We start from the raw sequence: 57,671 nt of genomic DNA on the forward strand, positions 1-57,671 counted from the left end.
CCCCGCAGCAAAATTCAACGCCCCCGCCGCCGTAGTGTAGTCCGCTGCTGTCCCTGCTGAACTTGCCGAACCGTCAACAGTAGCGTAATTAATCGATGCAGCAGCCGTGCCACCGGTGCGAGTAACGTTAATCGTAGCCACGCCACCTTCAGCCACCGTGTAATTTGGTTGGGCGAACTGGAAGATACTTGGAGCTGTCGGCGTCGGCGTCACATCAAGGCCTTGATATTGAATCCTCCGCACTAGGTAGTCGGAACTATCGGTTTTGGTGGAGGTAGCGAGGTAGGCAGCGGTGGGGCTATCGTAGGCTTTGGCGGAGAACCGCAGTTCGTCAAAAGCAACGCTAGTGGAATTTGCTTGTATCTGGAATGTGAAATTGCCATCGGCACGATCGGCAATGAAAGTCACTCCATCTGAAGACACACCGATCGGTTTTGGAGTGGCAGGAGCGTTGACGCGAGTGATCGTAAAATTGCTGGCCGATACCTCCGCCCCATTATTAAAGAGTTTCAGCAAAGCAACTTCATTGCCTTGATCGTTCACTGTAGAACTTGATTTGGGAAGTAATCCACTCAGGCCGATCGTGGCGCTAGTGATATTTTTATTATCTGCCCATTTCACCTTCAGCACCTGAGATTTAGTGGTGTTGGGGGTGTTGGGGTCATAGTGGATTTCCGCCCGAACTTTAGTGGCGTCGGTGAACCAACCAAGATAATCAGATGCGACACCAATACCAGCGACAGCGCCGTAGCTCAACCAGCTTTTAGGGTTTTCGTTCGTTGCTAACGTGAGGTTGGCGATGGGTTCAGGGTTAGTGTAGTTCGTTTCCACGCCATCAAAAGCTATCCCAGACAGTTGGATGCCTTGAGCCTTGGCGGCAGTAGGCCATTGTGTAATTAGGTCACTGATGCTGCTGTAATTAGTGGTTGTACCCAAAGAACCCGTGATTGAAGTAGCCATAGCTTCTGTGTTAATGATGAGTAATTAAGGATTAGAAGTGACTGAAAAGCAGAGGTTGGGCTTTCTTGTAGCGATCTGTCACTGCAAGAAAAATTTCCTCATACGTGCAGGTAAATCAATTAAAAATGCTTGCCCAATAAGCATTTGAAGGTATTATTGCCCCTGATAAAATGTTGAGTGTAAATAATTACACCTACTTAGACCTATTTACATAGAGATGTTTAACTTTCATCCTCAATGAGTTTTATCCGGAAAAATTGCGATCTTTTTTTCAGCCCTATAAAAAGCGGGTTTTCCACATCTGTAGAGGAGAGCTTAAATCCCAGATTCCGGCCCCCCAAGAGGCAGCTTTCACTGATTCAGCGGGCAAAAGTGAATCAGGAAAGACAATTTTGAGTAAAAATACTTAGAATTTTATATGTCTAAGCATCACCCAGTTGGGAATTTCTGAAAATTGAGGTTCTGGCGTAAGTTAAATCTGATTCCATTAAAAATGCGATGGCAAAAAAAAATTATTGCCGATCCGTAATATGATTGACGATCGCTAAAAGATGTCAAATGGGTTCTATACTACTGCCAGAGTGACAAAATAGGGTTAATCTGACTAAAACAGGAATTATGCACTTACCCTCCTCTGATTTGTCAGCGGCAACTCTACAATAAACTCAGTTCCTTCGCCCACCTGACTGACGCAACTGATCTTGCCACCGTGAGCTTGAACAATTACCTGATAGCACACTGAAAGTCCCAAACCCGTGCCTTTCCCGACAGGTTTAGTAGTAAAAAACGGGTCAAAAATCTTGTCTAGAATTTCTGCAGGAATGCCAGTTCCCGTGTCGCGGACAGAGATTGTTACCCAGTCCGGCTCGCTTTGCCAAGTGCGGATGGTTAATTCCCCCGGTTTGTTCGTTGACTGAAGCGCATCTAAAGCATTGTCAATCAAATTATAAAATACTTGATTGATTTGACTGGCATGACATTGGACGGGCGGCAAACTGCCGTATTGCTTGTCTATTTTGATATGGGTTTTTAGCTTATTTTGCAGCATCAAGAAACTGCTTTCTAAACCTTCATTCAAATCTACTGGTTTTAATTCAGCGTGGTCTAAACGAGAAAAATTTCGCAGCGTCATCACGATCGAGCGAATTCTCCCGCTTCCTTCCCGCATTGAATTGAGCAGTTTACCAAAGTCTTCTCGAATGTAATCGAGTTCTAGTTCTTCATTGATTTTGACAATTGCCTCCGCTGCTTCCGGGCAGGCATTCCCGGCCAGTTCTAGAGCTTCGTTCAAGGCTTTAAAATATTCTTGAGCATGAAACAAGTTAGCGTGGATGAAATTGTTGGCGTTGTTAATTTCGTGAGCAATTCCCGCTACCATTTGCCCCAAACCTGACATTTTTTCGCTTTGAATCAATTGCTGTTGCGCCGATCGCAATTCTTCTAACGCAGCCTGCAATTGCTGGGTTTGAGCTTGAGATTTTACCGCAGCATCTTGGACTTGGCTGTAAAGTTCTGCTTGCTGAATGGCGATCGCCATTTGGTTGGCTATCTGGGATAGCAACTCCATTTCTTGTCGCTCCCAATTGCGGGTATCCCGGCACTCGTGAGCAATAAGCAAACCCCACAGCCTACCGGGAAATTTAGGATTATAGTTTCCGGCTGTTTCGGGGGAACTTTCTTCAGTTCTCGATGTAACAATCGGCACGATCAGATTAGCTTTTACCTGCAAACGGTCTAAGAAATCAACGTGACAAGGCTCTAAACCAGCATTAAAAATATCATTAATGGCTTTGACTCGTCCTTGCTGGTAAAGATCGGCGTAATCTCCCCGGAAACACTTATCCGCCCCCATGTCTCCTAAAATTGAAGGCCAAGGGATGACCATATCTTCAACAACAACTTTTCCTTGCCAGTTGTCTTGAAACTGATAGATGATTACTCGATCGCACTGCAACATTTGGCGGACTTCCCTCACCGCTGTTTGTAGGATAGTTTCCAGATCTAGGGTACTGCGAATTTGGTTGCCGATCAGCCGCAGTAGCGATTCTCGTTCGGCTTGGCGCCTGGTTTTGCTATAGAGTTTGGCTTGATTGATCGCGATCGCCAATTGCGATGCTACGCCTTCTAAAAGCTGCCGTTCCCAATCAGTCCATTCCCGTTCGCGATCGCACTGATGCAAGCCAATTATGCCATTCACTTGGCCTTGGTAGCGAGTAGCTACTGCCACCATTGACTTAATCTCCAAAGCTTCGGCAATTTTTCGGGTTTGTGGGTTTAATCCCGGAAAATCGAGAAACTTCGTCACTGCTAGCGACTCTTGCTGAGACACGACGGCAGCCAAATGCGGGTTGTCAGTCATCGGTACTTTCATACCAAGTTGAATCGGATAGTCCCCCGCGTTGTACTCTCCGCGCGTGACTAAAGTTTTTTCTGTATTTGATTCTTTGACTAAAATGCTCACGCGACTGCACTCTAACGCTTGCCCCAGCAATCGGCAGGCAGATGTCAAAATTTCTTCTATGTCAAGTGTGCTGCGAATTTCGTTATTAATTTGGTTCAGCAAGTTCGATAACTGAACTTGCTGCTGCATCTGCACGATTATGGCTTTTTGTTGGTCTACTTCCGGCAGCGAAAGACTTTCTTCCTGCCTCCAATTTTCAGATTCAGGCAACCGCGAAGTTACTCTCTGCCAGGGGTTTTCGTGTTCTTGTATTTTTAAAGACATATTTACTCAAGAGTTCTACAGTATTTTGATTGAGTCGGGTTTTTTACACCTATGCTTACCCCGCCAACAGCCCCATCGCAGCTACCAGGACTTCTGGAATATCTTAAGACATTATAAAGGATGCAGCCTGAGCAAAGCAATTTTTTGCTTTACAAATATTTATATTTAGCAAGTAAGCGCTCTGAGGCCCACAATACTAACTAGCGCCAGCCATTGAACTTGGTTAGATGTCAAATAGAGTTAGCTTCCCGCTTAACCGAAGAAAATTCATTTAAAATCTATCTTTAGTTCAATGTTTGCGCGCGCTCGATCAACATGGAAAACTCAATTCCCGACAATTTTCGTTCGCCACCAAGAACCGACAACCTTATATCTGGATTAATAGGTAAAGACCAGATTAAAATAGCTTTGGCTATCGGCAATTCCCGGCTGCACTGGGGATTATTTGTGGGCAAAACCCTGGAGAAAACATGGGATACAGAGCATCTCAATGCTGATACTGTTTCCCGGCTCTCCGAGCAGGAAAAGGCCAAATATTTGGTGCAAACAGTAACGAGGTCGATCGAGGAAGTATCTTCTCAAAATCTCCTTTCTCTTCCTGCTACTCCCGCTTTTTCTAGTCCTCACACACTTTCTTTAGTGCCGCTGCCTCTAATTGTGGCCTCAGTAGTTACCCAACAAACAGCAATTTGGCAGAGTTATCCTAATGTCCGAATTATTACTTTAGACCAGTTGCCGATCGGGGGACTCTATCCTACCCTGGGAATTGACAGAGCTTTGGCTGTACTGGGGGCTGGCAACCAATTCGGTTGGCCAGTTTTACTTATAGATGCTGGTACAGCTTTAACATTTACTGGGGCTGATGTCAATAGGTATTTATTTGGCGGCGCCATCTTACCAGGTTTGGGTTTGCAGTTATCGTCGCTAAGTAAAAAAACCGCTGCATTACCTTTAATTAGTTTACCAGAAAATCTGCCGCACCGCTGGGCGAAAGACACTGCTGGGGCAATTCAAAGCGGAGTTGTGTATGCGGCGGTGGCAGGAGTTAGGGATTTTATTGAAGATTGGCGGTGTTTGTTTCCTGATAGCAAAATAGCGGTCACGGGGGGCGATCGCACTATGCTTTTAAAATACCTTACCGCAGCCTTTCCTGATACAGCTTCCGCAGTAATTGACGCACCCGAAGCCATTTTTTGGGGAATAACTCATGAGTTATGAATCATAAGTTATGAGTCATTGTTAAGGGGGATTGGTAATGGCGAATTCTTCTTTTCTCTTCCCTCTTTCTTCCTTACCAATTCCCAATTCACTTAGCAAATTCCCGAATATACTTAGCAACAACATCCGGGACTTCCTGCGGCAAATTGCTTTCCCCCGGACTGACCAATTGCAGTTCGGCATTAGGAGCCAGAGCAGCATAGGATTGACACAGAGACGAAGCGGCGGCGGTATCTTCAGAACCCTGCAACAGCAAAACAGGCGCTTTCAGCAAAGGCAAATTCTCATCAACTAACTCCGCTGTAATTTCAGCCCGCCGCCGCCGGAACAGCAACTGCACGGCAACTCTGGACTGAATCAACTGCTGTCTGAACTTTAGCAATCCGTCAATCTTTTTTTGACTACCCAGCAACTTAGCAATTGGATAGATCGATCGCAGCCACCAAAAACCGAGGGGTGGTTGGCCGATCAGCCAGCTAGCCGTCTGCCACCGCCCCCGGCGGTTGCCAACCTTGAGGCCTTCTGGGGCCAACAAAACCAAACCCTGAACTCGATCGGGATATTTGATAGCATAGCTGGTGGCCACCCAACCACCCAGAGAGTGAGCGATTAAATAAACCTCTCGCAGCTTCAAAGTATCGAGGTATTGAGCCAGACATTCTACTTCCAGGTCGATCGAATAATGAAGATTCGGGCGTTCCGAGTCGCCAAACCCGAGCAAATCCGGTGCGAAGCAGTGGTAGTAGGGGCTCAAATGTTCGATCGTCTTCAGCCATTGACTGCTGTCGTGCCAAGAACCGTGCAAAAATACTAAATTAGGGCCTTGACCGACTTCGTGCCAAAAGATTTGCCCTACAGAGAGTTTGACCCGAGAATTGCGTAGCAGTGAGTACATCCGGTTAAATATTTAGTAATAAAAAGATGATTAATTTAATGTTCAGAGATTGTGAATAAAAGTAGGAAAACATTAAAAATTAATTCCACAGTCATCACAGACCATTTTTGACGGCGAGGTAATTTCCGACTTTTCTCAAATTTCGATGCCCCGCCGATTTACGCCAAAGTTGTCAGGCCTTGAAAATAGTCCTGTAAGTGCTGGTCGTTATCGTGGCTGAGCGCGCCCTCCGGCAGCGATGTGGGCAAAAAAGCCTCTACCTCGCTGACTTCAAGCGTATCCTGAACTTGCATCTTTCCCTCTACCTCTGCTGCCACCACGATACAAATCGAGTGCAGGCGAGGGTCTCTATCGGCAGCAGAATAAACACCCACCAAGCGACGGATTTTGACTAAATCGAGTCCTGTTTCCTCCGCTAATTCCCGGCGCACTGTCGTCGGAATATCCTCTCCCCAATCCACCATACCTCCCGGCAGTGCCCAGCGACCGTTGTCGCGGCGGCGAATTAACACAATTCGCCCGTCAGGCAATACGGGAATCACCGCAGTACCAGTGACGGGATGTCGAAAAATCAGCCCCAGCACAGTTTGTAAAATTTGCCACAATCGACGCATAAACTCAAAAGCTTGTTTAGGAGATAGTAATTTCAGGCCTCCTAGCTTGCAGCTCCGGAGTCTTAATTTTTAATTTTTCATTCACGCTAGAGGTCTGGCAAGTCTGCTAAGATATCCGCCGCGTGAGTTTCTGGTTTGACTTTCCGATAAACCTTTTCAATCCTACCATCTGGGTCGATCGCGAAAGTCGATCGAGTAATTCCCATAAATTCTTTTCCCATAAATTTTTTGAGTCCGTAACAGCCGTAGGCGGTAGCAACTTCGGCGTTTGAGTCGCACAGCAAGGGAAAAGGCAGTTGATATTTAGCTGTAAACTTGGCGTGGGACCCGGCCCCGTCTGTGCTGACACCCAGGACTGAAATATTGCGCGACTCGTACTCTAGGTAAATATCGCGAAAGCCGCAAGCTTCTTTAGTACAGCCTGGGGTATTGTCCCGAGGATAAAAGTAAAGTACAACTCGCCGCCCTCGAAAATCTCCAAGGCTGACGACATTGCCTTGCGCGTCGGGCAGGCTGAAGACAGGAGCTATGTCACCGGGATAAATAGTCATTTGTTCCATTTTGTCAATAGTTTATAGAAATATTCGACAAGAGCGAAAACCTTGCCTCCCATCGGCCCTGCATTCCCAGCGACTTGAATCCGGGTGTTCTTTTTTCTGGGTATTGTACCGTGTGTGCTATGATCGTCATCGGTCTAAAATTGAGTATAACTAGCCAACGTAAAAACTTAACTGGATTAGTTGAGTGCGTAGTCACACCTAACGGTGTTGCGGTTTAGGAAAGCTAAATTTGAAGAAAACCTAACTACATAAAGAGAACTGATCGAGTACGGTAGGGCATACCGGAATTTACGCTTGGGGAGAAGACACCTATATTTTGGCGGGAGCAATCCTCTCGCCAGTAAGTGACTTCGCTGAACCAAGAATCTCAGTCACCAAGAGTGCACGGAGTGTCAACCTTAAGAATCCCCGGGCGTGAAAGCCCGGGGACTGTCAATGTTTATTAGTGAGGTCAGAATGGCTAAGCGCCGCAATCTCAAGAAAGAGAAGGCACAACGAAATCAAGCATACGCTCGCAAGTTTCGCAAGCGGAGAAATCAAGATATGTTCTCCAACAAGAGAAGACGATTTGACGGCGGCAACGGCGGTGGCATGGGCGCCATGAGCGGCGGCGGCAGAGACAAAGACATGGCTGCTGCTGAAGATTAATTGCTGAGGCTATCTGCCGAACTTAGAACCAGAGTGGAAAACACGATCGTTCTTTCGTAGAGATAGCCAGCCGGAATTTGTCCAATAATTCAACGATGTTTAGGCGAGTCGATCGCGCGCAGCGATAAGTGATTTTCTCACTTGTTCAAACCCGGTACCCCCGTAACTATTGCGAGCCGCCACCACTTGCTGAGGTGCGATCGCGCTGTAAATGTCTGTCTCAAAGGCTGGGTGCAAGTCTTTCCACTCCTCAAGTGTCAAATCTTTGAGGAGTTTGCCCCCCGAAAGGCAAGTTTTGACGACTTTGCCGACAAGGTTGTAAGCTTCCCGGAAGGGAACGCCTTTGGCGGCCAAGTAGTCGGCTACGTCTGTAGCGTTAGAAAAGTCTTCCGTAACAGCAGCAGCGAGGCGATCGCCGTTAAACGCGATTCCTTCCCGCAGCAAAATGGTCATTGCTTCCAAGCAACCCTGTACCGTTCTTACGGTATCAAACAAAGCCTCTTTATCTTCTTGTAAATCTTTGTTGTAGGCCAAAGGAAGTCCCTTCACTACTACCAACAAGGCTTGCAAGTTACCGAACACCCGCCCCGCTTTGCCCCGCACCAACTCCGGCACGTCGGGATTTTTTTTCTGGGGCATGATGCTAGAACCCGTAGCGCAGCTATCTTTGAGCGTAATAAATCCAAATTCGTGAGAAGACCACAAAATCATTTCTTCTGACAAGCGGCTCAGGTGTACCATAATCAAGCTGGCTGCGGCGAGAAATTCAATCGCAAAATCTCGATCGCTCACTCCATCTAAGCTATTAGCATAAACCTTGTCAAACTGCAATAGTTCGGCAGTATAATGTCGGTCGATCGGGAAAGTCGTTCCCGCTAGCGCGCCGCAACCCAAAGGCGAAACATTCACCCGCTTGCAGATATCGCCGAGACGTTCCCAATCGCGATCGGTCATTTCAAAATAAGCTAACAGATAATGAGCCAAACTGATCGGCTGAGCGCGCTGCAAATGAGTGTAACCGGGAATTAAAGTTTCCACGTTACGATCGGCAAGATCGAGCAAAACCCCTTGAAATTCCCGCAATTGCTCGCGAATTTCTGCGATGCGATCGCGCAAATACAAGCGAGTATCAGTGCCGGCTTGATCGTTGCGCGATCGGGCCGTGTGCAACTTTTTCCCCGCATCCCCCACGATCTCCGTCAGTCGCTTCTCTACAGCGAAGTGAACGTCTTCTGCATCAACTCCGGGAACAAAAAGTCCTTGGCGGTATTCGTGGCGGATCTGTTCCAAACCATTGACTAACTGTTCGCCTTCTGCTGCGGAAATAATCCCGGTTTTTGCCAGCATTTTAGCGTGAGCGACAGAACCAGTCAAGTCATACTCAATCAATTCAATATCGAAGCCAATACTAGCATTGAATCGGGCGATCGCCGGGTGCAGCGCCGATTCAAATCTTTGACTCCAAGTTTTTTGTTGTGTTGTCATTGCTCAAGCTAAAACTAGATTGTATCTCTCTTGCAGAAGTCTATAAAAACCGATTTGTAGCAAAGACTTTAGTCTTTCATCCGGTTTGTAGCCAGCACTTTAGTCCTCCCTTCCCAATTCGGTAATAAAAAACTCAACTCCTGACTACAAACTTTTTATACATCTTTTGACCACAAAAAACTGAAGTCTTGACTACAAAATTGTGAAACTTTTGCTGCATCATAAAGAAGTGAAGTTTGGGCTACAAACCTTTTAAATCTGTTACCGATACCTTCTTCGACAAGAACTCTAACGAAAAATCCCTTTAAAGAACCAGCCAACAAAAATACCTATAATAAAAGCTCCTATTTGACCAGTCGAAACAAAATTGCTCCAAGCTTTCTGGACATTGGTAAAAAGTTCGTAACTTTGAGCCAAAACCACCGTGGAACTCAAATGAGATTTCAAAACTAACACGTGAGCGACATCGTTCCAATTCATCGAAGTGGTTAATCCCGCAGTAATTTCCGGCATTAAATTAACTATCATGGTGATTTTCTCCTGCTAAAGGTGTTACCCTCAGTACAACCAGTGTCATGTCATCTTCGTTACGATTGCCGATGCCGATAAACTGGTGTACCCGATCGAACAAATAATCCAAAATTTCTTCAGACTGCTGGTAATTTTGACAGGCCCACTGAAAAGCCGAGGTCAAGTTATCCTCATCAAAGCGATCGCCCCTTTGATTAGCAGCATCGGTAAATCCGTCTGTGTAGTAAATAATAGTATCTCCTGGCTGCAATTGCACTTGAGCTTCTTGGTAATGAGAATCAGCATCCAGGCCAATTAACATTCCCTCCAAAGTATCGAGCTGAAGAATCGTATTAGTTGCAGCTTGCCACAGCAAAGGCGGGTGGTGAGCAGCATTGCTGTAAGACAAAACGCGAGTTTTCGGGTCATACTCCGAATAAAACAGAGTCACAAAACGGTGGGAATTTTCCAAATCCGCGTGCATAACCCGGTTTAAATGTTGCAAAATTCTCGACGGCGAGTGGCGGTTCAAAACCTCCGCCCGCAGCATACCCCGTGTCATCGTCATCAACAGGCCGGCCGGTACTCCTTTGCCCATCACGTCGCCGATCACAATGCTCCAGCGGCCTTTGTCGATTTTGGACTTGAGATTTTTAATTAGGGATGGGGGGTGTTCCCCCTCATTTTCTTTGCCGATCGGGTCATAGTCAGCGGGAATAAAATCATAATAATCTCCGCCGACTCTGCTAGCAGTTTGGCAGCGGGCGGCCACGTCAACACCGGGAATTTTCGGACAACTGCGGGGCTGCAGGCGCAATTGAATTTCCGCCCCGATTTCTAACTCTCTGTCTAAGCGGTCTTTTTCCGCCAACTTAACAGTAAGTTCGTCTTTGCAAATAGCCACGGCGGTTTGATCCGCGACCAACCGAACTAATTTCTGTCTGCTGGGAGTCCAGAGATATTGCGGATCGCTGCTAAAAACATAAAGGCGTCCGCGTTCCAAATTGTTGACTAAAATTGGCGCCCCAAACAAATGAACATCCGGGCCCAAATAACGACCGACTTGCAGGTCTAGACTAGAAGTTTGCCCAGAGGTTTCCGAAAACGATCCAGCAGTAGCGCCCGCACCTGCTGTAGCTTGCCTGGTGGCTATTTCCAGCGCTTTTCGCATATCTTGGCACTGCCGTCCTTCCTGACAGTGCAACTGCTGGAACCTGACTTGACCGTTGGGTTTGAACAGCACTAAAGCTCCCCCGTCGGCGTCGGTAACGCGAGTCGCCACCAAAGGCACCAACTCCAAAAATTGGTTGAGATTGTTAAAACTTCGCAGGGCAAATCCCAGCGAACCCAACATATCTTGAACGTTGTGCTGATATCGGTGCAAACGCGCCACCAGTTCTTTGAGGGCAAATACTGGCGTCGCGTCGGTGGAATTGCGACCCGAAGGGCGGTCAGCAGGTTGAGGTGAGGGGCGAGGCAAAGGCACAGCAGTCATTTTAAATTTGTGATTTTCGATCTTAGACGGAGGAGGAATGATTGAGGACTTAGGGGCCACTTGAACAGAAACCCGTTTTTTTTAGAACAAGTAGTTTGGTTTGAGCAAGTAGGTTCGGTACTCGGACATTCATATCAACTTAACTCTGAAATTCTTAAGCAATCTCGTTTATAGCTAAATCTAGAGCCCTCTAAATCCACGCCGCTTGCTTTACTGGGGGGGCCCCAAGACCGCAGCGGCTTCCCTTAAGAAGGGGGACTTTAACGATTTACTGTCGCCCTTCTTAAGGGGAGGGCCAGGGGGCTCGAGAAGACTGTGGAATCAAACAGCAGACTGATACTAAATTTGAGCTTAATTTGACACACTACTGGCGCTTTGAACCCAAACGAGCAAGAACAGGAGAAGGTATTGTTTCTAAGTATTTAGTTTTCACTCGCCACCCGTGGCGATCGGCGCAAGTCCTGCGATGGTAGTTTGAGGTTAAGGATTTGAGATTTTGAACCTCTGTATCCGCCTCCAAAAATCGGGACGACCACAGATATCTGATCAATCTAAAATCTAAAATCTAAAATCTAAAATCGAGTAGGGCTTCCACAAATTCGTAACTAGAAAACGGGCGCAAGTCTTCGATGCTTTCCCCAACTCCAATAAAGCGGATTGGCAGACCAAGCTGCTGCACTACAGCTAGGGCAACACCACCTTTAGCAGAACCGTCTAGTTTTGTCAATACTACTCCGCTTAATTTTGCCGATTCTGCGAACACTTCTGCCTGTCGCAAACCATTTTGACCCAGTGTGGCATCCAAGACCAGTAGAGATTCTACGGTAGCGCCTGGGGCTTTCTTATCTACAATGCGACGGATTTTACTTAATTCGTCCATCAGATTTTTTTTGTTTTGCAGGCGGCCTGCGGTGTCTACGATCAGCAGTTCTGTGCCTCGGGCGCCCGCTGCGGCGATCGCATCAAACACGACAGCAGCCGGATCGGTATTTTTCCCTGGGTTGGCAATAATTTCGACCCCGCTGCGGGAACCCCAAACTTTTACCTGTTCGACGGCGGCGGCGCGGAAAGTGTCGGCGGCGGCAATTAGGGTTTTGTAGCCGGATTTTTGGGCAATATGGGCAAGTTTGCCGATCGTCGTAGTTTTGCCCGCACCGTTGACTCCTACGATTAACCAGATGTTAAAAGTGTCTTTTTCCGGCGCAAATGTCAGGCTGTAGGCGGGATTGCCGGCGGCGGTTTCGGCACAGGGAGCGTCGAGAATGTCGCGCAGGATGGTTTTCAGGTAGGCTAAAGCTTGTTCTGGGGGCAGCACTTCTTGTTTGAGTCTTTCTTGGAGGCGACTGATAATGATGTCGGTGGCTGCGACTCCGACATCAGCTTGCAGTAGCAAAGTCTCAATTTCGGCTACCGCGTCTTGATTGAGCGGGCCTTGACCGACTATCGCCTTTAGTCGATTAATTAAGCTGCGACGAGTTCTTTCTAAGCCTTTCCGCAGTTTTTGCAGCCAAGTGATTTCTTCGACGGATACTTGTTCTGGCCGGCGGCCTTGACTGGCTAAGATTTCTGAGGACCACAGGAAGCCTTCGTCAAAGGCGAAACCGGGAATTTCTTCGATAATTGCCGCTCTCTCGGCTGCGGCTGCAATTACTTCTGGTTCTTCAATTGCGGTTTCTTTGAGGCGTTCGATGCGCTCCATGCGATCGGCCTGAGCTCTGGCCCAAAACGGCAGGGCTTCGGCTGCTTCGCCCTCGGATGCGAGTGATTCGGTTTCTACAACCTCAGTTGCAGGTTCGGCAATTTCTATATTTTCTGCTGTAACTTCTAATTGTTGAGCAATAGGTGCAATGTCGATCGCCGCGGGTGTGGGTTGCAGAGTTTCTGCAATTTCTGCTGGCTTGGCTGCATCGAGTTCCATCGCCTCGGTTGCTTCAAGTGCCGCAGGTTCTGCAACTTCTGTAACTTCTGCAACAGTTGGTGCTGTGGGTGCTGGTTCAAGTTCGATCGCCTCGGTTGCTTCAATAGTCGCCGGTTCTGCAACTTCTGCAACTGTCGCGATTTCTGCTTCGGCTGCTGGAACATCGGGCGCTGCTGTCTCAGAAACTTCTGTTTCTGGTTTTTGCTGTTTTTGAATATTTTTGTAAGCAGCTTTTGCCCAATTGAGATAATCTTCGGCTACAGCAGGAGAACCTTGCTCTGCTGCATCTGTTTGAGGCTCAACTGGTGGGGATTTTGCCGACTCATCTTGCGGCTTTTCGGGGGTTGCCTCTGTTTCTGAAGATTTGCTTTCGCTGTACTGGCGACGAAACCAATTAAATACCATAGGAAATTGGGAATATAGTTATTAGTCCTTAGTTTAGAGCGGATTGCGAATTGCGGATTGCGGATTGCTAATGACTCTGGGTAAGGTTCGCGCCCCGGCGTACACCCTCCGGGTAAGATGCCCACCAAGCACCCGGAGGACTACTGACTAAGGACTAGGGACTAACAACTTCTGCATTGATTTTATCGACTACTCGGCGGAGGACTCCGTTGATGAAGCGATGTCCGTCGTCGCCGCTGTAGCGTTTTGCGAGTTGGACGGCTTCGTTGACGCTGACTTGTTCGGGTAAGCCGAGATATAGGATTTCCGCGATCGCGATTCTCATGATATCTCGATCGATCCGGGCCAACCGTTCTATTTGCCAGTCTACAAGGGCTTCCGAGAGCAATTCATCAATTTGAACACGGTTGGCGCTGACTTTCGTCAGGATTTGCAAAGCGTAGGTGCGGACATCTTGCTGGTTGGCTAGCTGGATCAGTTCAGGAAACTCCATTGCTGAACCGAGACGGTTGATGGCGGTTTGGGTGAGTTCGACTGCTTCCCGCACCATTGCTCTAGCACTTTGTATATCGGCTGCGCGGATTTCGCTACCAAGCAGTTTGTCGCTACTCCGCTGCACTTCGGATGCTGCGGCTTCTAGGGCTTCTTGAACTTCTGTTGTCAGGGTGCGGATGGCGGCGAGGAGAACATCTTGCAGTTTCTTGGCTTCTAAGAGTTCTGGATTCGCCGGCAGTTGGCTGATGCCGAGGAGTGCGAGTTCGCGTGCTGTTTCGCGGGCTTTTTTCATAGTTTTTAGATAGGAATTGGGACTTTAGGAATTTTGGAATTTTTGAGATTGCTAGGCGCTGGTTTAGAGCATAGACTTGGACTTTAGCAGAAAAACTCGCAAAAAACCCGCCCTGAGTCACGATTGTTTCTGGGTAGGTTTTGGACAGATATTATCTGTTATTCGGAAAGTAAAGTTTAGAGTTTCAAACCCCCTAACAATGGGAAGCATCTGAGTTTTGCTTTTACAGGAGAGCAAGCGGGACGCCCACTATATGTATATATGTAGCGGGGGTCGCGATCGCACTCCTAAAAAACGCTTTTTACTCTCATTGAGATGCTCTCTAAAGCTGACCTACAGATTAATGTCCTGGTTCAATCTTCTTCGACTGGGACAGGCTGGTATCTTGATTCGGATACCAAGGGTTCGAGTGTTTTGCCCTTGATGTTTTCGGGGGTTACTGCAATTGAGTTGTTGGGGTTGACGATGCCGCCAGAGATGATGACTTTAAAGGCATCTTCGATCGACATTGACAAATTGACTAAATCTGCCTCGGGAACTATAGCGTACCATCCGGTAGTGGGGTTGGGAGTGGTGGGGATGAAAATACCGATCGGGGATTCACCGGAAAGGTGAGGCGGGATATCGTTACTCTCGATCGTACCGGTCACAAATGCTAAAGTCCAGAGTCCTCGCCGGGGATATTCCACTAACACCACGCGGCGAAATTTGTCGTTTGAGTTGAGGATGGTTCCCAGCAGTTGTTTGAGGGTTTTGTAAACCGAACCGGCTAGGGGAATTGCCTGCAACAGCCGTTCGCCAAAGTCTAGCAGCCACTTGCCGAAAATGTTGCGGGCCATTAAACCGATGACTAAGATGCTCAGCAGGGGTACAGCCAGACCTACTAAAAGATTTAGCAGATTCACCAAAATCGGGTTGAGTCCGTCAAAAGGGTTGATCTGCTTGGGAATTTTGGTGAGAAAATTGATGACCCAACTGGCGACGGTAATTGTCAGCCAGATGGTGGTAGCTAAGGGTATCACTACCAATAGTCCTGCGATCAGGTCGTTTTTTAAGTCTTGTTTGATGCGTTGGAGCACGGCGGGTCAAATCTCCTCGTAACTGGTTGCCAATAACCTGAATAAAGCTGAGACTAAAGCAACTGCACGGGCTTTACTGGAAGTCACCATAGACGATCGTCTTCAATTCTGCTAAACCCTACCCTTTCTGAGGGGGAAGAGTTAGGGATCGCCGGTGCTGTACCTCTATTTTAAAGAATTATTGCAAGTTGGCGCTTGGTTTTAATATATGCAGGCTGTGCAGCAGCTCACCGTATTGTATATTTTAAGACACTTTGGGTCGGTTCAATCAATAAGCCGATCGGTCAGAGGCAGCCTGGGAGTGCAAGTGCAGCGAGTCCAGAGAAAATTTTCTGTTATTTGTATAGAAAATTAAGTGGTCGATCGAGCTTTCTCAGATTTTCGGCTGGGTGGCGCTTCGCTGTACCGAATTCAGGGGAATCTATGCAGGTTGAGTGCAGTGTCTGTCCAAAAACCTATCTTTGGATAGATGCACTATGACATTTTTGGGTATAAGATTTTTTATTCTTGAAGACCGACAGCGATCGACAAGGCAACAGTTGCCTACCCTGCAAGTGTTGCATATTAGGCAAATCCGACAAAAAGTAAAGCAGACAGACCAGCAACTTTGACTGTTTTTGACACGATCGATCTCTATTCAGGAAATAAGGGCAGAATTCAAGCGAATTCGAGTTTGAGAGCAGCGGCAAAGCAATATAGCATTAACTCGGGCATCACTACAAAAAAAAGAATCTGCCAAACGAGGTAGCAGTAGTTAGTAGCAAGCGAGATAAATTACTACATAGCTAGTTGTTTCTAGCCAGAAGCGCGAAACTATTGGTTCAACAGGGTATAGCTGAACTGCTGCATAGAAGCAAAACTCCAGCGGTGCCGATTCCTTGGAAGCAGACGAAAGTTAAGGAAAAACAAGCGTACTAGCTAATTAAGTCAGAGCCGGGATTCACCTCGCGGAAAGCAGCAATAGACTTGATTAGAAGTTAGGATTGAGATATGAATGCTCAACTCATGAAACCAATTGATTTTTACATTTTTTTATGCGATTCAAAACGCAAGATTTTTTTGGGCTTCATTTAAAGCCGCAGCGCGATAAAATTTTGTATGCAATAATTAATATTTAAGTAAAAGGAATTTTTGTGAAAACGCTTAGTATCCTCTTAGTAGAAGACAGTCCCCTAGATGCCGAACTGATTGAGGCATATTTAAAGGATGGCGGGCTCGAATTTTCTCTGGTGTGTGTGGAAACTCGAGAAGACTTTGCCGCGGCGCTGGAAAAACAACGTTTTGACATTATTTTGGCAGATTATATGCTGCCTTGCTTTAACGGGATAGCTGCACTGGAAATCGCCCACACTACTTGTCCGGGAGTGCCGTTTATTTTTGTTTCGGCTACTTTGGGCGAGGAAGTGGCGATCGAAACTTTGAAAAGCGGCGCTACTGATTATGTTCTCAAACGCCGTTTGATACGCCTAGTGCCGTCGATTCAGCGGGCCCTGCAGGAAGTTCAAGAACGGAACGAGCGCAAGCAAGCTGAAGCACAGAAGCAGGAGAGCGAAGCTCGATTTCGGATTATGGCAGATACCGCGCCGGTGATGATTTGGATGTCGGACACTGACCAACTTGGCGATTACTTTAACAAAGTTTGGCTGGAGTTTACCGGTAGAACTTTGGTACAAGAAATGGGTACGGGTTGGATGGAAAACTTGCACCCCGATGACTTGCCAGAATCTCTGGATATTTACCAAAAAGCCTTCAAAGCTGGCAGCGAGTACCGGCTCGAATGCCGCCTGAGACGCTACGACGGCGAATACCGCTGGGTTTTGGGTACAGGCGTACCCCGGTACAGGCCCGATCGCACTTTTGCAGGTTACATCGGTTCTTACATCGATATTAGCGATCGAAAACAGGCAGAACAAGAACGCGCTGCAGCTTTGTTTCGCGAACAAGCAGCGAGGTTGCAAGCAGAAGAAACTGCTAAAGCGCTGCAAGTGGCAAACGATCAAATTACTAACATTCTCGAAAGCATTACCGATGCTTTTATCGCTGTTGATTTAAATTGGAACTATACCTATGTCAACCACCAAGCTATTGAGCTGTTAGGCAGACCAAAAGCCGAACTAATTGGTAAAAATTTTTGGGATATATTTCCCGGGGCGGTAGATTTACCGTTTTACAAAATGGCTGCCAAAGCATTAGCAGAAAAAGTAACGATCGAGTATGAGGGATTCATACCGTTATGGAATAAGTGGTTGAAGATGCGTTTTTATCCTTCCGATTCTGGTTTGTCGGCTTACATCCAAGACGTTACCGATCGCAAGCAAACAGAAGCTGCACTCCAAGCTAGCGAAGAAAAACTGAGAATGTTAGCCGAAGCTAACTTGATAGGAATTATCTTCGGCGATGTAAACGGCCGTATCATCGAGGCCAACGATGAATTTTTGCGGATAGTTGGTTACACGCGGGAACACTTGCAGCGCGGGGAATTAAACTCGATTGACATCACGCCGCCGGAATACCAGTCTCTCGACCAGAAAGGGATGGCAGAGGCACAAGCAACGGGGGCTTGCACTCCCTACGAAAAGGAATTCTGGAGGAGAGACGGCAGCCGGATTCCGGTGTTGATCGGATATGTTTTGCTGGCCCAAAAGCGGCAAGAATCTGTGGCTTTTATTCTCGACTTGACGGTTGGCAAGCAGTTGGAAAGAGAACTGCACGATCGAGCTCAGGAATTGGCGCGGGCGAACCGGATTAAAGACGAGTTTCTAGGAACTTTGTCCCACGAATTGCGAACGCCGCTGAATGCGATGCTGGGATGGGCACAACTGTTGCGAAACCGCAAGTTTGACGAAAAAACGACTGTTCGGGCTCTGGAAACGATCGACCGCAATACACGCTCGCTGGCAACTCTGATCGAGGATTTGCTGGACGTGTCCCAGATTATTACCGGGAAACTGTCGCTGAATTTGCGTTGGGTGGATGTGATTTCGACTGTTGAGGCTGCGATCGATACTCTCGCGCCCGCGATTGCCGCCAAAAATATTGAAATTGTGACGGATTTCGACCCAACTACCGGGCGGATTTTTGCCGATTCGGGCCGGTTGCAGCAGGTAGCCTGGAATTTGCTGTCGAATGCGATTAAGTTTACTCCCGGTGGCGGACAGGTGAAGGTGGCCGTGCGAAAGATGCAGGGGACTTTGGCCCCTGAGGAATCCGCTTGCTGTAAAAAATTGTCGCCCGCTACTGTGGAAATTGAGGTTAGCGACACGGGACAAGGGATTCCAGAAGAGTTTTTGCCGCACGTTTTCGAGCGGTTCAGCCAAGCGGACAGCTCTACAAGGCGATCGTACAACGGATTGGGTTTGGGTTTGGCCCTAGTGCGGCATTTTGTGGAAATGCACGGGGGGACGGTGCAAGCCGAATCGGCCGGGAAGGGAAAAGGGTCGAGGTTTTTAGTGAGATTGCCAATTCAACACCTTCCTGGCGACGGCGGATTTTCTGTTGCCGGACTCGGGGAGTTGGCGATTCCTCTAAGCAAGGCGCGAGCCCCTATAAAGGAGTCTTTTGTCAACAGCAATCTTTCGGGAGTGCGGGTATTGCTGGTCGATATCGACGTGGATTCCCTGGATTTTGCCTCTACCGTGCTCGAAGATTGCGGGGCCCAGGTGGAGACTGCTAGCTCTGGAAAGGGTGCGTTGGAGGCGATTGAAAGGCTGAATCCGGATGTGTTGGCGATCGATATCGGGATACAGGCCCTTGACGGAGAGGCTCTGCTGCAACAAGTGCGATCGCGGATGGTGGACAGGAAAATTCCGGCGTTGGCGTTCACGGCGGTTGGTAGGGTAGAGGAACGCATACGGGCACTGCAGGAAGGTTTTCAAATTTACGTGCCCAAGCCGATCGAGCCTGCTGAGTTGGTAGCGGTGGTGGCAAGTTTGGTGGGGCGATCGAACGATTTTAGATTTTAGATTTTAGATTTTAGATTGACTCCGCGAGCACGGAAATCCTAATTACAAACCAATTTTCTTGCCTTCGAGCGATCGGATAATAGTTCTTAGGACTAAGGCCAACTGGTAGATTAAACAAAAATATGTAGTGGCGCTTGTGCGCTATTAGCTTAGGAAAGAGCGTGCAAGCGCCACTACATACTTAAAATTTAAGCTTTATTTGTGACAGTTGCTCTTAGTCCTAATCCTGCCGAAAAACTTTTTTTATTATGAATTAGACTTATAGATAATTTGTCAAGTCCCAAAAGTTATAAACTTAATTGGGATCACAGTGTGTAGTTTTTGATACTGAGAACAGTTTCTAAAAAGAATGCAAATGTAGAAAAGTTCCAAACCCTGATACTCATCAGTAGTCCGACTTCTAAAATGTAAAATCTAAAATCTAAAATCTAAAATCTAAAATCTTATGAGATTGAGGGACGATCGCTCTTAACAGTCTCTCCTCAAATATCAAGTTCAGCAATTAGCTGCTTAATTAAGCATGACTTTTAGTTACAGTTAACCTAATTTGTCATACCCCAAAAGTTATAAATTTAATTTAAGCCCAAGTTTTTAGCTTTCGATCGGAGGCGCAGGGACGATCGCCCCTAACACTATTTTCTTAAATATCAAGTTCACGAACGAGATGCTTCTTTAGAGAAATATTCGGTCGGCATAAATGCTTCTAACACTCCTCTCTTGCCCGCCGTGCAAGGATTTTTGGGTTCTTGGATGTGGACTGGTCGCCCGCTTCCCACTATCGACGGCTAGATACCAATTGCACCCGGCCGGCATCCATTTCATCCATTAATAACTCTAAAGCCTCATAATCAATATCCGAGATGTACCCCAAACGGGTAAGCTCGTAGTTGATTTCGTTTTCAATGTCAGGCGTCAACTGCTTAATGTAGAGGGCTTTTTCTACAAGTTGACGGATAGCATGAGTTGCTTGCATAGTAAGTCGGAGAACTCCGTACATTTTAATTTTCCTCTGAAGTGTCGAGAAAACAGGTGATCTAGATCAGAACTAACAAGTGATTTTAATTACATTGTTCAGTTTTATTGAACAGCTAGGGCAAAGTCGAGCGCAATTTTTAGAGTTAGCAAGACTAAAGGGGCAGGCATAAATAAAAAATAGTATAGTAGCTTACGTTTCCTCCCCAAATCTTACGCAAAATTTCATAAAAAAGAGGCAATAAATAAAGATTCAGTAAAACTACTGACCAAAACTGGTCATTTGGCCTCAGATTAAGTTAGGCTCAGGGTAATCAAGTAGGTTTAGGCTTACATCTGTTTAGCACAGTAGTTGAAAATACGTAGCAATCATAGGTTTGACATATGCAGACACTTCTTGCCCATAAACCAATTACGGTGATTCGACCCCTAGACTACCTGAATGCAGCCACCTGCGGAGAATTCGGACGGCAACTAACGACAGCAATTTCAGCCCCCGGAGTGGTAGCGGTACTCGTAGATTTGGGCGCAGTAACATTTATTGACAGTGCCGGTTTGATGGCATTGGTTTCAGGCCTCAAGCAGGCGAAAAAAATGGGCCGCAGGTTTAGTCTGTGCTCGGTATCCCCCGGGATGAGGATGATTCTGGAACTCAGCCAACTCGATCGAGTTTTTGAAATATTTGAAAATGTCGATAGCTTTGATGCCGAAAACTCCTGCGTAAAACAACACTGATAGAGCCTCCTAGGCGAGGAGAACAGGCAACAAAACACAGCAAATTCGGTTAAATAGCCGAAAGACAGACGACTGTCGTTGGCGTGTTGGCAGATTTTAAGGTAGGCTGCTTAAGAGTCGCAAATATTTAGCGAGTCGAGCCGTGGCAGTAAAAGTCGAAGAATTACTTACAGCAGACATTAATCAGCCTGCTCGTTATCTGGGAAACGAATTGGGGGCTACGCACAAGCCTTGGGACGAGGCGTTGGTGCGCTGGGTTCTCACTTACCCAGAAGTTTATGAAGTTGGTGCTTCCAATCTGGGGCACATCATCCTTTACAACATTTTGAACGCAGGGCCAAGACAGTTGTGCGATCGGGCTTATTTGCCCGCCCCCGACTTGGCAGCAAAACTGCGATCGACCAAAACTCCGCTGTTTGCCGTAGAATCGAGGCGATCGCTCACAGAATTTGATATTCTGGGCTTCAGCCTCAGCTACGAACTCGGAGCCACAAACATTCTGGAAATGCTGGATTTAGCCGGCATTCCACTAACTTGGCAAGAAAGAGCGACAAATCGCCAAAACGGTCAAATGCCGCTGATTTTTGCTGGCGGGCAAACGGCAACTTCCAATCCTGAACCCTACGCAGACTTTTTTGACTTCATCGCTTTGGGTGATGGAGAAGAGTTGCTGCCAGAAATTGGCTTGATTTTGGCAGAAGGCAAAACAAATAATTTGAGCCGAGAAGCATTGCTGCTGGATTTAGCGCAAATTCCAGGCGTCTACGTCCCGCAATTCTACGATATGGCGGCCGACGGTTCGGTTCATCCCAATCACCCCCAAGTTCCAGAACGAATTCTGCGCCGCGTAGCAACTCCCATACCAGCTTATTCGATCGGCCTGGTTCCCTACGTCCAGACAGTTCACGACAGACTGACAGTAGAAATCCGCCGGGGATGCACCCGCGGGTGTCGCTTCTGTCAGCCGGGAATGCTGACTCGCCCCGCGCGCGATGTCGAACCGCAGCAAGTCGTAGAGGCGATCGAACAGGGGATGCAAGCCACCGGGCACAGTGAGTTTTCCCTGCTTTCCCTGAGTTGTTCCGACTATCTGGCACTCCCAGCAGTCGGGATGGAAATCAAAAATCGCCTGAAAGATAAAAATATTTCTCTGTCTCTACCCAGCCAGCGGGTTGACCGATTTGACGATAATATTGCCGACATTCTCGGCGGTACGCGACAAGGCGGTTTGACTTTTGCGCCGGAAGCTGGTACTCAGCGGATGCGCGACATCGTGAACAAAGGTTTGACCAACGAAGAATTGCTTCGGGGTGTCAAAACTGCGGTCGATCGCGGCTGGGATAAAATCAAGCTGTATTTTATGATCGGTTTGCCCGGAGAAACAGATTTTGATGTTCTCGGCATCGCCGAAACAGTCCGCTGGCTGCACAGGGAATGCCGGATCAATGGCAGGCGGGGACTGAATTTTAACTTGACAATTTCTAATTTTACGCCTAAGCCTCACACTCCTTTTCAGTGGCACTCGGTTTCTACTGCTGAGTTTTCCCGCAAGCAAAAACTCCTGAAGGAAGAGTTTCGGGGAATGCGGGGCGTCAAGGTGAATTACACTGATGTGCGGATTTCGGCAATGGAGGATTTTGTCGGACGGGGCGATCGGCGTTTGGCTGCTGTAGTCCGCCGCGCTTGGGAACTTGGCGCGGGTATGGATGCGTGGTGGGAAAGCTTGGATCAGGCTTACAAAGCTTGGACTCAGGCGATCGATGAATCGGGCCTTACCTGGAAATACCGCCAAGTCGAAAGCGGCGAGTGGAATCTTTTTGACAAGGAAGAAGGAAGAAGGAAGAAGGAAGAAGGAAGAGAAATCAAGGAAGATTTTCCCAATTCTCGGGATCTTCCCCTCTCCCCCTCCTCCTCTCTCCCCCTCTCTCTCGATCAGGCCCTGCCTTGGGATCATTTAGACACGGGAATCGACAAAAACTGGCTGAAAATTGACTTGCAAAAGGCTTTAGAAGCAGCGACTGTTCCCGACTGTTCCTTTGAAGGGTGTTCGCGCTGCGGGGTTTGCGGCACCGATTTCGGACACAATGTGGTTGTGGATGCGCTGCCAATTCCTGAGTTTGCTGGGGAGTTTGTCCCGAATACGGAGCGGAAACAGCGTTTGCGGGTTTGGTTCGGGAAGGTGGGCGATATGGCTTTGGTTGGTCATTTGGATTTGATTCGATTGTTCGATCGAGTAGTCCGCAGAGCCGATTTGCCGATTTCGTTTACCGGCGGGTTTCACCCGAACCCTCGGATTTCTCTGGCAAATGCTCTGCCTCTGGGTGTTACCAGCACTGGGGAAATTGCCGACTTTGAACTCACTGAGCCGATCGATATTGAGAGTTTTCGGGAAAAGTTGGCCGCTAAGCTGCCGGAAAATATTCCGATTTACAAGGTTGAGTCGATCGATCTCAAGGCTCCTTCTGCTAACCAGTTGTTAGAAGCAGCGGAGTACGTAATTACTGTGGCCTCCGCAGGCTCGTTGACAGAAAATGGTGAATTAGGTCGGGAAAATGCTGCTCCTGTCTCCGTGGCTCCTGATGCCAACTGGGAAGCTTGGGTCAAGGCGATCGTCGAAACTGAGGCTTTTTGGCGGGTGCACACTACTAAGTCGGGAAAGACGCAGGATGTCAATTTGCGCGAAAGGCTGCACAAACTAGAACTTGTAGAGCAGAAACCAGACAGCAGCACCTCGGCTAGGAGTGCTACATCGGAAGGTAGAGCTGTCTTGCGCTTTACCGGGAGTTGTCGCAGCGACGGCAACTTGCTTAAGCCAGAACATATTGTTTTCATGGTCGAACAAGTCAGCCAGCAGGAAATTCAGCTTCTGCAGGTTGAGCGTAGTCAGCTAATCCTGGGTTATGGTTAAGATAGGGAAGCCGTGGTGGAATATTTCACCTTCGGCTCTCGATCGGGATGTGTCGTTTCACGCTATAATCGCTTGTTATGGAAGCCGCGGCGGCTCGAGCGCTTTAGTCGCTCGCCACCCTCGTCAACCAGCAACGCGGGCTGGGTGCAAATTGCTTCTGTTCAAGACTTCAAGCCTTTTTGTTGTACATTCACGGGCTAAATCTAGTGCCAAACCCGCAGGAGCGGGGTCTGAACCAAATTTAGCGATTAATTTCGATCGATCGACTGGTTGTCGGTGGTCGGCTTATTCAAAAATCTCACGGTTCAAACCGCAGAGCGGGTATTCAACAATAGATGTTTTTGACGGGTCAAAAAACGGAGATAAGTCCCCGACTTAAGTCGTGGAAAACCAAAAGTTTTAGATTTTAGATTAAAGTTCCAGCTCCCAGATTCATCTGTGGAGTAAATCTAAAATCTAAAACCTAAAATCTAAAATCGACTGACCCGTCAAAAAACGGAGATAAGCCCCCGACTTAAGTCGTGCAGAACCAAAAATTTTAGATTTTACACTTTAGTTCAATCTCCCAGATTCATCTGTGGAGTAAATCTAAAATCTAAAATCTAAAATTTAACATCTAAAATCGACTGACCCGTCAAAAAACGGAAATAAGCCCCCGACTTAATTCGTGGAGAACCAAAAATTTTAGATTTTAGGCTCTAGTTCAATCTCCGAGATTCATCTGTAGAGTAAATCTAAAATCTAAAATTTAAAATCTAAAATCGACTGACCCGTCAAAAAACGGAGATAAGCCCCCGACTTAATTCGTGGAGAACCAAAATTTTAGATTTTAGACTAAATTTCAATCTCCGAGATTCATCTGTGGAGTAAATCTAAAATCTAAAATCTAAAATCTAAAATCGACTGACGAGGTTTTAGGGTTGGCAGGGGCGGAGGTTGCAGTCGAATGCCAAGCTGGGGTATGTTGAGTGCGATCGCACAAGAATTCCACAAAAGTCTAGGCGCTTTCACTCCTACCTACTTTCGCTCAAAACCAGGCCTCAACCACCACGCAAGCGGAGTTATCAGTTCGTAGTGTTAAGTTGTGTGTTAAGAAATTGGTACGGTGTCAATGAATTTATTCGCTGAGTTCAAAGGAAGAGTTGTAAGTGTTGAATTTTGAGTATTGATTTCGCAATTCTCAACTCAAATCTCAATATTGCTAACTCGATAAAAGCCTCCTTATTTCAATCTCTCAGATTTATCTGCTGAGCATAACTCATAACTCTGTAAGGGCGGGTTTAACTACTTTATCTGTAACAGTTAACAGTGAACAGTCAACAGTTAACAGTGAACGGTCAACAGTTAAATTTTCTTCCACCCTGCACCAACTCACAGCTAATAACTCTTCAAGCCACTACTAATTACAGTGAAAGTCAGAGGCACTATGAGTGCGTAAGTGTCTCTAACTTGCTGCCAGTTTTGTGAGGAAATTGAATGACAAAGCAGATAGTTATAGCAGAGCAGCATCGCATTGCTGCCGTCTTTTCAGAAGATCAAATCCAAGAACTTGTGGTAGCCACAGGCAGCCACCAAGTCAGTGACATTTACTTGGGAATTGTTGAAAATGTACTCCCTGGGATAGATGCGGCATTCGTCAATATTGGCGACCCAGAACGTAACGGGTTTATGCACGTCACAGACCTCGGCCCGCTGCGCCTTAAACGCTCGGCAGGAGCAATTACAGAACTCCTGACCCCCCAGCAGAAAGTGGTGGTACAGGTAATGAAAGAACCGACGGGCAGCAAAGGCCCCCGGCTGACAGGCAACATTACCCTGCCGGGCCGCTATTTGGTACTGATGCCCTACGGCAGGGGAGTCAATCTCTCGCGGCGGATCAAGTCGGAAGCCGAGCGCAACCGCCTCAGAGCTCTGGCAATTTTGGTGAAACCGGCCGGAATGGGGCTGCTGGTACGCACCGAAGCTGAAGGGATGACGGAAGAAGCGATCATGGAAGATTTGGAAGTCCTCCAAAAACAGTGGGAAGCCGTTCAACTCGAAGGCGGTACCTCGCGGGCGCCGGCACTGCTCAACCGGGATGACGATTTTATCCAGCGGGTGCTGCGAGATATGTTCAGCGGTGACGTGAATCGGATTGTGGTTGACTCGCAGAATGGAATTAAGCGGGTGAAGCAGCAGTTGATGAGCTGGAACGGCGGTAAACTTCCTGCGGGAGTTTTGATCGACCACCACCGAGAGCGCGCCTCGATTTTAGAATTTTTCCGGGTTAACGCTGCGATTCGAGAAGCCCTCAGACCGAGGGTGGATTTGCCTTCGGGCGGTTATGTGATTATCGAGCCGACTGAGGCGCTGACGGTGATCGATGTCAACTCCGGCTCGTTTACTCGATCGGCGACGGCTCGGGAAACGGTACTCTGGACAAATTGCGAAGCAGCAACAGAAATTGCTAGACAACTGCGGTTACGCAATATTGCCGGGGTGATTATTGTTGACTTTATTGACATGGAATCCCGCCGCGATCAGTTGCAGGTGCTGGAACATTTCAATAAAGCTCTCAAAGCTGACAAAGCTCGACCGCAAATCGCTCAACTGTCGGAATTGGGACTGGTAGAACTGACTCGCAAGCGCCAAGGTCAAAATATTTACGAGTTGTTCGGCCACAGTTGTCCTACTTGCAGCGGGTTGGGTCATCTGGTGCGCTTGCCCGGGGAAGAAGACTTCGCCGCAGCGGTGCGGGAATCGGCCGATCGCACTGTTGCTACGTCGAACCGCGTTTTGTTGAATTTGCCCGAAGGATTGGAACGCCGCAGTTTGACGCCTGTGGCGGCTGCAACTCCTGCACCAGTGCGGGAAGAACGCCCCCCCGAACCTGCTCGGGCTGCTTGGGAACCTCAGAGTCAGAGCGAAAGTTTGGATTTTGAGACCGGCAGTAACGCTTCGCCTTTGGACTTGCTCAACCATCCCAGCTATCAGGATTTGGGGAACGGAACTAGACGCCGCCGTCGCCGCCGGATCGGCGAAGAGCCTTTTGCTCTCCCGGCGGAGGAGGAACCGGTACGCAGCAAGTTGCGGCTGCCGAATACTCCGAGCGCGCCCGTCGCGGATACCCGCTCTGAGTATCTGGCACCCCCCGGCATCCGGGCCGCGTCGGAGGGCTTCGGGCTGGTGAATATGGCGACTGTTGGCAGGCGCGAGGATTTCGATCGCGTGCGTCCGGCTAAGTCTGAGTTGATGAAGCCGATGGTGGAGCCTCCTGAGGTGATTTCGGTGGAAATGACGGCGGAGGAGCAGGATGTTTATGCTCTGATGGGGGTTTCTCCTTTGGTGCTTACCGATCGCAGCGTGAAAAATCCTAAGAATGCGATCGTTTCGGTGACTCTCCCCGGAGCGGCCCCGAACAAGCCGCCTTTCGAGCAGCTCGAATTTGAATTTGAAGCGGCGGCGCCTGCAGAGAATGTTGAGGAACGGGATTATTATCCAGAAAGATCGGTAGTTGAGCCTGCTTTTTCTGAGGATGATGATGAGGCCCAAATTTATGGCGAGAGTTCGATCGACGAAACTGATGATTTTGATCCGATTGAGGAAGCCAGCGATGTGATGGACGAATCCCATGAGCCGATCGAATCCCATGAGCCGATCGAATCCTATGAGCCGATCGAATCCTATGAGCCGATCGAACTCAATGAGCCGATCGAATCCCATGAGCCGATCGAATCCCATGAGCCGATCGAATCCCATGAGCCGATCGAACCCAGCCAACCCAGCGAACCCAGCGAACCCGAGGAGCCTGCTATCAACCGCCGCCGCCGCCGCCGCTCGTCAGCGGTTGTGGATGAGTGATATGAAGTCCGAGGGAAGAGGGAAGAAGTCAGAGGTTCGAGGGAAGAAGGAAGAAGTAGAAATTTTTACTCTCTTTCCATCTTTCCATCTTCCCCTTTCCCCCTCTCCCTCGAACACTCTAGTAATTGCAGGTGTGGATGAAGTCGGACGAGGCGCTTTGTTCGGGCCGGTGGTGGCTGCAGCCTGCATTTTGCCCGACGAAGTTCTCGATGAATTAGCAAGTTGCGGCGTGCGCGACAGCAAGCAGTTGAGTGCCGCAGCCCGGAGTCGGTTAGCCGTAAAAATCCGGGCTGTGGCGGTTGACTGTCAAATTGGTGCGGCTTCGGTGCGAGAGATCGATCGCCTCAATATTTTGCAGGCTTCTTTGTTGGCGATGAAGCGGGCGATTCTTAAGCTGAGTGTAACTCCTGATTTGTGTTTGGTTGATGGGAATCAAAGGATTCCCAATTTGGTGGTCGAGCAAGAGACGATGATCAAGGGTGATGCGCGATCGATTCAGATTGCTGCTGCTAGTATTGTGGCGAAAGTTTGGCGCGATGAATTAATTCTGCGGATGGCTATTAAGTATCCTGAATATGACTTGACAAATAACAAAGGATATGGTACAGCTAAACATAAATTGGGGTTAGAACGTTACGGGCGATCGGCTTTTCACCGACAATCTTTTAGTCCCTGTCGAAGATAGCTAGTTGTAGTCAATAATACAAGTCGGATTAAATAGACATAATTCCGCTCAAAAAAAGCGACTGTTCAAGAGGGTGCAGATTACCATACCTTACATAAAAATTAACATTCTAAAATTCACCCAAAATGTTAAAAATTGAAGGCTACGAGATTCTAGAGCGAATTTACGAAAGCCCAAATTCAACGGTTTATCGAGGCATTCGCGAACAGGACAATCAACTTGTCATCTTCAAAATGCTCGAGCAAGATTACCCAGATCCTGCTGAACTTACCCGCTACAAGCAGGAATACGAAATTACTTGCAATCTCCAAAATCTAGAAGGATTCGTCAAAGTTTATAGCCTACGTGAGTATCAAAGAACTCTAGTCATTATCTTTGAAGATTATGGCGGCACTTCTTTAGAAATGTTGAAGGATAACCCTGTAGAAACGCCAAATATTTCATCTTTACAGCACTTCCTCCACATCGCTATTCAAACAGCAGAGATTTTGGCTCAAATTCATAGTGCCAAAATTATCCACAAAGACATTAACCCTGCCAATATCCTGCTCAATCCAGAAACCGGGCAAGTCAAAATTATCGATTTTGGCATTGCTACCGTCTTCACCCGTGAAAATCCTACCCTAAAAAACCCCAATATTTTAGAAGGTACATTAGCCTATATTTCTCCAGAACAAACTGGAAGGATGAACCGTTCTCTCGATTATCGAACCGACTTTTACTCTTTGGGCGTTACCTTCTACGAACTGCTCACCGGACAACTTCCATTTGTCGCTGACGATGCTTTGGAGTTGGTACATTGCCATCTGGCAAAAGAACCCGTACCGCCGCATGAGGTTAATCGAGAAATTCCCCAAATTATTTCTGATATCGCACTCAAACTGATGGCAAAAACAGCCGAGGATCGATATCAAAGTGCCTCCGGAATCAAAGCAGATTTAGAAAAATGTTTGAACCAGTTACAGACACAGGGCAAAATAGAATCCTTCCCCCTTGGCAGTGAAGATATTTGCGACAAGTTCCAAATTCCCCAGAAACTTTACGGACGTGAGGCAGAAGTGGCAGATTTACTAGCAGCCTTCGATAGAGTTAGCAAAACCGAAAATAATCAGCAATCCCGTAAAGAATTAATGCTGGTTGCTGGTTATTCTGGTATCGGCAAGTCAGCACTGGTATCCGAAGTTTATAAACCGATAACCAAGGCTAGAGGCTATTTTATCGCTGGAAAGTTCGACCAATTTCAGCGCAATATTCCTTACTCTGCTCTTGTCAGTGCTTTCTCGGGATTAGTGCGACAATTATTGACCGAAAGCGAAGAAGAGCTTAATCAATGGCGAGAAAAATTATTAGATGCTTTTGGTGCTAACGGTCAAATCATTATTGATGTAATCCCCGAAGTTGCATTGATTGTGGGCAAACAGCCGGCCTTGCCGGAATTAGGCGCAATTGAATCGCAAAATCGCTTTAATCTTATCTGTGGCAATTTCATTCGGGTATTTTGCTCAAAAAAGCATCCTTTAGTCATTTTTCTGGACGATTTGCAGTGGGCAGATACTGCCACCCTCAAATTTATCCAACTAATGATGGCGGATGCAGATACCCAATATCTATTTTTGATTGGAGCTTATCGAGACAACGAAGTCAATTCTACCCATCCCTTGATGGTCACTCTGGAAGCAATCCGCTCACAGCAAGTATCTGTCGTCAACCAGATTACCCTTGTACCTTTAGCGCAAGAACATATCAATGAATTGATTGCTGATACGTTACAATGCGATGATCATTCGGTTCGATCTTTAGCAGAATTAATCCTGAAAAAAACTGGGGGTAATCCTTTTTTTGTCAGTGAATTGTTGAAAACGTTATATGCTGAAAACCTGCTCAGCTTCGATTTTATCGATCGCACTTGGCACTGGGATATTGTTCAGATTGAGGCGAGGGCAATTACTGACAATGTTGTAGAATTAATGGTTGGCAAACTCAATAAATTGCCGTCCACTACTCAACAGATATTGCGTTTGGCAGCTTGTATAGGTGCAGAGTTTGACTTAAACACTCTATCAATTATTTGCGATCGCTCCCCCCCTGAAATTTTCTATGCTCTAAAAAAAGCCATTCATGCTGAGTTGATTTTTACTATCTCAGAATTAGATAGTCAACTTTTAATTCAACACTATAAGTTTGGACATGATCGCATCCAACAAGCAACTTATTCGTTGATTGACGAATCTGAAAAACAAGCCATCCATTTACAAATTGGTCGCCTGTTGCTCAAGAACAGTTCGCCCGAAACACGATCAAAAAAAATATTTGAAATTGTCGATCATCTCAATATCGGGGTAGGGTTAAGCAGGGCCGTACAGCCCCTACTAACCCATCAACAAGAGCGAAACGAAATTGCCCAACTAAATTTGATAGCCGGCCAGAAAGCCAAAGCAGCGACGGCTTACACTGCTGCGGTTGAATATTTGAAGACAGGATTAAGCCTCTTAACCGAAGAAAGCTGGCAAACGCAGTATGACTTAACCATAAATCTCTATCATGAAACTGTAGAGGCTCAATATTTAAATACCAAATTTAACGAGGCCGAAACATTAGCTGAAGTCCTATTGGAACGAGCAACAAATAAGCTAGACAGGGTAAAAGCTTACGAGCTTAAAGTGCAAATTTATACCGCCCAAAATCAGCCACTTAAAGCAATAGAAACGGGTTTAGAAGCATTAAAATTACTGGAAATTTCTCTCTCGACAGGGGAAGATAGTAACGTAGAGCTGCCAACACTGATGGACTTAGAAAGCTTCCCGCAAATGACTGATGCTTCTCAACTAGCAGCCATGCGGATTTTAATGTCTATTTCTCCGTCAGCTTTATTTGCGAAACCAGGAGTTTTAGTGTTAATTATGTTGACAATGGTTAACCTAACTATTCAAAAAGGTTATTCAGCCTTGGCTGCTTATGCTTATGTTGGGTATGCTGTTATCTGTTCGGCAAAAGGCAACATAGAAACTGGATATCACGCCGGAAAATTGGCACTAAAGCTAGTAAATATATATCATGCTACAGAACTAAAAGCCAAAGTTTATAACTTATTTTGTTCTTTCGTTAAACACTGGAAAGACCCCGAAAAAAGTAGTCTTTCTCTGCTCCTAGAGGGAAGTAAAAGCGGACTGGACACAGGAGACAATGAGTACGCCTGTTATTGTATTAAAGCTTATTGTGTCACCCTATTTTTGACGGGAGAAGGACTAGAATCTGTCGCCTCAAAAATGCAGCAATCCTGCGAACAATTATGGAAGCTTAAACAGGAATATGCTTTGTACCAGACTAATATCTGGCGGCAAGTTACCTTAAATCTTTTGGAAACAACTGCCACCCCATCTCGTTTGCTGGGCGAAAGCTTTAACGAGGAGGAAATAATGCCCCGTTTGCTAGCTACGAATAACCGCACGCTGCTTTGTCTGGTTTACCTCGCCAAACTAAATCTTTCTTACTTATTCAAAGACTATGCCGGGGCCGTAAAAAATGCGATCGCCGCCGCAGAATACATAGATTCTCTCATGGGATTTATGTATGTTGCTCTGCATAACTTCTACTATTCTCTTGCCCTGCTCGCTCAGTATTCTCCCCAACTCATGGAAAACTTGGAGCGAGTCGAATTTAACCAGAAGCAAATGAAGCAATGGGCAGAGCTTGCCCCGTTCAATTTCCAGCATAAATACGACCTAGTAGAAGCAGAAACAGCGCGAGTATTGGGAGATAATTGGCAAGCAGCAAAACTTTACGATCGAGCGATTAAAGGAGCAAGAGACAGCGGATATATTCAATATGAAGCTTTAGCCTATGAGCTAGCAGCAGAATTTTATCTGGCAAGCGGTATGGAGGAGATTGCCCAAACCTATCTCAAAGGAGCACACTACGGCTATACTCGCTGGCAAGCTAGGGCAAAAGTTGAGAATTTAGAAGCAAGATATCCACAATTACAGGCTAAATCTGCGGCGAATATTGGTAAAAATACAGGCACGAGCCTCGCCACTTCTCAGACTACTACAGGAGCGGGTACAGCTTTAGATTTAGCGACAGTTATCAAAGCTTCTCAAGCCATTGCTGGTGAAATTGTGCTAGAGAAATTACTCCGAAACTTGATGAAAATTATGATTGAGAATGCTGGCGCACAGGTGGGCTACTTGTTATTGGAATCTCAGGGTAAACTACTGATTGAAGCATCCGGTGCAGTTGATTGCGACAGCATCAATTTATTGCAGTCAATCTCATTAGAAAGCAGTAGTTTACTGTCACTATCAGTGATTAATTATGTAAGTCGGACTCACAAAAATGTTGTTTTAAATGATGCTACTCGTGAAGGTAAATTTACTAATGACACTTATATCAAGGCACATAAAACTAAATCAATCCTCTGCGTTCCTCTGCTCAAACAGAATCAGCTTATTTCAATAATTTACTTAGAAAATAACCTGGTAACAGGTGCATTTACTCCCGACAGAGTAGCCCTGTTAAAAGTCTTGTCCTCGCAAGCTGCCATCTCGATCGAAAATGCCCAACTCTATACCAACTTAGAAGCAAAAGTAGAAGAACGCACTCAAGAATTATCACAAGTTTTAAACAATCTCGAAGCCACCCAAGAAGGATTGATTCAATCAGAAAAAATGGCAGCTTTAGGACAACTGGTCGCCGGAGTTGCCCACGAAGTAAACACTCCCCTGGGTGCAATTCGCTCCTCGGCAGGAAATGTTTCTAAGTTCTTGAATCAAACTTTAGAACAGTTGCCCGCACTTTTTCAATCTCTCTCTCCAGAAGAAGCACAGGATTTCTTGAGTTTACTTCAGCGTTCTCTCCAACAAGAAGCAAGCTTATCAACAAAAGAAGAACGCAAATTAAAGAGAGCTTTGAGAAGCAAACTGGAAGAATTAGAGATTGATAGTGTCGATACCGTAGCCGATCGCCTAGTGATCATGGGGGTTTATGATGAAATAGATGCCTTTGTCCCTTTGTTGCAAAGATCCGATAGTTTATATCTCTTAGAAATCGCCTACAAACTTTCAGAATTAAAAAGAGGCATCGCTACTATCAACACAGCCACAGACAGAGCATCAAAAGTAGTTTTTGCCTTAAAAACTTATGCCCGCTACGAACAGTCTGGCGAAAAAACAGCAGCCAGTATTACAGAAGGTATTGAAACAATCTTAACCTTGTATCAAAATCTCCTCAAACAGGGAGTGGAGGTGATCAAAAACTATGCCGAAATCCCGCCGATACTGTGCTATCCAGACGAACTTAATCAAGTTTGGACGAATTTAATTCACAATGCTTTGCAAGCAATGGATTATCGAGGCACGCTAACAATTGAGTTAACGACTGAAGATGACCAGGCTAAGATTAGCATTAGCGACAGCGGTCACGGGATATCAGAAGAGATAAAAGCGAAAATATTTGACCCGTTTTTTACTACTAAATTGGCAGGAGAAGGCAGCGGATTGGGACTAGATATTGTCAAGAAGATTGTTGAGAAACATCAGGGAAAAATTGAAGTGGAATCAATTCCGGGCAAAACTACATTTAATGTTTTCCTGCCAATGAGCGCTGTATAAGCAGGTCAAGGAGTTGGCAAACGATATAAGGTAGTAAGCGGGTCGGATTTTGCTTGGTTCCGCCTAAGCTGCAATCTACCCCATTGATAGGATTTCAAAAGTTAAAGCGTTTTGAGGCCCATAACTCCGATCGCATAGAAAACGGATGTAAAACAGCAGTACGATGCGTTATGCTCAGCTAAGCTGCTACGCATATAAGTTTCTGGGTGTCGGTGACTGGGCGGAGGGGGAGAGGATGGGCGCTCAGTTGACTTGTGGCCCCGCCCAAAAACGGATACAAGCCCCGACAGGATTCGTGGACAGGCAAAAATTTTAGACCCTTGCTCAAGCTCCAGATTCATCTGTGGAGTCAATCTAAAATCCTTCGACTGAGCGCTCACGCCAAAGTCTAAAATCTAAAATTTTAAATGGACTGACATCTTAAGATAAGATGGGTTCTACTAATATACTTTACTACTTTGACTACTTTTGCTACTAATAACAATTAAAAAGGAGAAAAAATAGATGTCGAAACCAGTTATTTTGTGCGTTGACGATGAGAGAATGGTATTAGACAGTCTCAGGACGCAGCTAGCAGCAGAATTTGGGAATGCCTACACCTACGAAGGAGCAGAAGATGCTGAGGAGGCTTTAGAGGTAATCAGCGAACTCTATGACGAAAAAATTACCCTTATTCTGATTATCTGTGATTGGTTAATGCCCGGGATTAAGGGAGATGAGTTGCTGATTCGCATTCACCAAAACTACCCCCATGTTATAAAAATTATGCTAACAGGTCAAGCCGATCAAGTGGCAATTGACCGAGCAAAAAAACAGGCTAACCTCCATTCTTGCTTATCTAAACCTTGGTTAGAATCCGAGTTGCTGGAAACTATTAAATCTGGTTTATCTAAACTATGAGTCAACAGGTAATTATCTGTGTGGATGATGAAAAAACTGTACTCAGGAGCCTCAAAGCAGAACTGCAAGAGGCTGTTGGCAATGATTATATAATCGAAATTGCTGAAGCTGGGCAAGAGGCCTTAGAGTTAATTGAAGAATTGCTAGAGGATGGGGATGAAATTCCTTTAATTATTTCCGACCACATTATGCCTGACATGAAGGGAGACGAGCTGTTGAAACAGGCTCATATAATTTCGCCTAAAACTATAAAAATTATGCTGACGGGGCAAGCAGATATTGAGGCGATAACCAATGCTATCAACTCTGCAAATTTATATCGTTATATTACCAAACCTTGGCAAGCTGAAGATTTGAGATTGACGGTTAGAGAAGCGCTAAATAGTTATCTTCAAGATAAACAACTGGCACAACAAAATGCCCAACTACAGCAAATGAATCAGGAGTTGGTAGAGTTCAACTGCGAGCAAGCGGTACTGATTGCTAAACTCCACGAAAACGAAAATCGCTTGACACAGTTTTTGGAAGCAATGCCGATTGGTGTGGGTGTGCTGGATGCGGACGGCAAACCTTACTACATCAATCGGAAAGCAAAAGAGATATTTGGTAAAGGAGTTGTGCCGGATACGAATTCCAAGCAATTGTCAGAGGTTTATCAACTCTATCAAGCAGGCACAAATCAAAATTATCCTACGGAGAATTTACCCAGCGTGCGCGCGTTGAAGGGGGAAAGTGCTACGGCTGACGATGCCGAAGTTCATCAAGGCGACAAGATTATTCCCCTAGAAATCTTCGCTACTCCAATCTACGATCAACAAGGAAATATTGTTTATGCTATCACCACTCTTCAAGATATCACCGAACGCCAAGAAGCTGAGGCAGAACGCCAAAAGTTCATCGAGGATCTCTTTGAGGTCAATTGCAATTTGGAACTTTCACTGGATGCAGAATTAGAAATTGCGGAGGCGACAAGTCGCTTTGTACCCAAAGAGTTGTTAGCTTTTTTGGGATGTGACAGTATTGTTGATATTAAATTGGGAGAAGCGGTGGAGTTGGAAATGTCGGTTTTGTTTTCTGACATCCGCGATTTCACTACTCTTTCGGAACAAATGACACCCACAGAAAATTTCAAATTTATAAATTCTTATCTGAGTCGAATGGAACCGCTGATTGTGGAAAATCAGGGGTTTATTGATAAATATATTGGTGATGCAATTATGGCTTTGTTTAGCGAGGGGGCGGATGATGCTTTGAAAGCGGGAATTGCCATGCTGCATACTCTTGCTGAATACAATCGAGATCGCGCTTCTGTGGGTTATGTGCCGGTTCAGATTGGGGTGGGAATCAATACTGGTTCTTTGATTCTGGGTATAGTGGGCGGAAAAAGCCGGATGGACGTTACTGTGATTAGCGATGCGGTTAATTTGGCTTCTCGGATTGAAAGTTTGACGAAAAATTATGGGGTATCGCTGTTAATTACTCAGCAGACTTTCGATCGCTTGACAAATCCTGCTGATTATGCAATTCGGGTAATTGATAAAGTTCAGGTTAAGGGTAAGTCTGAATGGGTGACTGTTTATGAAGTTTTTGATGCGGATGTGCCGGAAGTTAAAGCGGGGAAGTTAGCGACTCTGCAACTCTTTACTGAGGCTTTGTGTTTGTACAATATGAATAGTTTTAGGGAAGCTGCGGGACTTTTTGCGGATTGTTTGCGGCAAAATCCGGGGGATAAGGTGGCTGAAATTTATTTGGAAATGTGTAATTAAGGAAGAAGGAAGTTCGGCAACGGATTCGCTTGACGGATGTAACGGATGGCAGCAAGAAGTAATAAAAGCTAGGGTTGGAGCAATACATAACTTATGCAAAATTTCTATATCTAGGACTCCATTCACAGCGTACCTTACCGCTTTAGTGCGATCGAGTTTTATGAGAACTTTAGTCCTCACTACAAACCGCGACTCGTTATCGGAGAAGCGATCGCCCCGATCGCACTTTAGGATTGTTCGATCGGTTGTCCGGTCGGTTGTTCGATCGGCAATTCTATGATAAACTCAGCTCCGTGGCCGAGTGCAGACACGCAGCTAAGTTTGCCACCGTGTTCTTGGATAACTTTGTAGGAAATTGACAGGCCTAAACCGGTGCCTTTGTCGGCGGGTTTGGTGGTAAAAAAAGCCTCGAATAACTGCTGGGAAACTTCTTCTGGCATACCGGGGCCGTTGTCAGAAATCCTAATTACAGCATTGGAGTTTTGGACTTCTGTCCTAATTTTAATCTTGCTGCGGTTAGCTTTGACTTCGCCAACTGAACGCCCTTCGTTGTATTCCTCGATCGCGTCGATCGCATTTCCGATCAAATTCATAAATACCTGATTGATTTTGCCGGCATAACACTCAACCAAAGGCAAGTTTCCATAGTCCTTAATTACCGCAATTTCGGGATAGTTGCCTCTGGCTTTCAGGCGGCTTTGCAGGATCAGCAATGTTCCTTCAATGCCTTCGTGCAGGTTAACTTTGCTCATTTGAGAATCGTCTTTGCGAGAGAAATTTCTGAGCGATCGCACAATTTCCCGAATGCGATCGGCCCCAACCTGCATCGAAGACATCGCTTTCGGCAAATCTTCTAGCAGAAACTCTAGCTCGATATCCTTAATTTTATCTTGAATTGCTGCCGGCGGCTGCGGGCAGTGCTGCTGGTACATATCGAGCAAATTCAGCAAATCTTCCGTGTAGTGGCCGACGTGAACGAGATTGCCGCAGACGCTGCTAACGGGATTGTTAATTTCGTGAGCAACACCAGCTACCATTTGACCGAGAGTAGACATTTTTTCAGTATGAATTAATAATGCTTGAGTTTGCTGCAACTCGTGCAAAGTATTTTCGAGCTGAACTTTTTGTTGGGTTAACTCTGTTTGCGATCGCCGCAAAGCTTCTTCACTGCGTTTCTGCTCGGAAATATCAGTAATTAACCCTTCCAAAGCTATCAATTCTCCTGACTCGGAAAACACTCCCAAGCCTTGCTCCCAAACCCATTTTAATTCGCCGTTTTTAGAAGTAATTCGGTAATTTAGCTGATAGGGTCGATTTTCTTGCAAGGCAACTTGCACGGCATTCCACAAATTCTCGCGATCGTCCGGGTGAGTCAATTCCGATATAGAAACTTCCCGGGTGCCGGTAAATTCTTCAGGAGAATAGCCGGCTAACTTATAGCAACCTTCGCTGACAAACTCCATACTGCGATCGGCATCGTTGCGAAAACGGTAGGCCATCCCCGGCAAATTGCTCATCAGCGTCGCCAAAGCCCGCTGGCTTTCCCGTAGGGCTTCTTCGGCGTGTTTGCGATCGGTAATATCCGTCATCACCCCCAGCATACATAGTTCGCCGTCCAAATTAATCAATTCCGCTGAGAGCAAACACACCACCACCGATCCCGACTTCATCCGAAACTCGCACTCCTGATTGCGAACAACACCTTGTTCGTGCAAACTTCGCCTAAAATTAACTCGGTCTTCAGGCCTTACCCAAATATTTAACCCCGGTACTGTATTCCAGGTCGTTTCTTCTAAATCATAACCAGTCATCGACAAAAAACTATCATTAACTTCAATAAAACGACCCTCTGCAAAAGTAGTAATTATCATGGGATCGGGACTCGATCGAAAAGCCTTAGAAAACTTTTCTTCCGATAACCTCAACTTTTTAATAGCCTCTTCCAACTGACTTGTCCGCTCTTTAACCCGGCGTTCCAATACTTCATTAGCCTGCTTCAGGGCCTCCTCAGCCTGCACCCGATAAGTGATATCGCGCACCACGCCTTGCAGCCCCATTTTGCCGCCAATATCCATAGAAGTTAGCAGCACTTCCGCCGGAAACTCAGAACCGTCCAAACGGCAGTGCCGCCAGTCAAAACGGCAATTTCCCGAGCGCACAGCCGTATTAACTCGCTCTTGATAAAGACTCATAGAATCTTGTGCGTCCGGTTGCAATGGCGGGCTAAATTCTGCAGGGTGCTTGCCGCAAAACTCCGATTCAGCGCTGCATCCAAATAACTTTAAAGTAGCCGGATTGCAATCCAAAAAACCCTCTTCGTCTAGCAGCATTACCGCATCAGTCGTCGATTCGTACAAAGTGCGAAACTTTTTTTCCGACGCCTGCAAAGAAGCAATCAATTGCATCTTTTCCTCAGCCGCCCGCTTTTGCTCAGTAATATCCTGCATTACTTGAGAAAAGCCCTTCAACTTTCCCCTTTCATCCCGCAAAGGAGTAACAATAATATTCGCCCAAAATCGCGATCCGTCTTTGCGAAGCCGCCAGCCTTCATTTTCGTATCGACCTTCTGCCACTGCCCTGATTAATTTTTCTTGGGGCTTGCCAATTTCAAGATCTTGTTTCGTGAAAAAACACTCCGAGTTATTACCCACTATTTCATGAGATTTGTATCCAAAAATGCGTTCGGCACCCGAATTCCAGCTAGCTACATACCCCTCAGTATCTAACATGAATATAGCGTAATCCTTAACGCCTTCAATTATTAAGCGCAGCCGTTCTTCGCTTTCTCGAAGTGCAGATTCTGCTTGCTTGCGCTTGGTGATATCTTCTACAAAACCTTCGTAGTAGAGCAATTTACCCGTTTCATCGCAGACAGCCCGCGCATTTTCAGCGATCCAAATTATTGTTCCGTCTCGGCGATAAATCTGCGACTCAAAATCCGATACGATGCCCTGTTCTTGCAAAGCAGAAACAAACTGATCGCGCCGATCTGGATTGACGTAAAGCTGATCGCTGATATCAGTCAGACAGCCCATCAATTCTGCGGCAGAACTATATCCGTAGATGCGAGCCAAAGCTGGGTTAGCGCTGATGTAGCGACCGTCTTGGGTTGTTTGAAAAATGCCCGACACCGCATTTTCAAACATACTATAATATTTTGCTTCCATTTGGTGCAGTGCCTCCGCGACATTCAGGCATTCTATCGATTTATTTCCTAATTTTTGATTTCCCACTTGTGAATACCCTGCTCTTGTGTGTGACTTGAATATTTTTGGTCTACCGCCTGTTAAAATTGAGCCGTTTGTTAGACTGAAATATGGTGTGTCGCAGCCGGAGACGAGTGTGTTTATTCCTCTGTCCTACGGGGCTGTTAGTTGTTAGTGGTTGCTCCAGAAAGTTTAGTTGAGCGGGTATTTATTTGAGGCTTGACTGGCTGTCACGATCGCATTGGCCCAACGATCTGCCTGCGATGCAGGTGTTCTAGCAAAACCCGTTCCTTGAAATCTCCCTGGATATATTAGCAGTTGAATACCCTGAAATAAGTTAGTAGCAAGGATGTTGTTACAATAATAAAAGGCAGCGACTCCTACAACCGCAAGACTCTATTTTTAGGATTTGGGTGAGAGTACGATCGACTCTTACCCGAGGCAACTAACCCGCCTGCAAGAGCTAAACGCTCGCTGTCCTTGCTGTCAGTCGATTGGAGATTTTAGATTTTAGATTAAAGAAGTGACTCCACAGATGAATCTTGGGCTCCCTAAGTTCTAAAATTTTTTGGTCTCCACAACTTTTGTCGGTAACTTTTATCGGTCTTTGGGTGCTCTGAGTTACTGTTAAGTATTATTGCTGATAGATAATACAGCAGACTGCTGGCAGTTGTACGATCAGGGGTTTGTATGTAAAGTTGGCACAACAATAGGGTAATTGTTGTATCAAAAAATTCATATTCTGCTGCTGCGGGCGGAAAAATTCTGTAGCGGTGCTGGCATTTGGGCAAAAATCTGGGCCCGATCGCGCAAAATGTGGTCGGCAAGTCTGGTAAAATCCCGATCGATTCTCGGTTTGGCCGCAAAGCTCGATCGGGCTAAATTTGACTAGAAACTAATAAATGACAGATTCTCCTCTCCTAGCAACGCCAGAGTTATCCCCTGCTTCAACCCTGACGGCGGATTCTCCTGTGTGGCCAGCCCTCCTGCAACAACTATTAGACAGACAATCTCTCTCACGCGCCCAAGCAGCCGACTTGATGCAGGGATGGCTAGCCGAAGCTATTCCCCCCGTCCTCTCAGGAGCCATTTTAGCGGCCATCCAAGCCAAAGGCATCTCTGCTCCAGAATTGGTAGGAATGGCTCAGGTATTGCATTCTCAGTCGCTTGCAGGCGACTCGGAGAGCGTTGTCAATCCCAAATCCTCAATCTCCAATCTCAAATTAATTGATACTTGCGGCACCGGCGGCGACGGCGCTTCTACGTTTAACATTTCCACTGCTGTAGCTTTTGTGGCCGCCGCCGGCAAAGTTCGAGTCGCGAAACACGGAAATCGCTCCGCATCGAGCAAAGTGGGTTCTGCTGACGTGTTGGAAGCACTGGGAGTCAACCTCAACGCCGATCCCGCGAAAGTGAGAGCTGCGGTAGACGAAGTAGGGATTACCTTTTTATTTGCTCCTGGGTGGCATCCCGCACTTAAGGCTGTAGCGTCGCTCCGGCGCACTTTGAAGGTGCGGACTGTTTTTAACCTTTTAGGGCCCCTTGTCAATCCTATGCGCCCTACAGGGCAGGTAATCGGGGTGTTCGATCCTAGTCTGGTATCAACTATTGCTCAAGCTTTGGGCGAGTTGGGGACTGAGTTAGCTGTAGTCGTTCACGGCAGAGAAAAATTGGACGAGGCGGGGTTGGGTGATGTGACTGATTTGGCCATTTTGTCGGATGGCAAAGTGGAACTGACTACTTTAGACCCCCAAAAGGTAGGATTGACACCAAGTGCGATCGGCTCGTTAAAAGGCGGAAATGTTGAGGAAAACGCCGAGATTTTGCGGAACGTTTTGCAAGGCAAAGGTACGCCCGCACAAATGGATGTTGTAGCTTTGAATGCCTCTTTGGCTTTTCAGGTGGGAGGTGCAATTCCTATGGGTTCCCACGCAGCAGGAGTTTCTCTGGCTAAGGACATTTTATTGAGCGGTGAATCTTGGTTGAAGTTGCAGCAGTTGATTGAGTTTTTGAAATGAAGGAAGAGGGAAGTTCGGCAACGGATTTTGCAACGGATGTAACGGATGTAACGGATGGAAGAAGGAAGAAGGAAGAAGGAATTTTTTGTTTTAACTAACCCACAAGAAAAATTATTTAATTTTCAATTTTTCTTTACTTCTTCCCTCTCCCTTCTTCGTTCTGTTTAAGACCGCGATCGAAATTCAATCACATCTTGCTTAATAGTTATGTCTTTATTGCCAAAAAAATCCTGTCCTAGCAGTCCGATATCTAGCGACGGCGAGATGGCAACAACTACATTGTTAATAGCCAGACCCCCAGCTTCAACAGAAGTCAGGCGACCGAGGGGAAAAGTAGCCACTCCGTTGGGAGTTTGTGCTTGCACTGTTCCCTGGAGAACAACGCCCAAGGCTTTAGCCATTGCTGGTGTAATTACTGTGCCACTAGCTCCAGAATCTACCATCATCTCGAACTTTTGTTTGCCGTTAAAAGTGACTTCTATGACGGGGATATTAGCCTCTCGGCGTTTGATTTTTGCCTGAAACACTCCCGACTTTGCCACCGCCGAAGTGGTGGGAGTCAATGCTTCGGGGAGAAAACCGCACACTGATTGGCTGAGGTTGACGGTTCGGCCTGACGAGCTCCGCATGAAGCATCCCTCACTTTCTTGAGCCACTGCTCGCGAGGAGTTAGCAACAGTCCCTACTAAAATTGAACTGCTCAGAGAAATAACTGTTGTTACAACCAGTAACGGTTTGCACCGTTTTTGAGAGTTCAGTAGATGCTTGTATAAGTTTGAGAGTAAAGGCAAGGGAGATTTACTAGCCATAGTTTCGTTAAACGCTGTAGCTCGATCGTAACAGCGACAACTGCCTTTTGGTATAGATTTAGACTTTCGGCCCTCATAAGCTGCTGGCAGATAAATTGCTGCCCCAGAGGGAGATGGAGAGACTAGGAGATGCCGAGGGTGGGGAGTGGGAGAAGTTGCACTTGTTGCTGCTTTTTGATTACCTGTTGCTTTTGCCTCGGGCCTAGGTGCCTTGCTTTGCCGAACCCTTGCACAAACTAAAATAATATCTGTATATTGCCGACTAGCATCAAATCGCTGGCAGTGGTAAGAATGAAACCAAACGAAAGTAATTAAGGATGCCATGTCACTTTCAACTGCACAACCCGCTCTCCTAGTCCTGGCTGACGGTACTGCTTACCGCGGCTGGTCGTTTGGCGCTGACGCCACCGTCGTTGGCGAGGTAGTATTTAATACGGGAATGACGGGCTACCAAGAAGTATTGACCGATCCCAGCTATTGCGGTCAAATTGTAACTTTTACTTATCCAGAATTGGGCAATACCGGGGTAAATCTCGAAGACGAAGAATCCTCGCGCCCGCAAATTCGAGGTGCGATCGCCCGCAACGTATGCAGCCGCCCCAGCAACTGGCGCTGCTCGCAATCTCTGCAAGACTACCTGAAACAGTACGATATCCCCGGCATTTACGGGATAGACACCCGCGCCCTCACTCGCAAAATTCGCACGGTGGGAGCGATCAACGGTGGCATTTCGACCACGATTCTCGACCAGGCGGAACTTTTGGAGCAAGTTCAAGATGCCCCCAGCATGGACGGGCTAAATCTAGTCCAGGAAGTCACGACTCGCGAGGTTTACGAGTGGTCTGAAGCCACGGACTCGATTTGGGAGTTCAGTCCTACAGTCAAACCTGCTAACGGCGAAATGTGGACGGTGGTAGCGCTAGACTTTGGGATCAAGCGCAACATCCTGCGGCGTCTGGCGAGTTACGGGTGTCGGGTCATCGTTGTCCCGGCTGACACGTCGCCGGAGGAAATCCTCAAATACAACCCGGACGGCATTTTTCTGTCCAACGGCCCCGGAGATCCGGCGGCGGTAACGGAAGGGATCGCGACTGCGAAAGCTTTGTTAAAGTCGGACAAACCCGTATTCGGCATCTGCATGGGACACCAGATTTTGGGACTTTCCTTGGGTGCAGAAACTTTTAAACTTAAGTTCGGCCACCGGGGATTGAATCATCCAGCGGGTTTAACTCAGCAAGTAGAAATTACTAGCCAAAATCACGGTTTTGCCATCAACCCCGATTCCCTAGCCCCCGAAGTAGAAATTACTCATCTCAATTTGAACGATCGCACCGTAGCCGGATTGAAGCATAAAACTCTGCCGCTGTTCTCAGTGCAGTACCACCCAGAAGCCAGTCCGGGCCCGCACGACGCCGATTATTTATTCGATCGATTCGTGCAGTCAATGCGAGACAATCAGAAAGTAGCCAGCAGTAAGTAGTCAGCAGTCAGCAGTCAACCGCTAATGACTGCTGCCTCAAAAAAAACTAAAAATTACTGACAAAAAAAACTGTAGACAAAAGACCAAAAAACTCCTATAATGAAGCCTCGACTTTAAGCCATATCTAGCTAGGAGGGTGTCATTCCTGAGTCATTGACCCTGACCGTTAGCCTCAGAGGCACTCGCGAAGTCAGGAATAACTGTCAGTTATTTCGCCTGACGGGCCTGCTGGACGCTTTTTCTGAGGCAACTTTTCGGAAGGTAATAAGCAAATGTATTGACGAGGGCCCAAAACACGTAATTTTGGACTTGTCTCAGATAGACTTTGTGGATAGTTCCGGCTTGGGCGCACTTGTGCAACTTGTCAAAAAAGCCCAAACCTTGGAGGGGACATTGCAAATTGTCTCAAATCCCCGCGTAACTCAGACTGTTAAACTGGTTCGCTTAGAGAAATTTTTGTCTTTGCAGCCTTCGGTTGATGAGGCGGTAAAAAACGTCAAGGATGCTTGACGCCAAAGTGGATTAAATTAGCTATCCGGTTCTCAACGCTGGATAGCAAATTTTTATTCTTGTGCTGGTAAAACAATACCGATTTACCCAGAAGCTGTGACACGCGCCAGCCGCTATTTCCCCGATGCTTAGAGTTTCGCTGGATGGGCAGTAAAATATGTGTGGCAAACACGCGGAAAAATGGTATAAAAATTAGAGCATCCCGATTGGGTAAAAAGCCTTATTTGAAGAGTGCGATGGTCGCGCCAAGCTTTGCCTGTATATCTCGCTTCGCGATCTGAGAGCAAACACTCCTGTGAAAGCTATAATTGCTGAAGTAACGAAAGACGCAATAAGTAAGTGACTAAAAAAACCAAGCTGTGCGGAAGTTTTATTTAAAAAAGTATGTCGCCGATCGCAGATGACGGGCTCAAACTGAGTCTGACGGATATCAGTTTAAATCGAGTGCATCCTGCGAGGGCTACACCAGCAGAAATAGAAAGGATTTCGCCCGCAGCCTGGGCATATTTGGGAGATGCAGTATACGAACTCTACGTTCGCAGTTCGTACTTAGTCCCACCCAAAAAATTGCAAGCTTATCACGAATTGGTGGTGGGGCAAGTACGAGCCGAAACTCAAGCGCGTCACTTGCGATCGCTCTCTCCTTACTTGAACAGTACAGAATTAGCAATTGTCAAGCGCGGCCGCAATGCTGCTGCGGGCCGTTCTAAGCGAGCAGATCCAGAGATATACCAACAAGCCAGCAGCTTAGAAACCTTGGTCGGATATTTGTATCTCACCGATCCCGAAAGATTGACCGAACTTCTGGGACTTTTAGATATTGAGACTTAAAGGATTTAGCAGTTAAGAGTTGGGAATGGGGAGGGATTAATTAACCATCCTTGCACGGCTAACATAAAACCGCAAAAATCTCGATCGGCAAAACAGGATTTATCAGTTATTAACTAGCAATTTGAGCACAGCAAAATCCTTGCTCCCTCCCTAGAATATCTAAAATCTCAACGCCCCAAGATTGCTCCCTCAATCAAGAATCTCAAATCTACGATCTACAATCCATTAACCTTCAGCCAAAACGTTTTGACCACAAGAAACCAATGAGAAAATTTACCAGACCCAACTCCTCGCGATCGAATTCCGACAGCAAGCCCTTCAAAAGCGAAGGCCGCCGTCAGGACTCACAACCATCCTCTCCCCGCTTTGAACGCAAGCCCCGTCCCGACACTCGCGGAGTAGACGCGCCTCAAAAGCGATCGACCTTCGCCCCGCAATCGCGAGAAATGCCCGTGAGAGCAATTTTCAAACGGAGAGTCGATTCCGACGGCCAACCGGACATTCGCAAAAATAATCATTTTAAAGACAGAGACAGCAGCCCGCAAGAATCTCGGGGGAATTATTACCAAGACAGAGACAGAGATAGCAGCCCGCAGCCGGCCCGCAACAATTTCCGAGACAGAGACAGAGACAGCAGCCCGCAGCCGGCCCGCAACAATTTCCGAGACAGAGACAGAGACAGAGACAGAGACAGCAGCCCGCAGCCGGCCCGCAACAATTTCCGAGACAGAGACAGAGACAGAGACAGCAGCCCGCAGCCGGCCCGCAACAATTTCCGAGACAGAAACAGCAGCCCGCAGGAATCCAGGGGCAATTATTACAAAGACAGAGACAAAGACAATAGCCCGCAGGAATTCCGGGGCAACCATTTCAGAGACAGAGACAAAGACAGAGACACTCGCCCTGTTGACACTGCCTCAAATACAGTCGTGCAACCAGACGCCGACACAGACGACATGATTTACGGCCGCCATGCGGTGCAAGCAGCTTTAGAAACAAACCAAGTCCTCAACCGGATCTGGGTTGTTCCCCACCTGCGCTACGATCCCCGCTTTCACAGCTTGCTAACCGAAGCCAAAGCCAACGGCAGCATCATTGACGAAGTTGACGATTTGCGCCTCGACTACATCACGCGCAAAGCAAACCACCAAGGCGTAGCCGCTCAAGTATCAGCCTACGAATACCTGGATTTAGGCGAACTGATCGCGAAGGCTAAGTCGGCTTGTGAAGATCCAGTAATTGTGGTAGCCGAAGGACTCAACGACCCGCACAATCTAGGGGCGATCATTCGCACCGCAGAAGCATTGGGATCTCAGGGCATGGTGATTCCGCAGCGACGGGCTGTTGGGGTTACCTCGGCAGTGAGAAAAGTGGCAGCAGGGGCATTGGAAAGCCTGCCCGTGGCGAGGGTTGTCAATCTTAACCGGGCGCTGGAAGAACTCAAAGAGGCTGGATTCTGGATTTATGGCACTGCAGCAGGCGTCGGTCAATCTATAGAGACAGTCAAGTTCTCCGGACCCACTGTTTTAGTGGTGGGTGGTGAAGCTGACGGTTTGAGCCTTTTGATACAGCGCGGATGTGACGGATTAGTTTCAATTCCTTTAAGGGGCCATACTCCTAGCCTGAATGTCTCGGTAGCAACGGGGATGGCTTTATACGAAATTTACCGCCAGCGCGGGCCCAAAAAGTTTCACGTACACGGATCGTAAAGGTGCTTGAAAAAAATAGCATAACAGAGTAGTTTATTGTGAATGCCGCCCAGAAAGGAGCGGCACCACACCCGGAACAAGTAAGGATAGCCGATCGACTGTCGTTACTTGTTCAGGCGAAAGTAGAAGGGGCCTAGCCCCTAGGTTCAAACAGGAATTCGACACCAATTTATTTAGATATCAGCTTTAAATAGGTTTGGAGCGGTTCTTGGCAGCAGTCAGCCCCATGTAAATAACAAAAGCCTAGGCGTGTTCGCAGCACCCTGAAAACACCGTCAAATACATTAGAAAAGCAGATGAAAGAATTCTTGATTAGCTTGCTCAACTTTTTCGGATTGGCTTGGTGGGTTGAAGTGAAAACTTCAGCGCCGCGGTGCATTTACTATTTTGGCCCGTTCTTAACCAATGGAGAGGCGGAAGCTGCAAAAGCAGGATATGTAGAAGACATAGAAAATGAAGGGGCAGAAGGTGTTAGTGTTTCGATTCAGCGCTGCAAACCTATTACTTTAACGGTTGCAGAAGATTTGGGAAAGCTTGGTGATGGAGGGCTGTGGCCGGTTTTGAGCGGTCAGTAGAAGCAGGGGGAATTTTGAGTTGTGAGAGGGCTACGCTTCCCTCGCAACGCTGTGCGGTTTTGAGTTATGAGTTGTTGTAACTTCAAAACTCTTGAGTGTTCGGTAATAAATTGCTGGTGACAAACTCAAAACTCAACACTCGGAATTACCAACTGCTTCGGGGTGACTCTCAATCCACCGATCGATGTCTGCGACTACCCGATCGGGAATTTCCCAAGGAAACAAGTGGGCTGTATTGGGATAGCACTGCCACTGACAGTCGTGCAGATGGCGGGCGGTTTCTAAACTGGATGCTGAAGTGATGTGCCGATCGGCCTCTCCGGCCAACACCAAGCAGGGACATTCAATGTCGCCCAGGTGGATCAGTCGATCGTATCCAGCCCTCAGAGCGGTATTTAACGCCTTGGTGGCCGTGTTGGAAGTCTTGAGGTAGGCGGGGGTACCTGCCTGTGCTAAGTAGCGGTAAGGGGTGGCGTTATGCTGCTGTATCAAATAGCGAAAGAGCGATCGCCTCGCAAAAGTATCAATATTCCACTGCCAACCGGGGAGGGCCCAATTGATAATTCCGGCTAAACCGGTGTAAAGGTTATCTTGCCAAGAGATGGGAGGGTGACTTCCTCGCGGTTTGGCTGCTGATGCAAGTAGAATCAAACCGGTGACTCGCTGGGGATATTTCATGGCTAATTCCAGGGCTAAAATCCCTCCCAAAGACCATCCGATCACCAAACACCGATGGACTCCTAATCTGTCTAATAGTGCTTCTAAATCGACCAGATGATCGGTCATTTCAAAGAAAGTTGAGGTGCGGCTGTTGCCGTAGCCGCGCAGGTCGGGGGCGATCGTTTGGAAGCGTTTTGATAGGTGTTCTGTGAATACCGACATACAATCGCCGGAACCTGGATGGCCGTGCAAGCAGAGAATAGGAAATCCTTTGCCTTTGACGGAAACGCTGAGTTGTTGATGCGGCATTTTTTAACTGTTTGGGCGGTGCGTTGTCCCCCGCTATAAATTGTATATTCCAGCGATTAAAAGTTGGGGTTTCGGACAATGTAATCGGCAATTTTAGAAATAGACTGGCGCATTTGTAGCTCGCCGCTGCGGCTGTCAATCACAGTAATCACATAGGCTTCGTCGTCAACGCTCATCGCTAAAGTTGTGCCGAGTACCCGAGAATTTTGGCCGGTTTTTTCGCCCAACCATTGAGCTTTAGTTCCTTCCAAGGCGGCAAATCCCAGAGCGTGATCGTACTGGCGGTTGAGAGTTTCTATTAATAGTTTAGCACCGGGTGTTTCGCCGTTGTAAATTTGCACCATCATTTCGGTGAGCTCGTTAGCAGTCAGGCGGTTGCGACCAGAACCGGGGTTGGAGGGCATAATTCTTTCCCCCATCAATTTGAAGTTGACGCGGGTGACTTCGTAGCCGCTATTATCTAAATATTGATTGATGTAATCCGAACCCAAATAATCGATTAGTTGATTGGTGGCGATATTGCTGCTGTGATAGATCATTTCTTCTAACAGTAGCTGTAGCGGGTAATTGCGATTAGACCTAATCTTTGCCGATGCGTCTTCGGTGAAATTACCGCGAGTGACTAATACTTCCTGGTTCAGACTAATTTTTTCTTTATCGACTTTTTGCATCAGGGCGACAGCAATCGGCAATTTAATTAAGCTGGCCGGACTGGCAGGAGGCACGTCGCCCCGGAGGTTTACGCACTCTCTAGAAAGGTTGCAAACACCGATCGAAGCTTGAGCCGACAAACCGCTTTCCCGGGCAAGCGCACCCAAAAAATCAGATTTTGCTTGCTGCACTTGAAAGGTTGCTGCGGTTAAATTTTCCCGGTATTCTTGAGTTTTTGAGGCAGTGAGCGAAGCTAAAAATGAATTTTGAGGAACTTCCTGCAAGTTGTTGAGCGCCTGGTGCCAGAAAAATTGAGTTTGCTGCGAAGATTCGAGCGACTTATTTTGCTGCCGTTGAGTTTCTACGGCTCGGTTGGCTAAACGGACTGCTTGCTGTAAGTCGTCCTTAGCCCTCTGTTCTACTAATATTTGAGCTTCCACCGCTTGCAACTGCTGTAGCAGTTGTTCTTGAGGATTGGCGGCAACGGGAACTAAGCGCGAGAGCAGGGTTGGTTCTGGGGAGGGAGAGGGGGGTTGTTCTAATTCGGTGATCAGCCGATCGCGAATTTTGTAGAGTTCGTCTAGGGAACGCGGGTTAGATGATTGAGAGAATGAACTTGCGATGGTTAACATCTGAACCAACAATATGCCGGCTACTACTGCCGCCATTTTGTTGGCTATCGACAAAAAACACCTCAGATCTCGCATATTTAACATCCTCAACACCACCACATTCAATATAAGCAGCTATTGTTACATCAGTCAAACTATTTTAGATTTTAGATGTTAGATTTTTTTAGATTGCAGAACAAATCTACAATCTACAATGTGAAATCGGAAAGTTAGATCGCAGCAACATAATCAAAATAAAGGGAGCGATCGCACCAAAGCAATCAACCCCCTTTAAATATTGGGAACTATCTACTTTTTGCGCCGCCGTCGCCAGTCAGCACCCAACCGCTTGAGGTAATCCCAGCCGCGTTGGGGCCAGACATGATCGCTACCGATTTTTTCGGCAATCCAGCGAGCTACTTTGGGGCCTGTCCAGTCTCCGCCGTCGGGGGCAGGGCCTTGCAGCGCTTGTCGCAGTTCTTCTTGCTCTTCAGGACTCAGCAAGGATTTCGCAGGAGGGGGCTGGCGGTCTCCGCTGCGATTTCTCACAGAGTTAGGCCCTTCTCGGTTGTAGCGCTGGACAATTTCTTTGGCGTAGTCGTAGTTGAGGCCTACGACTTGCGCTGCTTGTTTGATCGTCCAATTTCTGGAAACTAACAGCAGCAAGTGCCAGCGGCGCGACTCTGTGGTGTTTTGTGCCTGCCGGTAGCGAATTTTGAGTTCCTCTGCCGTCAGGTGGGATTCTAAGTGAGCTTTAGGTGGCATTCCTCCAACGGGGCATCGGGAACTTCTTACCATATATCTTTGGTTTTGGGGATAATTCCGGATGAAATTATTTTCCTGGGGATCGTTCGGTCAAACAAGTAGCTTTTTTTACCCCAGATGCACGCGGCTAGACACTGTTGAGGAAGGACTGCTGTTTTTTTGCAGGTGCGCGCAACAGGAAACCTCGGCGTGGCGGTGAGCGTTCCGAGCTTTTTTGTGAACCCCAGATTTCTGACAGGCTTTTTGACCCCTGGCACAATGGGGGTGGATCGGAAAAGGTCGATCGCTATTTTCTTCGACCATCGCGCAGCCGCCATTAATTCACTCGGATGACTGATAACTTTCAGTCATTTTTGACTAAAAAAGTGCTTTTCACAATCTGACCATAATTATTAGGAAATGTGCAGCCACAATCTAATATTTTATTATGCTAATTTCTATTTTCAGTTCGTTTATTTCTGAAGTGTCAGGAGCTATTAATTTCGTAAATAATCAGCTTTCAATGTTTCAGGCTCTGGTTTTAAAGTAAATTGATTTTAAAAAAGTTAGTGAGCTTTTGTAAATAAATATTTGTATTAATCTCTGAATAATCGCCAAAATAAAGCAGTTATGACCGGAATTAGTTTATTTTTTGTGCCATCTTTTTCTACCATAAATCCTGGGTTGCGTCGAAGAAAAGCTAGGTTCTAATATTTTAGAATTTAGATTACAGAATTGGGAATGACCGAAAGCATCCAGGATACAAGCCCCCGGATTCATCCGTCGAGAAATAAAAAACCTGTATCCGATGAAACTTGCCCCTCGAATTTATCCGTGGGGTCAATGCTTCAATGCTCCAAGCTAAAATCTAAAATCTAAAATCTAAAATCGATTGACTGATTTCCTAATGATTGCGATTTTGCATAGACATTCTTGGACGCAGAACCTAATTATGTAGGGTTCGTATTCACACCTTACCCATGACTCATATAAATCTCGCGTCAAACCACTTTTTGCATAAGTCCTGATACAGTTGCATTCATGGTTTGTTAAAAGATCAGGTAAAAAACTTGCTCGCTATTTTGTGTCCGGTGGGATTTTGGGAATTTAATCTATTGTAGATAAAATGACCGATCGCCCGATCGAACTTTCGCCACAAAAATAGCCGACTTTGCCTTCGGGCTGTAAGCAGGTACAATTGCCAGTTATATTAACTGTATTGTCTCAAAGTAGAAATGATAAAGGTACGAGCATGGCATCCATCCGCGAGTTGCACCGACAACTGGTCAATAAAGAACGCTCTGCTGTGGAAATTACTCAAGAAGCATTAGACCGAATTACCCAGCTAGAGCCGAAGTTGAAAAGCTTTCTGTGCGTGACAGCAGACAGCGCATTGGCGCAGGCCCATAAAGTGGATGCCCAAATCGCAGCCGGAGAGCAAATTGGCCTGTTGGCCGGCATCCCGATCGCCGTTAAAGATAATATGTGTACCGAGGGCGTTCCCACAACCTGCGCCTCTCGAATTTTGGAGAATTTTGTTCCTCCCTACGATGCAACCGTCGTCTCCAAACTCCAAGCAGCCGGTGCGGTGATTGTGGGTAAGGCGAATATGGACGAGTTTGCAATGGGGAGCTCGACAGAAACTTCTGCCTATCAAGTTACCGCGAATCCTTGGGACTTGGAGCGCGTGCCCGGAGGGTCTTCTGGCGGTTCTGCCGCAGCAGTGGCCGCTGGAGAATGCGTCGTGAGTTTGGGTTCGGATACTGGGGGCTCGATCCGCCAACCTGCTGCTTTTTGCGGGTTGGTGGGGCTGAAACCGACTTATGGGTTGGTTTCTCGCTACGGTTTGGTGGCCTATGCTTCTTCTCTCGATCAAATCGGGCCCTTTGGCCGGACTGTTGAGGATACGGCAATTTTGTTGGGGGCGATCGCCGGTTACGATGCGAAAGATTCCACGAGTCTTAATGTCCCCATTCCTGACTACGCTCAAGCTTTAAGACCAAGTTTGCGACCGAAGGGTCAGATTAGAATTGGTGTAATTAAAGAAACTTTTGGTGTAGGGCTGGACTCGGGGGTTAAAGAAGCGGTTACTAAGGCGATCGAGCAATTTCAACAATTGGGCGCAGAAATTCAAGTCATTTCTTGTCCCCGGTTCCGCTACGGTTTGCCCACTTACTACATCATTGCTCCCTCGGAAGCTTCGGCAAATTTGGCGCGATATGATGGAGTCAAGTACGGTTTCCGATCTCCAGATCCCGATAATCTTTTGGATATGTATGCCAAAACCCGCTCTCAAGGGTTCGGTGCGGAAGTTAAACGCCGGATTGCGATCGGCACTTACGTATTGTCGGCTGGATATTACGATGCCTATTATCTAAAAGCTCAAAAAGTTCGGACTTTGATTAAAGAAGACTTTGAAAAAGCTTTTTCTCAAGTTGATGTTTTAGTCTGTCCCACAGCTCCTACTACCGCATTTAAGGCAGGCGAAAAATTCAATGACCCCCTGAGTATGTATTTGTCAGATTTGATGACTATTCCCGTGAATCTTGCTGGTTTGCCAGCTTTGAATTTGCCCTGCGGATTTGATGATAAAGGACTGCCCGTGGGTATACAACTGATTGGTAATGTTTTGCAAGAATCTCGGTTGTTTCAAGTGGCTCACGCTTACGAACAGTCTACAAATTGGCACTTACACCACCCCGAATTGATTAATTTTTGAAAATCGGCGGAATAGGGCGGCGGAAGTTAGTAATCGATCTTGGCTAATTGTCTGAATTAATCATTGGCCATTAGCTTTTGAGCGATCTCTAATTTCCCGCGTGCTCTATCTATGAACAAGTTGCTAGTATTCCTTTTGTCTAAAGCGCTAATAGCTTTTGGGATAGTTTTGGCCGTTGCTTATTCTGCTGCTTGTGTATTCCTATTTGTAGCACAAGGTAAGTTTATCTTTTTTCCCGCCCGGGCGATCGAAACTACGCCAGATGATTTTCAGTTGAAATATCAAGATGTCTGGCTGCCAATTCCAACTAAAACAGGCACGCTGGACAGCGTGCACGGGTGGTGGATTCCTGCCTCGGAAAATCCCCCCAGCCCCCCCCTAGCAAGGGGTGGAGCAAGAAAGGGAGAGGCTGTTCCCTCTGTTAACACCGGAGACTCGGATACCCCCCCCAGCCCCCCCTTGCCAAAGGGGGGAGCTAGAGGAGTCGGAACGTCCCCGCAAAGTGAGAAACCGGCAGTCGCTCCGGTTCCCCCCCTTAACAAGGGGGGGTTAGGGGGGGTAGTTTTGTACCTGCACGGCAATGCTTCAAATGTGGGAGCAAATGTCGAACACGCTTATCGATTTCATCGATTAGGTTTTTCGGTATTTGTGATGGATTATCGCGGTTATGGAAAAAGCCAGGGCGATTTTCCGAGTGAATCTCAAGTTTATGAGGATGCTCAACTTGCTTGGGATTATTTGGTGAAACAGCGGGGGATTAACCCGAATCAAATTTATCTCTACGGTCATTCTTTGGGAGGGGCGATCGCGATCGATCTAGCCGTGCGTCACCCGGAGGCGGCAGGGTTAATCGTAGAAGGTTCTTTTACTTCGACGCGGGCGATGGTTAATTTCCAAAAAGGGCTGTTTTGGATGTTTCCGATAGATTTGTTGCTGACACAGCGGTTTGATTCTCTTTCAAAAGTCGATCGCCTGCAAATGCCGGTGCTGTTTATTCACGGGACTGCTGACAATGTAGTTCCTGTAGAAATGAGCAAAAAACTGTTTGATGCAGCACCTGAGCCCAAACAGCTTTACATAGTTCCTGAGGGAGGTCACACTAATGTGGCACAGATCGGGGGCGCAGAATATCTGCAAATACTGAGCCAATTTTTAGGTTCTTGAAAGTAGATAAAAGCTATTGGCGGTAACAGGTTAAGTTTGATATCTGTACCGCCTGCTGGCACTTCTAACAGTACATATCTAAAGCGCAGCAGTTATCCCGATGGTACCGCTTACTGCAACCTTAATACATTCAGCCACCAGTCATTCAAGGCATAGCAGTAATTGCAGTAATTGTTCGTGCTTATAACTTGTTCTTTCTTAACTCCGCAGCCTCGCCGAGATGTTTTTTGGTCTGGCATCCGGGCGCCGCAGAGATTGGCATCTGTGAGATTAGCTTTGTTCAATCTCGCATCCCTCAAATCGGCAGATCTAAGGTCGGCACCGCTGAGATTTGCACCGCTTAAATCGGCTTCTTGGAGGTCGGCACCGCTGAGATTTGCACCGCTTAAATCGGCATTTCTCAGGTCGGTTCTACTTAGTTTAGCGGCGCTCAAATTACTGCATTTTAAATTAGCCAACTGGAGGGAGGCGTCTCGCAGAAAACTCTCGCTGAGGTTAGCATTTTCTAAGTTTGCTCCCCTGATGTCGGCCCTGCTCATGTCGGCTTTGCTGAGGTCGGCGTCAGCCAAAAAGGCGTTTCTCATGTTGGCGTTGTTTAAATTAGCTTCCATTAAGTCAGCCGCAGTCAAGTCGGCATCAACTAAGTCGGCCCTGCTGAGAGTGGCGCGGCTCAAGGAAGCGCCAAACAAATCTGCACGGCTCAAGGAAGCGCCAAATAAGTCGCATCCGGGACATCCTCTGGTTTCTAGCAGCCGCTTGACTAGAGACTGATTTTGAGCTTGTAAGGGAAGTGCGGCGCAAAATGGGAGTAGCATTATCGCTGCAGTCAGAATTTTGAGTTTGATTTTGGTCATAGTCTTGGTAAGTCCTGTAACTGCCTTTCATCACCGATTTGTGTGCTGAACTTACGTGCGGGGGACCAAAAACCCGGTTTCCTCGTTAATTCCTCGCTGTCAAACCCAATATTCTGAGCAGAAACTGGGTTGTTTGCGTAAGTCCTAGTCTAGTGGATGGACGTGACTCGACGGTGTAAGGTTCGATCGCGCTCACGGATATTACTTAGACGTTGGGGATGAAAGCCCGCACATCAAGGCTCCGTGGCAGCGATCGGCGAACGGCTGGAGCCCCTCAATACCAGGGATTCTGGAGCTGGCGACGGCTGCGACAAGTGGCAGACTCGGACAACGGATAAGTATTTGTCATCGATGCAGTTGGATTTTGCTGCCGAGGGCGATCGTTCTCCGTACAGGCGATAGGTAAATAAGCCAATTGGCTTAGACTCTTAAGACATATTGCTGATGCGCTGCCTTCTCTAAAAAAGATAGCATTTTTGTGTGATCCCCGAAAGAATACCGAGCAAGCAAGTATAAAAAAAATACCTGGTGTCTCGGCGGGTGGGAAAATTGGGTACAGCTAATACTTTCATACGAGGAAAATAGATGTCCAACAGCATAGATCAACTTGCAGAAGGCGGCAGGGGGATCAAACTCATGTGGCAGATTGCAGACGAGCTCAGTTACACCCGGACTCTCGACAATCGAAATTGTTTGTCGCTGAGCAAAAGTTACGAAGTAGAAGGTCGCAATCGCTCCCAAAATATAAAAAAAGCTAGCGTTTTAGATGGGTTAATGAATTTATTAAACACCTGGGATTGGCAGACTGAAAAACAGCAGGAAGAAGAGCTGAATGAAACTTGTATTCAACATATTAGCCTGCAAGTCAACACAGATGTCAATGCTTTAACCCAAGTTTTGTTGTGGTTTGAACAGTTGAAAGATATATCGCTCCCCAATGAAGTTTGGTTGAACTTTCAGTTGGCGTTGGCTGAAGGTTTCACTAATGCAGTTCGCCACGCTCACAAAAATCTGCCAGTAGAAACTCCTGTTCAACTGGAAATTAGGGTATTTAAGGGACGGTTGGAACTCAAAGTTTGGGATTGCGGCCCGTGTTTTGATTTTGATGCTAAGCTGAAGGAAATTCTGGCAGCAGATAGAAATAACGGCTTGGATTTAGAGGTTATGAACGATACTTGCTTGATGCCTAGCAGACAGAAAACTGTGGAACAGTCTCTATTTCTAATTGCTGGATAGCTTGGGAGCGAGGGACAATTAACAGACTGGCACGGTGAAAAATGTGTTATGCTAAAAACGGTGTTAGGGGAAAAGTTACGGGTTTTGTCTCCGTGTGGGTGAGGGGTTTTGAATACTGGCGACCTGCTGCGGCTTGATTTAAGAGCTATGGTCTTGGGTGACTCTATAGCGGTTCGATAGAAACGGGTGCATCTGTCTAATTAAAGATTAAAAACTAAATATCAAAAGTTAAAAATTATTCACACTAATTTTTGAGATTTTAATTTATCATAGTATCTGGTCGCTCGCCAATTACTAATGATTTCCAAAGAAACTTTATTTGTTCTGTCTCTATTTCCCTACTTGGGATTTCTCTGGTTTTTGACTCGCTCGGGAAAAACACCCCGTTTAGCTTTGATGGGATTTTACGGCACTCTCGTTTTTGTGGCTGTCACTATTCCCGCCGCCATTTACGCAAAAGTTGCCTACAACGAGTCACTAGCAAATGTCGATTGGCTGCACGGTTCTGCAGAACTCTTCTTAACAATTGCCAATATTTTATTAGTTTTAGGCTTTAGAGAAGCGGTGATTAAAGCCAAAGCATCGTCACAGAAGGGCGGCGAGGAGCCAGAGTGTCTTTTAGATGGGGGAGAATAGCCGAGCTCATCTCAGTTTGGTATTTACTCTCCGCATAAATACTCCAGAATAGCCGTAGTTAACAGTTAATTAACTGTTGACATACCAGTTTGTGAGCCGCCAACCGGCAAAATTTTAGGAAAGCATTAGAATATATGGAAACTCACATCAAGCACTTCTAGTGTCCTCACCTTGGTTTCTTGCCACGGGCTCAACTTGAGAGCCGAGATTTTAGGTTAAGAAAGCAAGTTTCTCAGGTATTATCGAGAATGGTGCTCTGGGCGTGAGTGGAAACAG

The 57,671-nt window shown here is 46.8% G+C and carries 42 protein-coding genes; 23 read left to right on the forward strand and 19 right to left on the reverse strand.

From position 1 onward, the window contains the following. Together QUB33_RS10640 and QUB33_RS10645 are read right to left on the reverse strand one after the other, a co-directional pair. On the reverse strand, positions 1-960 hold a 960-nt coding region (locus QUB33_RS10640), incomplete at its 3' end, for a Calx-beta domain-containing protein (RefSeq protein WP_333350156.1). Positions 961-1,576: 616 nt separating this feature from the next. After that, the gene (locus QUB33_RS10645) at positions 1,577-3,685 is read right to left on the reverse strand and encodes a GAF domain-containing protein (RefSeq protein ID WP_333350158.1); all 2,109 of its coding nucleotides are present in this window, start codon (positions 3,683-3,685) and stop codon (positions 1,577-1,579) included. A 315-nt stretch (positions 3,686-4,000) separates the two neighbouring features. Between QUB33_RS10645 and QUB33_RS10650 the strand changes: the two genes are divergently transcribed. Further along, positions 4,001-4,903 (forward strand): pantothenate kinase, encoded by a 903-nt coding sequence (locus tag QUB33_RS10650; RefSeq protein WP_333350160.1) that lies wholly within the window; start codon positions 4,001-4,003, stop codon positions 4,901-4,903. Between the two features lie 88 nt (positions 4,904-4,991). Here the strand turns inward: QUB33_RS10650 and QUB33_RS10655 are convergent, their stop codons facing one another. The 3 genes from QUB33_RS10655 to bcp all read right to left on the reverse strand — a co-directional run bounded on the left by QUB33_RS10655 (position 4,992) and on the right by bcp (position 6,963). Then, entirely contained in the window at positions 4,992-5,798 is an 807-nt protein-coding gene (locus QUB33_RS10655; protein ID WP_333350162.1) for an alpha/beta hydrolase, read from the reverse strand. A gap of 158 nt (positions 5,799-5,956) precedes the next feature. Next, positions 5,957-6,412 (reverse strand): NUDIX hydrolase, encoded by a 456-nt coding sequence (locus QUB33_RS10660; RefSeq protein WP_333350164.1) that lies wholly within the window; start codon positions 6,410-6,412, stop codon positions 5,957-5,959. Positions 6,413-6,498: 86 nt separating this feature from the next. Continuing rightward, on the reverse strand, positions 6,499-6,963 hold the full coding sequence (gene bcp, locus QUB33_RS10665) for a thioredoxin-dependent thiol peroxidase (RefSeq protein WP_333350261.1): 465 nt from the start codon (positions 6,961-6,963) through the stop codon (positions 6,499-6,501). Between the two features lie 465 nt (positions 6,964-7,428). Here bcp and QUB33_RS10670 point away from each other — a divergent pair, with 465 nt between their 5' ends. After that, positions 7,429-7,620 (forward strand): hypothetical protein, encoded by a 192-nt coding sequence (locus tag QUB33_RS10670; RefSeq protein WP_190738786.1) that lies wholly within the window; start codon positions 7,429-7,431, stop codon positions 7,618-7,620. 99 nt (positions 7,621-7,719) lie between these two features. On the opposite strand, the gene argH is transcribed toward QUB33_RS10670, so the two are convergent. The 6 genes from argH to QUB33_RS10700 form a co-directional block, all read right to left on the reverse strand. Continuing rightward, entirely contained in the window at positions 7,720-9,105 is a 1,386-nt protein-coding gene (gene argH, locus QUB33_RS10675; RefSeq protein WP_333350166.1) for an argininosuccinate lyase, read from the reverse strand. A gap of 288 nt (positions 9,106-9,393) precedes the next feature. Continuing rightward, on the reverse strand, positions 9,394-9,633 hold the full coding sequence (locus QUB33_RS10680) for a hypothetical protein (RefSeq protein ID WP_333350169.1): 240 nt from the start codon (positions 9,631-9,633) through the stop codon (positions 9,394-9,396). Continuing rightward, positions 9,623-11,110, reverse strand: coding sequence for a PP2C family protein-serine/threonine phosphatase (locus QUB33_RS10685; RefSeq protein WP_333350171.1), 1,488 nt, complete (start codon positions 11,108-11,110; stop codon positions 9,623-9,625). The genes QUB33_RS10680 and QUB33_RS10685 overlap by 11 nt, the downstream gene beginning before the upstream one ends. Positions 11,111-11,675: 565 nt before the next feature. Next, the gene (ftsY, locus tag QUB33_RS10690; RefSeq protein WP_333350173.1) at positions 11,676-13,433 is read right to left on the reverse strand and encodes a signal recognition particle-docking protein FtsY; all 1,758 of its coding nucleotides are present in this window, start codon (positions 13,431-13,433) and stop codon (positions 11,676-11,678) included. 154 nt (positions 13,434-13,587) lie between these two features. Further along, the gene (gene nusB, locus QUB33_RS10695; RefSeq protein ID WP_333350175.1) at positions 13,588-14,220 is read right to left on the reverse strand and encodes a transcription antitermination factor NusB; all 633 of its coding nucleotides are present in this window, start codon (positions 14,218-14,220) and stop codon (positions 13,588-13,590) included. Between the two features lie 353 nt (positions 14,221-14,573). Next, positions 14,574-15,299: a DUF502 domain-containing protein gene (locus tag QUB33_RS10700; RefSeq protein ID WP_333350178.1), complete on the reverse strand. Its 726-nt coding sequence runs from the start codon at positions 15,297-15,299 to the stop codon at positions 14,574-14,576. Between the two features lie 1,133 nt (positions 15,300-16,432). On the opposite strand from QUB33_RS10700, the gene QUB33_RS10705 reads away from it, so the two are divergent. Then, a complete protein-coding gene (locus QUB33_RS10705) occupies positions 16,433-19,261 on the forward strand; it encodes a PAS domain S-box protein (protein ID WP_333350180.1) in 2,829 nt (942 codons plus the stop codon). Positions 19,262-20,036: 775 nt separating this feature from the next. Here the strand turns inward: QUB33_RS10705 and QUB33_RS10710 are convergent. Continuing rightward, positions 20,037-20,234, reverse strand: a complete 198-nt coding sequence (locus QUB33_RS10710; protein ID WP_015176637.1) for a hypothetical protein — start codon at positions 20,232-20,234, stop codon at positions 20,037-20,039. Between the two features lie 383 nt (positions 20,235-20,617). Here QUB33_RS10710 and QUB33_RS10715 point away from each other — a divergent pair, with 383 nt between their 5' ends. The 8 genes from QUB33_RS10715 to QUB33_RS10750 all read left to right on the forward strand — a co-directional run bounded on the left by QUB33_RS10715 (position 20,618) and on the right by QUB33_RS10750 (position 36,673). Continuing rightward, complete coding sequence (locus tag QUB33_RS10715; protein ID WP_333350182.1) at positions 20,618-20,968, forward strand: STAS domain-containing protein; 351 nt, start codon at positions 20,618-20,620, stop codon at positions 20,966-20,968. A 142-nt stretch (positions 20,969-21,110) separates the two neighbouring features. Then, on the forward strand, positions 21,111-23,876 hold the full coding sequence (locus QUB33_RS10720) for a TIGR03960 family B12-binding radical SAM protein (RefSeq protein ID WP_333350184.1): 2,766 nt from the start codon (positions 21,111-21,113) through the stop codon (positions 23,874-23,876). Positions 23,877-24,822: 946 nt separating this feature from the next. Further along, positions 24,823-24,951 carry a hypothetical protein gene (locus QUB33_RS10725; RefSeq protein ID WP_333350186.1) on the forward strand — a complete coding sequence of 43 codons (129 nt, stop codon included), beginning with the start codon at positions 24,823-24,825 and terminating at the stop codon, positions 24,949-24,951. A gap of 401 nt (positions 24,952-25,352) precedes the next feature. Next, positions 25,353-27,716 (forward strand): Rne/Rng family ribonuclease, encoded by a 2,364-nt coding sequence (locus tag QUB33_RS10730; protein WP_333350188.1) that lies wholly within the window; start codon positions 25,353-25,355, stop codon positions 27,714-27,716. Between the two features lies 1 nt (position 27,717). Beyond that, positions 27,718-28,401 carry a ribonuclease HII gene (locus QUB33_RS10735; RefSeq protein ID WP_333350263.1) on the forward strand — a complete coding sequence of 228 codons (684 nt, stop codon included), beginning with the start codon at positions 27,718-27,720 and terminating at the stop codon, positions 28,399-28,401. A 125-nt stretch (positions 28,402-28,526) separates the two neighbouring features. After that, positions 28,527-34,007 (forward strand): AAA family ATPase, encoded by a 5,481-nt coding sequence (locus QUB33_RS10740; protein ID WP_333350190.1) that lies wholly within the window; start codon positions 28,527-28,529, stop codon positions 34,005-34,007. 504 nt (positions 34,008-34,511) lie between these two features. Beyond that, positions 34,512-34,907 carry a response regulator gene (locus QUB33_RS10745; RefSeq protein ID WP_190662129.1) on the forward strand — a complete coding sequence of 132 codons (396 nt, stop codon included), beginning with the start codon at positions 34,512-34,514 and terminating at the stop codon, positions 34,905-34,907. Continuing rightward, positions 34,904-36,673: an adenylate/guanylate cyclase domain-containing protein gene (locus QUB33_RS10750; RefSeq protein ID WP_333350192.1), complete on the forward strand. Its 1,770-nt coding sequence runs from the start codon at positions 34,904-34,906 to the stop codon at positions 36,671-36,673. The genes QUB33_RS10745 and QUB33_RS10750 overlap by 4 nt, the downstream gene beginning before the upstream one ends. A 227-nt stretch (positions 36,674-36,900) precedes the next feature. On the opposite strand, the gene QUB33_RS10755 is transcribed toward QUB33_RS10750, so the two are convergent. Continuing rightward, complete coding sequence (locus tag QUB33_RS10755) at positions 36,901-39,906, reverse strand: PAS domain S-box protein (RefSeq protein WP_333350194.1); 3,006 nt, start codon at positions 39,904-39,906, stop codon at positions 36,901-36,903. A 694-nt stretch (positions 39,907-40,600) separates the two neighbouring features. On the opposite strand from QUB33_RS10755, the gene QUB33_RS10760 reads away from it, so the two are divergent. Next, a complete protein-coding gene (locus QUB33_RS10760; protein ID WP_333256392.1) occupies positions 40,601-40,771 on the forward strand; it encodes a hypothetical protein in 171 nt (56 codons plus the stop codon). A gap of 10 nt (positions 40,772-40,781) precedes the next feature. Then, positions 40,782-41,897 carry an anthranilate phosphoribosyltransferase gene (gene trpD, locus QUB33_RS10765; protein ID WP_333350196.1) on the forward strand — a complete coding sequence of 372 codons (1,116 nt, stop codon included), beginning with the start codon at positions 40,782-40,784 and terminating at the stop codon, positions 41,895-41,897. 164 nt (positions 41,898-42,061) lie between these two features. On the opposite strand, the gene QUB33_RS10770 is transcribed toward trpD, so the two are convergent. Further along, positions 42,062-43,030, reverse strand: a complete 969-nt coding sequence (locus QUB33_RS10770) for a retropepsin-like aspartic protease (RefSeq protein WP_333350198.1) — start codon at positions 43,028-43,030, stop codon at positions 42,062-42,064. On the opposite strand from QUB33_RS10770, the gene carA reads away from it, so the two are divergent. From carA to QUB33_RS10795, 5 genes are all read left to right on the forward strand, one after another. Continuing rightward, complete coding sequence (gene carA, locus QUB33_RS10775; RefSeq protein WP_333350200.1) at positions 43,029-44,186, forward strand: glutamine-hydrolyzing carbamoyl-phosphate synthase small subunit; 1,158 nt, start codon at positions 43,029-43,031, stop codon at positions 44,184-44,186. The genes QUB33_RS10770 and carA overlap by 2 nt on opposite strands. Positions 44,187-44,339: 153 nt before the next feature. Next, positions 44,340-44,696, forward strand: a complete 357-nt coding sequence (locus QUB33_RS10780; RefSeq protein ID WP_015176627.1) for an STAS domain-containing protein — start codon at positions 44,340-44,342, stop codon at positions 44,694-44,696. Between the two features lie 384 nt (positions 44,697-45,080). Further along, complete coding sequence (locus QUB33_RS10785) at positions 45,081-45,527, forward strand: ribonuclease III domain-containing protein (RefSeq protein ID WP_333350202.1); 447 nt, start codon at positions 45,081-45,083, stop codon at positions 45,525-45,527. 263 nt (positions 45,528-45,790) lie between these two features. Continuing rightward, complete coding sequence (rlmB, locus tag QUB33_RS10790) at positions 45,791-47,236, forward strand: 23S rRNA (guanosine(2251)-2'-O)-methyltransferase RlmB (protein ID WP_333350204.1); 1,446 nt, start codon at positions 45,791-45,793, stop codon at positions 47,234-47,236. 296 nt (positions 47,237-47,532) lie between these two features. Continuing rightward, positions 47,533-47,811 (forward strand): DUF1816 domain-containing protein, encoded by a 279-nt coding sequence (locus QUB33_RS10795; RefSeq protein WP_333286482.1) that lies wholly within the window; start codon positions 47,533-47,535, stop codon positions 47,809-47,811. A gap of 132 nt (positions 47,812-47,943) precedes the next feature. Here the strand turns inward: QUB33_RS10795 and QUB33_RS10800 are convergent, their stop codons facing one another. The 4 genes from QUB33_RS10800 to QUB33_RS10815 form a co-directional block, all read right to left on the reverse strand. Further along, positions 47,944-48,780 (reverse strand): alpha/beta hydrolase, encoded by an 837-nt coding sequence (locus QUB33_RS10800; RefSeq protein ID WP_333350207.1) that lies wholly within the window; start codon positions 48,778-48,780, stop codon positions 47,944-47,946. Positions 48,781-48,836: 56 nt separating this feature from the next. Then, on the reverse strand, positions 48,837-50,063 hold the full coding sequence (locus QUB33_RS10805; RefSeq protein WP_333350209.1) for a serine hydrolase: 1,227 nt from the start codon (positions 50,061-50,063) through the stop codon (positions 48,837-48,839). Further along, on the reverse strand, positions 50,026-50,196 hold the full coding sequence (locus QUB33_RS10810; RefSeq protein ID WP_333350211.1) for a hypothetical protein: 171 nt from the start codon (positions 50,194-50,196) through the stop codon (positions 50,026-50,028). Before QUB33_RS10810 ends, QUB33_RS10805 begins: the two co-directional genes overlap by 38 nt. 155 nt (positions 50,197-50,351) lie before the next feature. After that, the gene (locus tag QUB33_RS10815) at positions 50,352-50,807 is read right to left on the reverse strand and encodes a helix-turn-helix domain-containing protein (RefSeq protein WP_333350265.1); all 456 of its coding nucleotides are present in this window, start codon (positions 50,805-50,807) and stop codon (positions 50,352-50,354) included. 1,231 nt (positions 50,808-52,038) lie between these two features. Here QUB33_RS10815 and gatA point away from each other — a divergent pair. Next, the gene (gene gatA / locus QUB33_RS10820; protein WP_333350213.1) at positions 52,039-53,505 is read left to right on the forward strand and encodes an Asp-tRNA(Asn)/Glu-tRNA(Gln) amidotransferase subunit GatA; all 1,467 of its coding nucleotides are present in this window, start codon (positions 52,039-52,041) and stop codon (positions 53,503-53,505) included. Between the two features lie 111 nt (positions 53,506-53,616). Continuing rightward, positions 53,617-54,669, forward strand: coding sequence for an alpha/beta fold hydrolase (locus tag QUB33_RS10825; RefSeq protein WP_333350215.1), 1,053 nt, complete (start codon positions 53,617-53,619; stop codon positions 54,667-54,669). Between the two features lie 110 nt (positions 54,670-54,779). Here QUB33_RS10825 and QUB33_RS10830 read toward each other — a convergent pair whose 3' ends face one another. Further along, complete coding sequence (locus QUB33_RS10830; protein WP_333350217.1) at positions 54,780-55,523, reverse strand: pentapeptide repeat-containing protein; 744 nt, start codon at positions 55,521-55,523, stop codon at positions 54,780-54,782. 243 nt (positions 55,524-55,766) lie between these two features. Here QUB33_RS10830 and QUB33_RS10835 point away from each other — a divergent pair, with 243 nt between their 5' ends. The 3 genes from QUB33_RS10835 (at position 55,767) to QUB33_RS10845 (ending at position 57,395) form a co-directional block, all read left to right on the forward strand. Beyond that, positions 55,767-55,925: a hypothetical protein gene (locus QUB33_RS10835; protein WP_333350219.1), complete on the forward strand. Its 159-nt coding sequence runs from the start codon at positions 55,767-55,769 to the stop codon at positions 55,923-55,925. 183 nt (positions 55,926-56,108) lie between these two features. Continuing rightward, positions 56,109-56,759 carry an ATP-binding protein gene (locus tag QUB33_RS10840; protein WP_333350222.1) on the forward strand — a complete coding sequence of 217 codons (651 nt, stop codon included), beginning with the start codon at positions 56,109-56,111 and terminating at the stop codon, positions 56,757-56,759. A gap of 297 nt (positions 56,760-57,056) precedes the next feature. Beyond that, positions 57,057-57,395, forward strand: coding sequence for a DUF3593 domain-containing protein (locus QUB33_RS10845; RefSeq protein ID WP_190656609.1), 339 nt, complete (start codon positions 57,057-57,059; stop codon positions 57,393-57,395). The last annotated feature ends 276 nt before the right edge of the window (positions 57,396-57,671 follow it).

Source organism: Microcoleus sp. B3-A4 (genome assembly GCF_036705385.1).
GTDB lineage: Bacteria > Cyanobacteriota > Cyanobacteriia > Cyanobacteriales > Microcoleaceae > Microcoleus.

Coding starts and splice junctions, on each gene's coding strand:
- QUB33_RS10805 (WP_333350209.1), bottom strand. CDS start 50,063: ATGTTAACCATCGCAAGTTCATTCTCTCAATCATCTAACCCGCGTTCC.
- QUB33_RS10815 (WP_333350265.1), bottom strand. CDS start 50,807: ATGCCACCTAAAGCTCACTTAGAATCCCACCTGACGGCAGAGGAACTC.
- QUB33_RS10715 (WP_333350182.1), top strand. CDS start 20,618: ATGCAGACACTTCTTGCCCATAAACCAATTACGGTGATTCGACCCCTA.
- QUB33_RS10750 (WP_333350192.1), top strand. CDS start 34,904: ATGAGTCAACAGGTAATTATCTGTGTGGATGATGAAAAAACTGTACTC.
- QUB33_RS10730 (WP_333350188.1), top strand. CDS start 25,353: ATGACAAAGCAGATAGTTATAGCAGAGCAGCATCGCATTGCTGCCGTC.
- QUB33_RS10725 (WP_333350186.1), top strand. CDS start 24,823: ATGCCAAGCTGGGGTATGTTGAGTGCGATCGCACAAGAATTCCACAAA.
- QUB33_RS10845 (WP_190656609.1), top strand. CDS start 57,057: ATGATTTCCAAAGAAACTTTATTTGTTCTGTCTCTATTTCCCTACTTG.
- QUB33_RS10660 (WP_333350164.1), bottom strand. CDS start 6,412: ATGCGTCGATTGTGGCAAATTTTACAAACTGTGCTGGGGCTGATTTTT.
- trpD (WP_333350196.1), top strand. CDS start 40,782: ATGACAGATTCTCCTCTCCTAGCAACGCCAGAGTTATCCCCTGCTTCA.
- nusB (WP_333350175.1), bottom strand. CDS start 14,220: ATGAAAAAAGCCCGCGAAACAGCACGCGAACTCGCACTCCTCGGCATC.
- QUB33_RS10770 (WP_333350198.1), bottom strand. CDS start 43,030: ATGGCATCCTTAATTACTTTCGTTTGGTTTCATTCTTACCACTGCCAG.
- QUB33_RS10825 (WP_333350215.1), top strand. CDS start 53,617: ATGAACAAGTTGCTAGTATTCCTTTTGTCTAAAGCGCTAATAGCTTTT.
- carA (WP_333350200.1), top strand. CDS start 43,029: ATGTCACTTTCAACTGCACAACCCGCTCTCCTAGTCCTGGCTGACGGT.
- QUB33_RS10685 (WP_333350171.1), bottom strand. CDS start 11,110: ATGACTGCTGTGCCTTTGCCTCGCCCCTCACCTCAACCTGCTGACCGC.
- QUB33_RS10670 (WP_190738786.1), top strand. CDS start 7,429: ATGGCTAAGCGCCGCAATCTCAAGAAAGAGAAGGCACAACGAAATCAA.
- QUB33_RS10680 (WP_333350169.1), bottom strand. CDS start 9,633: ATGATAGTTAATTTAATGCCGGAAATTACTGCGGGATTAACCACTTCG.
- QUB33_RS10785 (WP_333350202.1), top strand. CDS start 45,081: ATGTCGCCGATCGCAGATGACGGGCTCAAACTGAGTCTGACGGATATC.
- argH (WP_333350166.1), bottom strand. CDS start 9,105: ATGACAACACAACAAAAAACTTGGAGTCAAAGATTTGAATCGGCGCTG.
- QUB33_RS10735 (WP_333350263.1), top strand. CDS start 27,718: ATGAAGTCCGAGGGAAGAGGGAAGAAGTCAGAGGTTCGAGGGAAGAAG.
- QUB33_RS10650 (WP_333350160.1), top strand. CDS start 4,001: ATGGAAAACTCAATTCCCGACAATTTTCGTTCGCCACCAAGAACCGAC.
- QUB33_RS10645 (WP_333350158.1), bottom strand. CDS start 3,685: ATGTCTTTAAAAATACAAGAACACGAAAACCCCTGGCAGAGAGTAACT.
- bcp (WP_333350261.1), bottom strand. CDS start 6,963: ATGACTATTTATCCCGGTGACATAGCTCCTGTCTTCAGCCTGCCCGAC.
- QUB33_RS10710 (WP_015176637.1), bottom strand. CDS start 20,234: ATGCAAGCAACTCATGCTATCCGTCAACTTGTAGAAAAAGCCCTCTAC.
- rlmB (WP_333350204.1), top strand. CDS start 45,791: ATGAGAAAATTTACCAGACCCAACTCCTCGCGATCGAATTCCGACAGC.
- QUB33_RS10840 (WP_333350222.1), top strand. CDS start 56,109: ATGTCCAACAGCATAGATCAACTTGCAGAAGGCGGCAGGGGGATCAAA.
- QUB33_RS10795 (WP_333286482.1), top strand. CDS start 47,533: ATGAAAGAATTCTTGATTAGCTTGCTCAACTTTTTCGGATTGGCTTGG.
- QUB33_RS10800 (WP_333350207.1), bottom strand. CDS start 48,780: ATGCCGCATCAACAACTCAGCGTTTCCGTCAAAGGCAAAGGATTTCCT.
- gatA (WP_333350213.1), top strand. CDS start 52,039: ATGGCATCCATCCGCGAGTTGCACCGACAACTGGTCAATAAAGAACGC.
- QUB33_RS10655 (WP_333350162.1), bottom strand. CDS start 5,798: ATGTACTCACTGCTACGCAATTCTCGGGTCAAACTCTCTGTAGGGCAA.
- QUB33_RS10830 (WP_333350217.1), bottom strand. CDS start 55,523: ATGACCAAAATCAAACTCAAAATTCTGACTGCAGCGATAATGCTACTC.
- ftsY (WP_333350173.1), bottom strand. CDS start 13,433: ATGGTATTTAATTGGTTTCGTCGCCAGTACAGCGAAAGCAAATCTTCA.
- QUB33_RS10740 (WP_333350190.1), top strand. CDS start 28,527: ATGTTAAAAATTGAAGGCTACGAGATTCTAGAGCGAATTTACGAAAGC.
- QUB33_RS10745 (WP_190662129.1), top strand. CDS start 34,512: ATGTCGAAACCAGTTATTTTGTGCGTTGACGATGAGAGAATGGTATTA.